Source organism: Paractinoplanes rishiriensis (assembly GCF_016862375.1).
Classification (GTDB): Bacteria; Actinomycetota; Actinomycetes; order Mycobacteriales; family Micromonosporaceae; genus Actinoplanes; species Actinoplanes rishiriensis.
This window is the reverse complement of the sequence record NZ_BOMV01000001.1, coordinates 225313-281422: the sequence shown is the minus strand read 5'-3', so window position 1 is coordinate 281422 and position 56110 is coordinate 225313. Positions and strand designations below refer to the sequence as shown.

51 protein-coding genes and 2 pseudogenes (2 of these 53 running past the window's edge) are annotated in these 56110 nt (G+C 72.3%); 28 read left to right on the top strand and 25 right to left on the bottom strand.

Going from position 1 to position 56110, the window contains the following annotated elements; all coding sequences use genetic code 11:
- Nucleotides 1-803, bottom strand: the 5' portion of a protein-coding gene (locus tag Ari01nite_RS01310) for a 3-oxoacyl-ACP synthase III family protein (RefSeq protein ID WP_203778549.1). It extends 193 nt beyond the left edge of the window; only the first 803 of its 996 coding nucleotides appear in the window; its start codon is at nucleotides 801-803; the stop codon falls past the left edge of the window.
- A gap of 121 nt (nucleotides 804-924) precedes the next feature.
- Here Ari01nite_RS01310 and Ari01nite_RS01305 point away from each other — a divergent pair, with 121 nt between their 5' ends.
- From Ari01nite_RS01305 to Ari01nite_RS01295, 3 genes are read left to right on the top strand one after another with little or no spacing between them, the layout of a single operon-like run.
- Nucleotides 925-2493 (top strand): Na+/H+ antiporter, encoded by a 1569-nt coding sequence (locus tag Ari01nite_RS01305; RefSeq protein ID WP_203778547.1) that lies wholly within the window; start codon nucleotides 925-927, stop codon nucleotides 2491-2493.
- A complete protein-coding gene (locus Ari01nite_RS01300; RefSeq protein ID WP_203778544.1) occupies nucleotides 2490-2753 on the top strand; it encodes a UBP-type zinc finger domain-containing protein in 264 nt (87 codons plus the stop codon). Before Ari01nite_RS01305 ends, Ari01nite_RS01300 begins: the two co-directional genes overlap by 4 nt.
- A gap of 20 nt (nucleotides 2754-2773) precedes the next feature.
- On the top strand, nucleotides 2774-3694 hold the full coding sequence (locus tag Ari01nite_RS01295) for a ketopantoate reductase family protein (protein WP_203778542.1): 921 nt from the start codon (nucleotides 2774-2776) through the stop codon (nucleotides 3692-3694).
- Between the two features lie 24 nt (nucleotides 3695-3718).
- On the opposite strand, the gene Ari01nite_RS01290 is transcribed toward Ari01nite_RS01295, so the two are convergent.
- The 3 genes from Ari01nite_RS01290 to Ari01nite_RS01280 form a co-directional block, all read right to left on the bottom strand.
- Nucleotides 3719-4354 (bottom strand): DUF4360 domain-containing protein, encoded by a 636-nt coding sequence (locus Ari01nite_RS01290; RefSeq protein ID WP_203778540.1) that lies wholly within the window; start codon nucleotides 4352-4354, stop codon nucleotides 3719-3721.
- 1595 nt (nucleotides 4355-5949) lie between these two features.
- Nucleotides 5950-6933, bottom strand: a complete 984-nt coding sequence (locus tag Ari01nite_RS01285) for a maleylpyruvate isomerase family mycothiol-dependent enzyme (protein WP_203778538.1) — start codon at nucleotides 6931-6933, stop codon at nucleotides 5950-5952.
- Nucleotides 6923-9535 (bottom strand): AAA family ATPase, encoded by a 2613-nt coding sequence (locus Ari01nite_RS01280; RefSeq protein WP_203778536.1) that lies wholly within the window; start codon nucleotides 9533-9535, stop codon nucleotides 6923-6925. Before Ari01nite_RS01280 ends, Ari01nite_RS01285 begins: the two co-directional genes overlap by 11 nt.
- Before the next feature lie 396 nt (nucleotides 9536-9931).
- Here Ari01nite_RS01280 and glgX point away from each other — a divergent pair, with 396 nt between their 5' ends.
- The 7 genes from glgX (at nucleotide 9932) to Ari01nite_RS01245 (ending at nucleotide 21373) form a co-directional block, all read left to right on the top strand.
- Nucleotides 9932-12043 (top strand): glycogen debranching protein GlgX, encoded by a 2112-nt coding sequence (gene glgX / locus Ari01nite_RS01275; protein ID WP_203778534.1) that lies wholly within the window; start codon nucleotides 9932-9934, stop codon nucleotides 12041-12043.
- Nucleotide 12044: 1 nt separating this feature from the next.
- Complete coding sequence (treY, locus tag Ari01nite_RS01270) at nucleotides 12045-14312, top strand: malto-oligosyltrehalose synthase (RefSeq protein WP_203778532.1); 2268 nt, start codon at nucleotides 12045-12047, stop codon at nucleotides 14310-14312.
- A gap of 2 nt (nucleotides 14313-14314) precedes the next feature.
- Nucleotides 14315-16045 (top strand): malto-oligosyltrehalose trehalohydrolase, encoded by a 1731-nt coding sequence (treZ, locus tag Ari01nite_RS01265; protein WP_203778525.1) that lies wholly within the window; start codon nucleotides 14315-14317, stop codon nucleotides 16043-16045.
- A 74-nt stretch (nucleotides 16046-16119) separates the two neighbouring features.
- Nucleotides 16120-17244, top strand: coding sequence for a transporter substrate-binding domain-containing protein (locus Ari01nite_RS01260; protein ID WP_203778523.1), 1125 nt, complete (start codon nucleotides 16120-16122; stop codon nucleotides 17242-17244).
- Nucleotides 17241-18263 carry a hypothetical protein gene (locus tag Ari01nite_RS01255; RefSeq protein WP_203778522.1) on the top strand — a complete coding sequence of 341 codons (1023 nt, stop codon included), beginning with the start codon at nucleotides 17241-17243 and terminating at the stop codon, nucleotides 18261-18263. Before Ari01nite_RS01260 ends, Ari01nite_RS01255 begins: the two co-directional genes overlap by 4 nt.
- A gap of 61 nt (nucleotides 18264-18324) precedes the next feature.
- Complete coding sequence (locus Ari01nite_RS01250; RefSeq protein WP_203778520.1) at nucleotides 18325-19047, top strand: PP2C family protein-serine/threonine phosphatase; 723 nt, start codon at nucleotides 18325-18327, stop codon at nucleotides 19045-19047.
- A 10-nt stretch (nucleotides 19048-19057) separates the two neighbouring features.
- Nucleotides 19058-21373 (top strand): putative bifunctional diguanylate cyclase/phosphodiesterase, encoded by a 2316-nt coding sequence (locus tag Ari01nite_RS01245; RefSeq protein WP_203778519.1) that lies wholly within the window; start codon nucleotides 19058-19060, stop codon nucleotides 21371-21373.
- Here Ari01nite_RS01245 and Ari01nite_RS01240 read toward each other — a convergent pair.
- Nucleotides 21338-21718 carry a 6-carboxytetrahydropterin synthase gene (locus Ari01nite_RS01240; RefSeq protein WP_203778515.1) on the bottom strand — a complete coding sequence of 127 codons (381 nt, stop codon included), beginning with the start codon at nucleotides 21716-21718 and terminating at the stop codon, nucleotides 21338-21340. The genes Ari01nite_RS01245 and Ari01nite_RS01240 overlap by 36 nt on opposite strands.
- Nucleotides 21715-24222: an ATP-dependent helicase HrpB gene (gene hrpB / locus Ari01nite_RS01235; protein WP_203778689.1), complete on the bottom strand. Its 2508-nt coding sequence runs from the start codon at nucleotides 24220-24222 to the stop codon at nucleotides 21715-21717. The genes Ari01nite_RS01240 and hrpB overlap by 4 nt, the downstream gene beginning before the upstream one ends.
- A gap of 130 nt (nucleotides 24223-24352) precedes the next feature.
- On the opposite strand from hrpB, the gene uraD reads away from it, so the two are divergent.
- The 5 genes from uraD (at nucleotide 24353) to Ari01nite_RS01210 (ending at nucleotide 28304) form a co-directional block, all read left to right on the top strand.
- The gene (gene uraD / locus Ari01nite_RS01230; protein WP_203778513.1) at nucleotides 24353-24853 is read left to right on the top strand and encodes a 2-oxo-4-hydroxy-4-carboxy-5-ureidoimidazoline decarboxylase; all 501 of its coding nucleotides are present in this window, start codon (nucleotides 24353-24355) and stop codon (nucleotides 24851-24853) included.
- Nucleotides 24840-25202 carry a hydroxyisourate hydrolase gene (uraH, locus tag Ari01nite_RS01225; protein ID WP_203778511.1) on the top strand — a complete coding sequence of 121 codons (363 nt, stop codon included), beginning with the start codon at nucleotides 24840-24842 and terminating at the stop codon, nucleotides 25200-25202. The genes uraD and uraH overlap by 14 nt, the downstream gene beginning before the upstream one ends.
- Nucleotides 25203-25205: 3 nt before the next feature.
- On the top strand, nucleotides 25206-26066 hold the full coding sequence (gene pucL, locus Ari01nite_RS01220; protein WP_203778510.1) for a factor-independent urate hydroxylase: 861 nt from the start codon (nucleotides 25206-25208) through the stop codon (nucleotides 26064-26066).
- The gene (locus Ari01nite_RS01215; protein ID WP_203778509.1) at nucleotides 26063-27415 is read left to right on the top strand and encodes an 8-oxoguanine deaminase; all 1353 of its coding nucleotides are present in this window, start codon (nucleotides 26063-26065) and stop codon (nucleotides 27413-27415) included. The genes pucL and Ari01nite_RS01215 overlap by 4 nt, the downstream gene beginning before the upstream one ends.
- Before the next feature lie 160 nt (nucleotides 27416-27575).
- Entirely contained in the window at nucleotides 27576-28304 is a 729-nt protein-coding gene (locus Ari01nite_RS01210) for a ZIP family metal transporter (protein ID WP_203778508.1), read from the top strand.
- A gap of 21 nt (nucleotides 28305-28325) precedes the next feature.
- Here the strand turns inward: Ari01nite_RS01210 and Ari01nite_RS01205 are convergent, their stop codons facing one another.
- From Ari01nite_RS01205 to Ari01nite_RS01185, 5 genes are read right to left on the bottom strand one after another with little or no spacing between them, the layout of a single operon-like run.
- On the bottom strand, nucleotides 28326-29456 hold the full coding sequence (locus tag Ari01nite_RS01205) for a DUF6986 family protein (RefSeq protein ID WP_203778507.1): 1131 nt from the start codon (nucleotides 29454-29456) through the stop codon (nucleotides 28326-28328).
- 4 nt (nucleotides 29457-29460) lie between these two features.
- Nucleotides 29461-31008 carry a malate synthase A gene (gene aceB, locus Ari01nite_RS01200; RefSeq protein ID WP_203778506.1) on the bottom strand — a complete coding sequence of 516 codons (1548 nt, stop codon included), beginning with the start codon at nucleotides 31006-31008 and terminating at the stop codon, nucleotides 29461-29463.
- Nucleotides 31005-31997 (bottom strand): allantoicase, encoded by a 993-nt coding sequence (gene alc, locus Ari01nite_RS01195; RefSeq protein WP_203778505.1) that lies wholly within the window; start codon nucleotides 31995-31997, stop codon nucleotides 31005-31007. The genes aceB and alc overlap by 4 nt, the downstream gene beginning before the upstream one ends.
- Nucleotides 31997-33307, bottom strand: a complete 1311-nt coding sequence (gene allB, locus Ari01nite_RS01190; protein ID WP_203778504.1) for an allantoinase AllB — start codon at nucleotides 33305-33307, stop codon at nucleotides 31997-31999. Before allB ends, alc begins: the two co-directional genes overlap by 1 nt.
- Before the next feature lie 30 nt (nucleotides 33308-33337).
- Nucleotides 33338-34108 carry a transglutaminase-like domain-containing protein gene (locus Ari01nite_RS01185; RefSeq protein ID WP_203778503.1) on the bottom strand — a complete coding sequence of 257 codons (771 nt, stop codon included), beginning with the start codon at nucleotides 34106-34108 and terminating at the stop codon, nucleotides 33338-33340.
- 37 nt (nucleotides 34109-34145) lie between these two features.
- Between Ari01nite_RS01185 and Ari01nite_RS01180 the strand changes: the two genes are divergently transcribed.
- Nucleotides 34146-35261 (top strand): aminoglycoside phosphotransferase family protein, encoded by a 1116-nt coding sequence (locus Ari01nite_RS01180; protein ID WP_203778502.1) that lies wholly within the window; start codon nucleotides 34146-34148, stop codon nucleotides 35259-35261.
- Nucleotides 35262-35265: 4 nt separating this feature from the next.
- Entirely contained in the window at nucleotides 35266-36372 is a 1107-nt protein-coding gene (locus Ari01nite_RS50795) for a protein-L-isoaspartate O-methyltransferase family protein (protein WP_203778501.1), read from the top strand.
- A gap of 180 nt (nucleotides 36373-36552) precedes the next feature.
- Here Ari01nite_RS50795 and Ari01nite_RS01170 read toward each other — a convergent pair whose 3' ends face one another.
- Complete coding sequence (locus Ari01nite_RS01170; RefSeq protein ID WP_438872116.1) at nucleotides 36553-37977, bottom strand: phospholipase D family protein; 1425 nt, start codon at nucleotides 37975-37977, stop codon at nucleotides 36553-36555.
- A 231-nt stretch (nucleotides 37978-38208) separates the two neighbouring features.
- On the opposite strand from Ari01nite_RS01170, the gene Ari01nite_RS50790 reads away from it, so the two are divergent.
- Nucleotides 38209-38337 (top strand): hypothetical protein, encoded by a 129-nt coding sequence (locus Ari01nite_RS50790; RefSeq protein WP_275410813.1) that lies wholly within the window; start codon nucleotides 38209-38211, stop codon nucleotides 38335-38337.
- Between the two features lie 16 nt (nucleotides 38338-38353).
- Here the strand turns inward: Ari01nite_RS50790 and Ari01nite_RS01165 are convergent, their stop codons facing one another.
- The 4 genes from Ari01nite_RS01165 to Ari01nite_RS01150 form a co-directional block, all read right to left on the bottom strand.
- Nucleotides 38354-39553 carry an aminopeptidase gene (locus Ari01nite_RS01165; protein WP_203778500.1) on the bottom strand — a complete coding sequence of 400 codons (1200 nt, stop codon included), beginning with the start codon at nucleotides 39551-39553 and terminating at the stop codon, nucleotides 38354-38356.
- A gap of 70 nt (nucleotides 39554-39623) precedes the next feature.
- Nucleotides 39624-40592 (bottom strand): pirin family protein, encoded by a 969-nt coding sequence (locus Ari01nite_RS01160; RefSeq protein ID WP_203778499.1) that lies wholly within the window; start codon nucleotides 40590-40592, stop codon nucleotides 39624-39626.
- Nucleotide 40593: 1 nt separating this feature from the next.
- The gene (locus Ari01nite_RS01155; protein ID WP_203778498.1) at nucleotides 40594-41034 is read right to left on the bottom strand and encodes a MarR family winged helix-turn-helix transcriptional regulator; all 441 of its coding nucleotides are present in this window, start codon (nucleotides 41032-41034) and stop codon (nucleotides 40594-40596) included.
- A 46-nt stretch (nucleotides 41035-41080) separates the two neighbouring features.
- Nucleotides 41081-42460, bottom strand: a complete 1380-nt coding sequence (locus Ari01nite_RS01150; protein WP_203778497.1) for an alpha/beta hydrolase — start codon at nucleotides 42458-42460, stop codon at nucleotides 41081-41083.
- 62 nt (nucleotides 42461-42522) lie between these two features.
- Between Ari01nite_RS01150 and Ari01nite_RS01145 the strand changes: the two genes are divergently transcribed.
- Nucleotides 42523-42975, top strand: coding sequence for a GNAT family N-acetyltransferase (locus Ari01nite_RS01145; RefSeq protein WP_203778496.1), 453 nt, complete (start codon nucleotides 42523-42525; stop codon nucleotides 42973-42975).
- Nucleotides 42976-43054: 79 nt separating this feature from the next.
- On the opposite strand, the gene Ari01nite_RS01140 is transcribed toward Ari01nite_RS01145, so the two are convergent.
- Nucleotides 43055-43900 (bottom strand): NAD-dependent epimerase/dehydratase family protein, encoded by an 846-nt coding sequence (locus tag Ari01nite_RS01140; protein ID WP_239162389.1) that lies wholly within the window; start codon nucleotides 43898-43900, stop codon nucleotides 43055-43057.
- 96 nt (nucleotides 43901-43996) lie between these two features.
- Here Ari01nite_RS01140 and Ari01nite_RS01135 point away from each other — a divergent pair, with 96 nt between their 5' ends.
- The 4 genes from Ari01nite_RS01135 (at nucleotide 43997) to Ari01nite_RS01120 (ending at nucleotide 46310) form a co-directional block, all read left to right on the top strand.
- Entirely contained in the window at nucleotides 43997-44434 is a 438-nt protein-coding gene (locus tag Ari01nite_RS01135) for a hypothetical protein (protein WP_239162388.1), read from the top strand.
- Between the two features lie 99 nt (nucleotides 44435-44533).
- Nucleotides 44534-45445, top strand: a complete 912-nt coding sequence (locus Ari01nite_RS01130) for an SPFH domain-containing protein (protein WP_203778495.1) — start codon at nucleotides 44534-44536, stop codon at nucleotides 45443-45445.
- Nucleotides 45446-45454: 9 nt separating this feature from the next.
- Nucleotides 45455-45676, top strand: coding sequence for a type II toxin-antitoxin system antitoxin (locus Ari01nite_RS01125; RefSeq protein WP_203778494.1), 222 nt, complete (start codon nucleotides 45455-45457; stop codon nucleotides 45674-45676).
- A gap of 1 nt (nucleotide 45677) precedes the next feature.
- Complete coding sequence (locus Ari01nite_RS01120) at nucleotides 45678-46310, top strand: GOLPH3/VPS74 family protein (protein WP_203778493.1); 633 nt, start codon at nucleotides 45678-45680, stop codon at nucleotides 46308-46310.
- Between the two features lie 8 nt (nucleotides 46311-46318).
- On the opposite strand, the pseudogene Ari01nite_RS49545 reads toward Ari01nite_RS01120, so the two are convergent.
- The 5 genes and pseudogenes from Ari01nite_RS49545 to Ari01nite_RS01100 all read right to left on the bottom strand — a co-directional run.
- Nucleotides 46319-46525 (bottom strand): annotated as a pseudogene (locus Ari01nite_RS49545) (Clp protease N-terminal domain-containing protein); the annotation flags it as partial.
- A 222-nt stretch (nucleotides 46526-46747) separates the two neighbouring features.
- Nucleotides 46748-46948, bottom strand: a pseudogene (locus Ari01nite_RS49540) (Clp protease N-terminal domain-containing protein); the annotation flags it as partial.
- Between the two features lies 1 nt (nucleotide 46949).
- Entirely contained in the window at nucleotides 46950-47186 is a 237-nt protein-coding gene (locus Ari01nite_RS01110; protein WP_203778491.1) for a helix-turn-helix domain-containing protein, read from the bottom strand.
- 101 nt (nucleotides 47187-47287) lie between these two features.
- Nucleotides 47288-48019 carry a VOC family protein gene (locus Ari01nite_RS01105; protein WP_239162387.1) on the bottom strand — a complete coding sequence of 244 codons (732 nt, stop codon included), beginning with the start codon at nucleotides 48017-48019 and terminating at the stop codon, nucleotides 47288-47290.
- Nucleotides 48020-48166: 147 nt separating this feature from the next.
- On the bottom strand, nucleotides 48167-50320 hold the full coding sequence (locus Ari01nite_RS01100; protein WP_203778489.1) for an ATP-binding SpoIIE family protein phosphatase: 2154 nt from the start codon (nucleotides 50318-50320) through the stop codon (nucleotides 48167-48169).
- 192 nt (nucleotides 50321-50512) lie between these two features.
- Here Ari01nite_RS01100 and Ari01nite_RS01095 point away from each other — a divergent pair, with 192 nt between their 5' ends.
- A complete protein-coding gene (locus tag Ari01nite_RS01095; protein ID WP_203778488.1) occupies nucleotides 50513-51763 on the top strand; it encodes a cellulose binding domain-containing protein in 1251 nt (416 codons plus the stop codon).
- A gap of 464 nt (nucleotides 51764-52227) precedes the next feature.
- Nucleotides 52228-53550, top strand: coding sequence for a mechanosensitive ion channel family protein (locus Ari01nite_RS01090; protein WP_239162386.1), 1323 nt, complete (start codon nucleotides 52228-52230; stop codon nucleotides 53548-53550).
- A 72-nt stretch (nucleotides 53551-53622) separates the two neighbouring features.
- Here the strand turns inward: Ari01nite_RS01090 and Ari01nite_RS01085 are convergent, their stop codons facing one another.
- Complete coding sequence (locus Ari01nite_RS01085) at nucleotides 53623-53979, bottom strand: DUF6401 family natural product biosynthesis protein (protein ID WP_203778487.1); 357 nt, start codon at nucleotides 53977-53979, stop codon at nucleotides 53623-53625.
- Between the two features lie 100 nt (nucleotides 53980-54079).
- Here Ari01nite_RS01085 and Ari01nite_RS01080 point away from each other — a divergent pair, with 100 nt between their 5' ends.
- The gene (locus Ari01nite_RS01080; protein WP_203778486.1) at nucleotides 54080-54472 is read left to right on the top strand and encodes a hypothetical protein; all 393 of its coding nucleotides are present in this window, start codon (nucleotides 54080-54082) and stop codon (nucleotides 54470-54472) included.
- A 4-nt stretch (nucleotides 54473-54476) separates the two neighbouring features.
- On the opposite strand, the gene Ari01nite_RS01075 is transcribed toward Ari01nite_RS01080, so the two are convergent.
- Entirely contained in the window at nucleotides 54477-54677 is a 201-nt protein-coding gene (locus tag Ari01nite_RS01075) for a hypothetical protein (RefSeq protein WP_203778485.1), read from the bottom strand.
- A gap of 64 nt (nucleotides 54678-54741) precedes the next feature.
- On the opposite strand from Ari01nite_RS01075, the gene Ari01nite_RS01070 reads away from it, so the two are divergent.
- Complete coding sequence (locus Ari01nite_RS01070; protein WP_239162385.1) at nucleotides 54742-55467, top strand: hypothetical protein; 726 nt, start codon at nucleotides 54742-54744, stop codon at nucleotides 55465-55467.
- A 91-nt stretch (nucleotides 55468-55558) separates the two neighbouring features.
- Here Ari01nite_RS01070 and Ari01nite_RS01065 read toward each other — a convergent pair whose 3' ends face one another.
- Complete coding sequence (locus Ari01nite_RS01065; protein ID WP_203778484.1) at nucleotides 55559-56023, bottom strand: SRPBCC family protein; 465 nt, start codon at nucleotides 56021-56023, stop codon at nucleotides 55559-55561.
- 79 nt (nucleotides 56024-56102) lie between these two features.
- Between Ari01nite_RS01065 and Ari01nite_RS01060 the strand changes: the two genes are divergently transcribed.
- On the top strand, nucleotides 56103-56110 hold the 5' portion of the coding sequence (locus Ari01nite_RS01060; protein ID WP_203778683.1) for a phytoene desaturase family protein. Its footprint extends 1579 nt past the window's final position; only the first 8 of its 1587 coding nucleotides appear in the window; the start codon lies at nucleotides 56103-56105; its stop codon lies off the right edge, out of view.

Sequence of the window (56110 nt, the reverse complement as noted above, 5' to 3'; positions counted from 1 at the left end):
CGGTCCAGATAGGGCATCGTGACCTGATGGACCAGCACCCGGGCGTAGTCGTCCCAGCCGAACCCGGTGCGCTGCGCGACCCGCTCCACCAGGCCGAACCCGATCTCCTCGAAGATCCGGCGCAGCCGGTGCCCGTCGCCGGTGAAGTACGTGTGCTCGTCGCCGCGCGGGTGCCGGGAGCCGCCGCCAAAGATGCCGCCGGCCGGCCAGTGCTCGGAGTGCGTCTCGGCGTCGACGTCGAGGATGCCGCCGGACGGCACCGGCTCGATCAGCACGGCCGCGCCGGCGTCGCCGAACGTGTAGCCGGCGAACGCGCTGCGGGCCTGGGCCAGGTCGTCCACCCGGGGCCGCATCGACCGGGTGGGTGTCTCGCCGGTCACCACGAGGGCCCGCCGGCAGCGGCCGGCCAGGATCATCGAACGGGCCAGGTCGATGCCGTTGAGGAAGCTGTTGCAGGCGTTGGTGACGTCCATGGCGTGGGCGCGGCTGCCCAGGGCGGCCTGCACGATGTGCGCGGTGGCCGGTTCGACCATGTCCCGGGTGGCGCTGGCGAACAGCAGCAGGTCGATGTCGAGCGGGTCGCGGCCGGTGTCGGCCAGCACCTTCATGGCGGCGTCCACGGCCAGGCCGGACGCGTACTCACCGTCGGCCACCACCCGGCGCCGCCGGATGCCGGTGGCCTGCTCGAACATGCGTGGTGGCAGGCGCAGGCCGCTGGCCGCCGCCACCCGTTCCTGGAGTTCCTCGGTGCGTACCTCACGGGCCGGCAGGGCGTGCGCTATTCCGGTGATCCCCACATTCATGCGCGACAGCCTTCCGCATTCCCGATCTCCGTGGCCTGAGTAGAACGGCTCATCTTCCCGGACCGGGCAGTGACTATCGGCACGAGGTGTTCAACGGCCGGATTCAATAAGCTTTCCGGCCATGGGAGGCATCGTTGACGTGGTCGTCCTGGTGGCGATCGCGGTGCTGGGCGCGGCCCTGGCCCGCCGGCTCGGCTTCGTGGCACCGCTGGTGCTGCTGGTGGCCGGGCTCGGCCTGTCCTACGTGCCGGGCTTCCCGGAGGCGCACCTCGAGCCCGAACTCGTGCTGATCGGCATCCTGCCGCCGCTGCTGTACGTGGCGGCGCTGCAGACCTCGGTGCCCGCGTTCCGCCGTGCGTTGCGCCCGATCCTGCTGCTCGCGGTCGGCCTGGTGCTGTTCACCGCGTTCGCCGTGGGCATCGTGGTGCACCTGCTGCTGCCCGAGGTGCCGTTCGCGGCCTGCATCGCGCTCGGCGCCATCGCGGCCCCGCCGGACGCGGTGTCGGCCACCGCGATCGCGCGCCGGGTCGGCCTGCCGCGCCGGGTGGTGACCCTCCTCGAGGGCGAGAGCCTGCTGAACGACGCGACCGCGCTGGTGCTGGTGCGCATCGCGGTGGGCGCGCTGGCCGGCACCGCGGTGGGCTTCTGGCCGATCGTCGGCGAGGTCGCGCTCAAGGCCGGCGGCGGCGTGCTGATCGGCCTGAGTGCGGCGGTGCTGGCGGCCTGGCTGCACCGCAAGATCGTCGATCCGCTGCTGGACGACGCGGTGTCGCTGCTCACCCCGTTCGTGGTGGTGCTGATCGCCGAGCGGCTGCACACCTCCAGCATCGTGGCCGTGGTGATCGCGGGGCTCTATCTGGGGCACCGGATCCCGTACCTGCTCTCGGCCACCTCCCGCCTGCAGATGGACGCGGTCTGGCGGCTGATCATCTTCCTCCTCGAGGGCGTGGTGTTTCTGCTGGTCGGCCTCCAGTTGCGAACGCTGGTCGGCGAGATCGAATCGGACCTGGCGACCACCCTGGCGGTCACCGGCGCGGTCTTCGCCACCCTGGTGCTGTCCCGGTTCGTCTGGATGTACCCGGCCACCTACCTGGCCCGGCTGGTGCCGCGGGTGCGCAACCGGGAGAAGCGCCCGCCGGTCTCGGTGCCCACGGTCGTCTCCTGGGCCGGGATGCGCGGCGTGGTCACCCTGGCCGCCGCGCAGACGCTGCCCGAGGAGGGCACCCCGCCGTATCACCGGGAGCTGTTCATCTTCGTCGCGTTCGCGGTGATCGTGCTCACCCTGCTGGTGCAGGGCACCACGCTGCCGTGGCTGTCGGTGCGGCTCGGCGTGCGGCAGGACAGCACCGCCGAGGACGCGCTGGCCGAGGCCGGCGTGCAGCACGACGCCGGCCGGGCCGCGCTGGCCGCGCTCGAGGAACACGCCGACGGCGCGCCGCCCGAGGTGGTCGAGCGGCTGCGGCGGCTGGTCGACAGCCGGGCCAACAACGCGTGGGAACGGCTCGGCAGTCAGCAGCAGGAAACGCCGTCGGCGGCGTACGGTCGGCTGCGGCGCGAGATGATCGGCGCCGAGCGGCACGTCTTCAAGGTCGCCCGCAACGAGGGGCGGATTCCCGAAGAGGTGCTCACCCGGGCCCAGCGCGAGCTCGACCTGGAAGAGTCCCAGCTGCAACGGAGTGACGACGAGTGACCTGCGAGCATCTGATGGCGGCCGGCGAACCGGAACCGCGGACGGCGTACGAGGACGGCTGCCCGCGGTGCGTGGCCGACGGTTTCACCGGGTGGGTGCACCTGCGGCTGTGCCTCGGCTGCGGGCTGGTGGCCTGCTGCGACTCGTCGCCGCGCCGGCACATGGCGGCACACTACGCCGAGGAGGCGCACCCGGTGATGCGCTCGTACGAGCCGGGGGAGAAGTGGCGCTGGTGCTTCGAGGACGAGCAACTCGGCTGAGCTGCCCCTAGGGTTGCCCTGTGCGAATTCTTATCGTCGGCGCCGGTGCCACCGGTGGATACTTCGGCGGCCGGCTGGCCGCGGCCGGCCGGGACGTCACGTTCCTGGTGCGGCCCGGCCGCGCCGGCACGCTGCGCGAGCGCGGGCTGCGGATCAAGGGCCCGGACGGTGAGGCCTGGGTGGAGCGGCCACGCACGATCACCGCGGACACTGTGGACGGCCCGTACGACCTGATCCTGCTCGCGGTGAAGAGTTATGCGCTGGAGCAGGCGCTGCTCGACCTGGCCCCCGCGGTGGGGCCGCGGACCGTGGTGGTGCCGCTGCTCAACGGCATGCGGCACGTGGACGAGTTGCTCGGCGCGTTCGGCCCGGAGCGGGCCTGGGGCGCCATCTGCATGATCCACGCCAGCCTGGACGCGGACGGCGACGTGGTGCAGGCGACCGGGCTGCACCGGCTCGACTTCGGCACGCTGGACGGCAGCGCCGACGCCCGGATCCCGGCGGTGACCGAGACGCTGTCCGGAGCGGGCTTCGACTCCCAGGCGTCCGCGACCATCGTCTGGGACATGTGGGAGAAATGGGTGTTCCTGTCCTGCCTGGGCGCGGCCACCACGCTGATGCGCGCGCCGGTCGGCGAGATCAACGCGGCGCCCGGCGGGGCCGACCTGGGCGCCCGGATCGCGGCCGAGGCCATCGCGATCGCCACCGCGGCCGGCTACCCGCCCCGGCCCGGCGCGGTGGCGCTGCTCCAGGCCGGGATCGAGAGCACCGCGCCGATGACGTCCTCGCTCTACCGGGACATGATGCAGGGCCGTCCGGTGGAGGCCGACGCGATCATCGGCGACTTCGTGTCCGAGGCCGGCAAGTACGACGTACCGGCCCCGATGTTCGGCGCCGCGTACACCAACCTCAGCATCTACCAGGCACGGCGAGCGGGCTGAGGCCCGCCCGCCGGATCCGGTGGATCAGCACTTCTTCCAGGCCAGGTGGAAGATCGTCGAGATCTCGGTGTCGGTGGAGTCCATGGTGATCAGGCTGGTGGTGGTCTTGGGGTCGGAGGTGCCGACACCCACCCGCAGCTCGGTGTTGATGTTGAAGAAGCGCTTGGCCCCGCACTTCGCCCACACCAGCGCCTCGATGCCGACGAGGTCGGTGGTCTGCCAGTCGTTGTCGAAGTAGCCCTTGAAGTTGTGCCGGGCCTTGGCCGTGTGCGAGTCGCCCTGGAAGTAGTAGTTGGCCTGCTGGTAGGCCCAGGCACCGGCGGCCAGCCGGGCGAAACCGCGGTAGTCGGTCTTGGCGATCGCGAACGTGTAGCCCTGCGGAACGTGCACATTGAGGATCAACTGGCAGTTGCGGCGGAACTCGTCCGGTTCCGCACCCACGCCGACCTGAGCCTGGTACTCGCTGTAGATCACGGTGAAGGCGGTGTTGTCCCCGGAGACCTGCACTTCCGCGGACTTGTCCGGACAGCCGGAACCGTTCGCACTGGCTACGCCGATGACAATCTTGTCGGGTGGCGGGGCGAACTGGACCGCCGGTCCCGCGGGTGCCGCCAGGGACGAGAGAAACATAATTCCGGCGGTGGCGATTTCCTGCAACATTCTTTCCTCCCGGAAATAGCGAAACAGCTTTACCGAATGACGCCGACAAACTCGCCCCGAAAACTACGTTTCCGCTGGTGGTGGCGCTGCTGTTTCGCCGTTCAAGGAGGCCGTCCGGTCGGATATGCGTCAGGTGTACGGCCAGTTGCCGGAATGCGGCCCGCGATTTGGTGGACCTTGGTATGACCGAATCGCTCGGCCTGCCCCGGCCGTGCGCCGACCTGAGAACACCCGCCGATAAGGCCGACCGCCATCCCAGCCTTTGACCTGATCGTCCGGCAATGCGGCACCCGCCGGGAATCCATCTGATAAATACCACTTTAACCGGGCACCGATAGACCGTCCGGGTTGATCACCCTGGACGGCGGCACCACCGCACTGGCGGTGACCGCAGCATAGCCTAAAACGTTACATAGGCGACCAAAAGCACCCCCGAAGCCAGCGCTTGACATCAACTTTCACAGATCTTGTCGGTCTGCTGGCATCTCGCGTTTCGCCATTCCGGTTGCGCACCCTTACCGGGTCGCCGGCGCGCACAGCTACCTCGCCGCCGTCGGGCGATGGTGGCCCGCGTCGCGATCTTGAAAGGTTCGTGTTCCGGTCGTGACTTCTGCACGGATCAGTGCCGCCTGGGTGTCAACCCACCCATCGAGCGACGCCGGCTGCCGCGTGCCGGTCTGCCCATCCACACCGGGAGAGCTCGTCCCGGATAATGATCGTCATTCCCCATAGATGACCGCACGCTCTCACGATCCGGCATCCCCGCTGGAACGTAACCGGCTAATGCCCCAAAACACATTCTGTGCGGTCTGCACAGCCAGATCTTGTCGATGTGGTGTCTGCCAGGTGCTGCAAGTTCGCCACGATCGCTGCGGCGCGCGTGAAGCTTGTCGATTTCCGGATCGCCTGTTGCAGCAGCTCCACAAGATCGGCAGCCAGCGAACAGCTCAGCAAGATCGACCGCCCACCGCCCACCGCCCACCGCCCACCGCCCACCGCCCACTGCCCACCGCCCACTGCCCACCGCCCACCGTCCACCGCACCGCCCACAGATCTTGTCGATTTCGCGTTCGACTGGCGCAACCCGACATGATCGAGAATCCAGAGCCCCCGCCGCCGCCCTCGATACATCTCCGGGTGCCACGAGACCGGGAAGCGGAAGCCACTCGACCGAGGGCTTGACGCCGAGGCATCACCGGTCCACGCAAAAGACTCGGTCGAGCAGGAACTCGACCAGGTCCGTCCGTGGCGCGACCTTATGGGAGGTTCCGTGGCTTTTGCTCCCTCGGATTTACCGACTGACGGGAACGATCGACCACTTTCCGGGACGACCGCCACGGCGTGGGGCCTGTCTCGACATTTGGTTGCTGGGAACCACGGCTGGGAACGAAGAATGCCGCTCAGGAGTTCGGCAGGTCTCCTTCTCATAACACGCATAACGGGTGGCGAAAGTGAAGCTGTCATCCACGAACTATCCACGAGCGGCAGATCGACAACATCGTGTCGCGGGCGAGAGCCGGGGCGGGCGTTTGCGGCAAAATGCCCAGGCGAACGCCGTGTCGCCAGGGCCAGCCGGACCCGGCAACACCGATCCACTAGTCGCAGCCCAGGGTGGCCGCGGTGGCCAGCAGGTCGGCGGCGACGGCGGCCGAGCCGTTGACCTCGTGCGGGTAGGCGGTCACGGCGCGACGGCCGGCCAGCAGCCGGCAGTAGCCGGCCGCGTCACCGGTGACGGTCGCCGCGACCGGGCCGTCCGGCGGGATGCCGGGGTGCAGCGGGACGGTCCACTCGCCGCCGCCGTCGCCGGTCAGCACCAGCATCGCGGCGCCGCCGGGCCGGTGCCGCCCGGTGGCCAGCAGCGCACCCGGCAGCAGTCGGACGCTCAGCGCGACGATGGCCCGCACCTGGTCGGGCGGCGCCGGGCGCAGCGGCCGGCCGACCGCGGCGCGGACGTCGTCGGCGTGGATCCAGGTCTCGAAGCCGCGCTGCACGAGAGCGTCGGACAGCGGCCGGACGGCACCCCAGCGGCCGGCCAGCCGCACCGGCCGGGCGGCCACCATGGCACCGGCGCCGCCCACCCGGAGCAGCAGACCCTCCGCGCTGCCGCGCCAGGCCGCCCTGGCCCCCGCCTCGGCCTCGGCCGGCGCGGCGGCCTCGCGCAGCGGCGGGTCGATGGTGACCAGGCGGTCGTTGCCGGACAGGTGGGCCACCACGCCGCGGACCGTGGCGTGCTTGGCCACCGGTGCCCGCCACTGGCCGGCGGTGAGCGTGGCCAGTTCGGCGTCCAGCGCGGCGATCTGGCCGGCCCAGCGGCGCAGGTCGGCGGTCAGCGGGGAATGGCAGGGTTCGCGGTGGTCGCGGGCCGCGGCCAGCACCTGACCGCGCAGCGCGGACGGTGGCTCGACGGCCGGCACCGAGTAGCCGAGCCAGCCCACCGCCTGGCGGAACGTCGCGGCGCGCGCCCGGCAGACCGGGCACGTCTCCAAGTGGGCGCGGAGCCGGGAGTCTTCGGCCGGGTCGCCGCCGCCCAGGGCCCAGGCGGCCAGTTCGTCGAGGTCGCAGCCGTCGTCAATCGTCATGACCGGGTGTCCGTCCGGACAGGGCCGGCACCCGCGCGGGGACGGGTGTGGCCGGCAGGATGGTGGAGAGTTCGGCCCGGCCCCCGATTCCGAGCTTCTGATAGACCCGGCCCAGCACGTTGTCGACCGTGCGGACCGACAGGCCGAGCCGCGCCGCGATCTCCCGGCTCGGCAGGGCCGGCGCCAGCAGGGCCACCTCGCGCTCGCGCAGGGTCAGCGCGGCCGGCGCCCGTCCGCGGGTGGCCCCGCCGCCGAGGAGCGGAGTGCGCACCCCCGGGCAGAGTCCGGCCAGGGTGGCGGCCCGCTCGGCGGCGCGGCGGGTGCCGTCGGTGCGGCCGGCGCGGCGGTACGCGTCCAGCGCGGCCACCGCGACCTCGGCGGCGAGCAGGGTGTGCCCGCGGGCGGCCAGCGCCGCGGTGGCCCGCTCCAGCACGGCCGGGTCCCGGTCGGCCAGGCCGCCGGCCGCGTCGGCCAGCACCCCGGCGAAGCCGTCCGGCAGGCGGGCGGCCAGTTCGCGCAGGCGGTGCCGGGCCCGGTGGGCGGCGCCCAGCCGGGCCGCGTCGTAGTGGCAGAGCACCTCGAGGCCGGGCTGCTGGGTCTCGCGGGCGAGCCGGGCCGCGTGCTCGACCCGGCGAACCGCCGCCGGGACGCTGCCGCCGGCCGCCAGCACCCAGGCCCGGTTGCGCTCGGCCCAGGCCACGAAGATCCGGTTGGCGGCGGTCCGGTGCTCGTCCGAGCGGGCCAGGCACGCGGCCGCCTCGGCGGTGTCGCCGGCCAGTGCGCAGGCACCGGCCAGTTCGGCCAGCAGCACCCAGCTCAGGTGCGCCGGGTCGGCCCCGTCGAGCAGCACCAGCGCCTCACGCAGCGCGGCCCGCCCGGTGGCCGGCCGGCCCATCGCGGTCGCCGCCATGCCGCGCAGCCCGGCCCACACCCCGGCCAGCGCCGGCGCCTCGGCGAACACGGCCGCCCGGTGCCCGTCCTCGGCCAGCGAACCGGCGGCCGCCGGCTCACCCGCCACCAGCCGCGCCGCGCAGAGCCCGAAACCGGCCAGCGCCCGGCCCCACGGGTCGTCACCGGCGGCCGCGGCACCGGCGGCGGCCAGCTCGCCGGCCCGGGCGCGCCGGCCCAGCAGGCCGGCCGCGAGAGCGCCGGCCGCGGCGGCCCGCAGCAGCGCGGGGCGGCCGGCGGCGGGCGGCAGCGCCGGGCCGGCCACCGACTCGGCGGTGGTCAGGGCGTCGTGGCAGTGGCCGTCGAAGAGCAGCAGCCACGAGCGCGTGGCGCGGGTCAGCGGGTGGCCGCCGTGCAGCGCCCGCTCCGCCTCGACCACCCGGTTGAGGCCCCAGTAGCGGACCAGGCCTCCGGTTACGTCCTGGCCGGGGGTGCGCGGCGGCACGGTGGGCAGCACCGCGGCGGCCTCGGCGCTCCGGCCGCGCAGCAGCAGGATCTCGGCGAGCAGCCAGTCGGCGGCGGGGTGGCCGGCGTCGCGGGCGGCGGCGGCCAGGCGTTCGGCCGGGGCCAGGTCGAACCGGGCCACCGCGCGCCGGGCCGCCGCCATCAGCAGGCCGCGGTGCCGCACACCGGCGAGCAGCACGTCGTCGTGCAGGCGCACCGGGCCGGATCCGTGGGTGCCGGTCAGGTCGCGCCGGATCGCGGTGGCCCGGCCGGCCGGCAGCCCGGCGCGCAGCACCACGCCGGCCAGCGGCTGGGCGAGGCGCAGCCGGCTGCGGGTGCCGTCGCGGTCGGCCACCGCGAGGCCGCTGCGCTCGGCCGCCTCGATCGCGGCCGGGCCGGTGACCTGCTCGGCCCGGGCCAGGATGAGCGGCTCGGCGGCGGCGACCAGTTCGAGCACGGCGCGGACGTCGGCCGGCAGGGTGCGCAGCCGGGAGGTGATCGTGCCGGTCAGGCGGCGGCCGGCCGGCACCCGGCCGGTCCAGTGCCAGCAGCCCTCGGTGCGGTCCAGCTCGCCGCCCTCCAGCGTGTCGGTGAGGAGTTCGCGCAGCAGCAGCGGGTTGCCGGCGGCCAGCCGGACCAGGCGCCGGGCGCTGATCGGGTCGACGGGGCCACCCAGCGCCGCGGACAGCAGGCGCCGGGCGGCCGGTGGTGGCAGCGGGCCGGTCTCGATCCGGGTGCCGGTGCAGAGTGGCCGCACCGCGTCCGGCACCGGCTCGCCGTCGCGGACCGTGACGACCAGGGTGGCCAGCCGGCGAGCGGCCAGGTGGTGCAGCAGCGTGGCGGAGGCGTCGTCGAGCAGGTGGGCGTCGTCGACTCCGACGAGAACCGGGCCGGGCCGCCGGGCGAACCGGGCCGCCGCCGCGGCCAGCACGGCCGGGAGCTGGCCGGCGCGGAGGCCGGCGGGCAGCAGGTGGGACACGGCCGCGAGCGGCTCGGCGGCGGCTGTCCGGGTGGCGGTCACCCACTCGTGCTCGCCGCCGGTGGCGACCCAGCGGCGCAGCACCTCGCCGGCCAGCCTGGTGCGGCCCACGCCGGGCTGGCCGGTCAGCACGAGGCCGCCGCTGGTCAGGGCCGTCGCGGCCGCCTTGAGTTCGTCGTCCCGGCCGATCAGCGGCCACGTCTCCGCATACTCCACGAGAGTTGTTCGCACGCGGAGCGGATCCGGACGGGCCGGAATGCGAGATTCAGCGCACTATTTCTCCGGAGCGGGGTGGCCGGCACCTGGGCGGCGAGCACGTTCTCAGGTCAGGCGGCCAGGCCGAGCCGGCCGTCCCAGATCTACAGTCCGTGTCCGCGGCGGGTGCGGAGGCCTTAGTCCGAAAACGATCGGCGGGATGTGCGGCACGTCGCCTCGTATGCGGGTCGATTCAGAAGCCGATCAAACCCGTCGGGGGTACGTATCTGCGGGTAACCGGACAGTCGCGCAGACGTTATCAGCCGCATCGGTGAGAATGGCCGCTGACGCGGCCGCACAGGATTACGTCGTCGGCCGATGGGCATCTACAGGGCGCCACGTCGGGTGGCCTGGCGAGGGTGGGAGCACCGCATGCAAGTTTGGCCTGGTCACAGGTACCCGCTCGGGGCAACGTACGACGGCACCGGCACGAACTTCGCCATCTTCTCGGAGGGCGCCGAGGCGGTCGAGCTGTGCCTGTTCGACCCGTCCGGAAACGAACGCAAGGTCCAGCTGCACGAGCAGGACGCGTTCGTGTGGCACGCCTACCTGCCGGGGGTGGAGCCGGGGCAGCGGTACGGCTACCGGGTGTACGGACCGTACGACCCGGCGCGCGGGCTCCGCTACAACCCGCACAAGCTGCTGCTGGACCCGTACGCCCGGGCCGTGGACGCGGACATCGAGTGGCACCCGTCGCTGTACGCGTACGACTTCGACAACCCGGACCGGATGTCGGACCTGGACTCGGCGCCCTACATGGCCAAGGGCGTGGTGGTGAACCCGTACTTCGACTGGGGGAACGACCGCCGCCCGGACATCCCGTACCACCACTCGGTGATCTACGAGACGCACGTGAAGGGGCTCACCGAGCGGCACCCCGAGGTGCCCAAGGACATGCGCGGCAGCTACTCGGCGATCGGCCACCCGGCGATCATCGAGCACCTCAAGAGCCTCGGCATCACCGCGGTCGAGCTGATGCCGGTGCACCAGTTCGTGCACGACAACCGGCTGCACGACCTGGGCCTGCGCAACTACTGGGGCTACAACACGCTCGGCTTCTTCGCGCCGTACCAGGGTTACTCGTCGACCGGCACGCTGGGCCAGCAGACCCAGGAGTTCCGCGGGATGGTCAAGGCCCTGCACAAGGCGGGGATGGAGGTCATCCTCGACGTGGTCTACAACCACACCGCCGAGGGCAACCACCTGGGCCCGACCCTGTCGCTGAAGGGTATCGACAACCGGACCTACTACCGGCTGGTCGACGATCAGCCGCAGTTCTACATGGATTACACCGGCACGGGTAACAGCCTCAACGTGCGCAGCCCGCAGAGCCTCCAGCTGATCATGGATTCGCTGCGGTACTGGGTGACCGAGATGCACGTGGACGGGTTCCGGTTCGACCTGGCGTCCACGCTGGCCCGGGAGTTCTACGACGTGGACCGGCTGTCCACGTTCTTCGAGGTGGTGCAGCAGGACCCGGTGGTCGGGCAGGTCAAGCTGATCGCCGAGCCGTGGGACGTCGGCCCGGGCGGTTACCAGGTCGGCAACTTCCCGCCGAACTGGACCGAATGGAACGGCAAATACCGGGACACCGTACGCGACTTCTGGCGCGGCGAGCCGGCCACGCTGGCCGAGTTCGCGTCCCGGATCACCGGCTCGGCCGACCTCTACCAGGACGACGGCCGCAAGCCGTTCCACTCGATCAACTTCGTGACCGCGCACGACGGGTTCACGCTCAACGACCTGGTCTCGTACAACGACAAGCACAACGAGGCCAACGGCGAGGAGAACCGGGACGGCGAGAGCCACAACCGGTCCTGGAACTGTGGCATCGAGGGCCCGACGTCGGACACCGCGGTGTTGTCGCTGCGTGCCAAGCAGCGGCGCAACTTCCTGGCCACGCTGATGCTCTCGCAGGGCGTGCCGATGATCTCGCACGGCGACGAGTTGGGCCGCACCCAGCAGGGCAACAACAACGCCTACTGCCAGGACAGCGAGCTGGCCTGGATCGACTGGGAGCACGCCGACGAGCGGTTGCTCGAGTTCACCCGCAAGCTCACCGCGTTCCGGCACCGGCACCAGGTGTTCCAGCGCCGCCGCTTCTTCACCGGTCTGCCGGTGACCGCGCGCGGCGGCGGCGACCCGCTGCCCGACCTGGAGTGGTTCACCCCGGACGGCCGGCAGATGGCGGGCGACGACTGGGGCAACGACTTCGGCCGGGCGGTGGCGCTGTTCGTCAACGGTGAGGGCATCCGCGAGCGCGGCCAGTACGGCCAGCGGCACGTGGACAGCTCGTTCCTGCTGTTCTTCAACGCGCACGACGCACCGCTGGAGTTCGCCACTCCTCCCGCCGAGTACGGGGAGAAGTGGGAGAAGGTCATCGAAACGGCCGAGCCGTCCCCGGATCGCCCGTCGGTCGTGGAGGCCGGCAGCAGGCTCTGGGTCCCGGACCGGTCCCTCATCGTGCTGGACAGGACGGTATAACGTGCCCCCTTCCGGAACCTATCGAGTTCAGGTCCGCCCCGAGTTCCCCCTGTCCGCCGCCGCCGAACTCGCCGACTACCTGGCCGACCTCGGTGCCAGCCACCTCTACACCTCGCCGCTGCTGACCGCGGCTCCGGGTTCCGAGCACGGCTACGACGTGGTGGACCACCGGATGGTCAGCCCCGCGCTGGGCGGCGCCGACGGGCTCAAGTCGCTGGCCGGCGCCCTGCGCGCGGCCAACCTGGGCCTGGTGGTCGACATCGTCCCGAACCACGCCGGGGTGGCCGTGCCGCACGCCAACCCGACCTGGTGGGACGTGCTGCGCAACGGCCAGAAGTCGGAGTTCGCCGAGTTCTACGACATCGACTGGTCGCGGGGGCGGCTGCTGCTGCCGGCCCTGGGCACCGACCCCGGCGAGCTCGACAAGCTGACCGTCGAGGACGGCGAACTGCGCTACTACGAGAAACGGTTCCCGATCGCCGAGGGCACCGGCGACGGCTCGCCGCAGGAGATCCACGACCGGCAGCACTACGAGCTGGTGGCCTGGACCCGCGGCGACGCCGAGCTCGGCTACCGCCGGTTCTTCTCCATCGTCGACCTGGCCGGCCTGCGGGTGGAGGATCCGGCGGTCTTCGACGCCACCCACGCCGAGATCCTGCGATGGTACGCCGAGGGCCTGGTGCAGGGCATCCGGGTCGACCACCCGGACGGGTTGCGCGACCCCGGCGCCTACCTGCAACGCCTGCACGACGCCGCGCCGGACGCCTGGCTGGTGGTGGAGAAGATCCTGGAGCCGGGCGAGGAACTGCCGCCCTGGCCGGTGGCCGGCACCACCGGATACGACGCGCTCGCCGAGGTATGCGGCGTCTTCGTCGACCCGGGCACCGAGGCGTTCTTCGACACCCTGCAGCACCACCTGACCGGCACCGAGACGTCCTGGCAGGACCAGGTGCACGAGGCCAAGCTGAACGTGGCGACCACCATGCTGGCCGCCGAGCTGACCCGGCTGACGCGGCTGGTGCCCGATCTGGACGGCGCCCCGCGGGCCCTGGCCGAGCTGGCCGCCTGCTTCCCGGTCTACCGCTCCTATCTGCCGTTCGGCTCGCGGCACCTGGCCAAGGCGCGGGCCGAGGCCGGACGCCGCCGCCCGCAGCTGATCCCGGTGCTGGACCGGCTCACCGCCCGGCTGCGCAACCCCGAAGACGAGTTGGCCGTACTCTTCCAGCAGTTCACCGGCGCGGTGATGGCCAAGGGCGTGGAGGACACCTCCTTCTACCGCTGGACCAGGTTCACCGCCCGCAACGAGGTGGGCAACGACCCGGCCCACTTCGGCGTCAGCCCGGACGAGTTCCACGAGGTCACCGCCGAGCGCGGACGACGCTGGCCGGACGCCATGACCACCCTCTCCACGCATGACACCAAGCGCAGCGAGGACGTGCGGGCCCGGCTCGCGGTGCTCGCCGAGGTGCCGGGGGACTGGACCGAGGTGGTGCGCCGCTGGGTGCGGATCGCACCGCTGCCCGACCCGGCGCTGGCGCACCTGGTCTGGCAGGCCGCGGTCGGTGCCTGGCCGATCTCGCGGGAGCGCCTGCAGGCGTACGCCCAAAAAGCCGCACGGGAGGCAGCCACCGGAACCACCTGGCAGCAGCCCGACGAGGAGTTCGAGAGCCTGCTGCGCGACCTGGTCGACCGGATCTACGACGACCCGGCGCTGCACCGGGAGGTGGCCGGCTTCGCCGAGTCGATCACCCCGCCCGGCTGGTCGAACGCGCTCGGGCAGAAGGCCGTGCAGCTCACCATGCCCGGCGTGCCCGACGTCTACCAGGGCAGCGAGCTGTGGGACTTCTCGCTGGTCGACCCGGACAACCGGCGCCCGGTCGACTTCGCGGCCCGGCGCGAGTTGCTGGCCCGCATCGACGACGGCTGGCAGCCGCCGGTGGACCACAGCGGCGCCGCGAAGCTGCTGGTCACCGCCCGGACCCTGCGCCTGCGCCGGCAGCGGCCGGAGCTGTTCACCGGCTACCACCCGGTGTTCGCCGAGGGCCGGGTGGGCGAGCACGTGCTGGCCTTCGACCGGGGCGGCGCGGTGACGATCGCCACCCGGCTGCCAGTCGGATTGTCACGGCACGGCGGCTGGGGTGACACCACGGTGTCACTCGACGGCCACAGCTGGACGGAAGTCTTCACGAATACCAGTTACGGCGGTAACCGCATCGCGGTGGCCGAGCTGTTGCGCACCTATCCCGTCGCCCTGCTGGTGAAAGAGTAGGCATGCTGTTCGAGGTCTGGGTTCCCGAGAAGACGCCCAAGCTGCTGCTGGCCGGTGCGGAGCGGGAGATGGAACGCGGCGAGGACGGCTGGTGGCGCCTCGACGTCCCGGGGGCAAAATCCGGTGACGAGTACGCGTACGTGCTGCCGGATGCCGAGACGCCGCTGCCCGACCCGCGCTCGCCCTGGCAGCCGCACGGTGTGCACGGTCAGAGCCGGCTGTACGACCACGACGCCTTCGCCTGGACGGATCAGGGCTGGACCGGCCGGCAGCTGCCCGGCGCGGTCCTGTACGAGCTGCACATCGGGACGTTCACTCCGCAGGGCACGTTCGACGCCGCCATCGAGCGCCTCGACCACCTGGTCGAGCTGGGCGTCGACCTGGTCGAGCTGCTGCCGGTGAACGGCTTCAACGGCGAGTACAACTGGGGCTACGACGGGGTCTGCTGGTACGCGCCGCACGAGCCGTACGGCGGCCCGGACGGCCTGAAGCGGTTCGTCGACGCGGCGCACCGGCGCGGCCTCGGCGTGGTGCTCGACGTGGTCTACAACCACTTCGGACCGAGCGGCGCGTACGCACCGATGTTCGCGCCCTACCTGAGCACGTCCGGGTCGAACCCGTGGGGCGACTCGGTCAACCTGGACGGCCCGCACGCCGACGGGGTCCGCCGGTACATCGCCGACAACGTGCTGATGTGGCTGCGCGACTACCACCTCGACGGCCTGCGGCTGGACGCCGTGCACGCGCTGGTCGACCACTCCGCGATCAACCTGCTGGAGCAGCTCGCGGTCGAGGTCGAGACGCTGTCCACCCAGCTGGGCCGGCCGCTGTCGCTGATCGCCGAGTCGGACCTCAACGACCCCAAGCTGATCACGCCGCGCGAGGCCGGCGGCTTCGGCCTGCAGGCCCAGTGGGACGACGACGTGCACCACGCGCTGCACACCCTGCTCACCGGCGAGCGGCAGGGCTACTACGGCGACTTCGGCTCGCTGGACTGCCTGCAGACCGTGCTGGAGGGCGCCTTCTTCCACGCCGGCACCTGGAGCAGCTTCCGGGGCCGGCGGCACGGCCGGCCGGTCAACCGCGGCCTCACGCCCGGCCACCGGTTCGTCGCCTTCCTGCAGAACCACGACCAGATCGGCAACCGGGCCACCGGCGACCGGCTGTCCGCGCTGCTCTCGCCCGGCCTGCTCAAGGTCGGTGCCACCCTGCTGCTCACCTCGCCGTTCACGCCCATGCTGTTCATGGGCGAGGAGTGGGCGGCCAGCAGCCCCTGGCAGTTCTTCACCAGTCATCCCGAGCCGGAACTGGCCGCCGCGGTCCAGACCGGACGGCGGCGCGAGTTCGCGGCGCACGGCTGGGCCGAGGCCGAGGTGCCGGACCCGCAGGACGTGGCCACCTTCGAGCGTTCCAAGCTGGACTGGGCCGAAAAGGACAAGCCCGGCCACGCCGAGATCCTGGCGCTGTACCGCAGGCTGATCGCGCTGCGTCGCAGCCGCGCCGACCTGTCCAACCCGTGGCTCGACCGGGTGCAGGTGTGGCACGGCGACCAGTACGTGGTGATCCGCCGCGGCAACTGCGTGGTGGCGGCCAACCTGGCCCCGGTGCCGCAGACGGTCAGCGTGGGGGCGGTGCCGACCGGGGTGCTGCTGGCCACCGAGCCGGGCGTGGTGCTGCAACGCGACCGGGTGGAACTGCCGGCCGAGAGCGCGGTGGTGGTTGCCACACGATAACTTCGCACTCCCGGTCCCCCGCCGGTGACATTCATGCGACAGCATGAGGTCGCCGATCGAGGATGGGGGCGACGATGGCGGACGTGAATCCCGGCCGCAGTGGTTTGACGGGCCGGCTCGCGTGGCCGGTGCGCCGCCGCACCCCGCCCGGGCCCGAGGGCACCGCCGAGGACATCGCGGTGCAGGACATCGCCGAGCGTGAGGCGGCCGACCGGCGCCTGCCGCCGCCCGAGCCGGAGCCGCTGGTGGAGCCGCCGCCACGGGTCAACCTGGCCGCGTTCCGGCTGGCCGCGCTCGGGCTCGCGCTGGTCCTGACGCTGGCCCTGGCCCTGGTACGGGTGTTCGTGAGCGGCCCGCCGTCGGTGGCCGAGCTGCGCGCGCAGGCCGGTGTGGACGGCTGGACCGAACTGGCCATCGGGGTCAAGGACGATCAGCCCGGCACCGCCTTCCACGACACGGCGAGTCGCATCTGGAGCGGGTTCGACGTCGACATCGCATACATGATCGCGGAGGATCTCGGTTTCCGCCGCGACGAGGTCCGGTTCTACGCGATGGAGAGCGAGGACCGGGTGCGCATGCAGGCCGTCGACGCCAAGGGCAACCGGGTGCCGGTCAAGATGGTGATCGCCACGTACAGCATCACCCCGGAGCGCGAGCAGCGGCCCGGGGTGACCTTCTCGGCGCCCTATCTCTTCACCGAACAGTCGGTGCTGACCCGGCGCGGCCACGAGCGGGTGTCCTCCTGGCGTGACCTGGCCGGCAAGAAGGCGTGCACGATCTCCTCGTCGACCAGCGTGGCCGAGGACCAGGGCGTGATCATGCGGAACCGGAACCGGATCAGCGACTGCGTCACGGACCTGCGCAACGGCGACGTCGAGGCGGTCACCACCGACGCCGCGATCCTGGCCGGCTTCAAGCACAAGTACCGCGACGAGTTCGATCACTGGGATCTCGGCCTGGACCTGACCGAGGCATGGGGTGTCAACGTGGGGGAGAATCTCGCGCTGAAACAGCTCGTGGACCTCACCCTGTACCGCTCGCTGCACGACGCCAAGGACGACCGCTGGGAGCTGGCCTACGAGCGCAACCTGCAGGTCGAGGTGGCCAGCAACGAGAACACCCCGATCGCGGTGGCCAGCCAGCCCGACGTGCCCGCGCCCGAGGTGCGCGACCTGCCCTGGGAGGACGTCCTCCCATGACCGACGTCTACGTCAAGGGTGGTGCCATCCCGCCGCGGCGGCGCCGGGCCCAGCTCAACTGGCTGCTCACCGTCCTGCCCGCGTTCCCGCTGGTGCTGCTCGTGCTCCGGCTGTGGTATCTGAGCCGCCAGGACCTGCCCACCATGCTGCTGCTGGTGCAGTACGTCAGCCCGCTCGGCATGATCAGCGCGCTGTTCATCACGCTGATCTGGACCGTGCCGGCGGCCATCCTGGTGCTGCGCGCGCTCGGCGGCATCCTGCTGGTCAGCGCCCCCGACGACGCCGGCCGGTCGCTGCTGGCGGTGACCGCGCTGCGGATGCCCGACTGGGTGGTGCTGCTGGCCACCATGCTGGCCGCGTTCACCTGGCAGCTGCGGCTGCTGCCGCTGCTCGGGATGCTGCTGGTGTCGATCCTCGGGGTGACCGCGACGCTGCGGTTCCGCACCGAGCGCTGGCTGATGCTGTGGAACACGGTGGGCGTGCCGGTGCTCGTCGGCCTGCTCGTGCTGGTCTTCGTGTGGCCGGGCGTGGTGGCCGCCTGGCGGGCCGGCGAGATCGGCACGGCGCTGCTGCTCGTCGTGCCGCCGTTGCTCGGGCCGCTGCTCACCGGCCCGGTCCCGGTCTGGTCGGCCCGGCTCGTCACGCACTGGCCGGCGGTCGCCGCCGCGCTGGTCGCCCCGCTGGCCGTCGGCGTGATCTTCCTGCGCGCGCCGGTCCTGCCGAACAGCGCGGTCGAGGTCGGCCCCGAGGACGGCGAGCTGGAGGTGGTCCGCGGGCAGCTGATCGCGGTCGACGACACCTCGACCACCGTGCTGACGAGCGAGGGCGAGGTGAGGTTCATCGCCAACGACCAGGTACGCTCCAAAACGCTCTGCCCCGAGCCGGTGCGCCCACCGGACAGCGCCGTCGCGGTCCGCGGCTGGCAGGTCGAAAGGTCGGCGCTGTCCTGGATTGCACCGGCACACCGCGAGACCGAGGTCGATCCACGATGCCTGGGACGCCCGCTAGACCCCAGCTAAAAACCGACGCGCCGCCGCCCGCGTGCAGACAGGCTTGCGGTGATCTGGGAAGCTGCACGCCATGACCTTGCACCTGAGGTGGTCGGCAGTCACCGATCAAGGACACGTCCGCAGCAACAACGAGGACTGTTACTACGCCGGTGACCACCTGCTCGTGGTGGCCGACGGGATGGGCGGGATGGCCGCGGGCGATCTCGCCAGCCGCCTCGCCATCGAGGCGATGACCTCGCTCGACGTGCCGATCGACAACGACGGCCAGATGGACGCGCTGCACCGCGCGCTCGAGATGGCCAACGGCAAGATCGCCGAGCAGGTCGTGGCCGACCCCGACCTGCAGGGCATGGGCACGACGCTCACCGCGGTCATCTTCTCCGGCACCCGCGCCGCCATGGCGCACGTCGGCGACTCCCGCGCCTACCTGCTGCGCGACGGCCGGCTCAACCAGCTGACCAAGGACGACACGTACGTCCAGATGCTGGTCGACCAGGGCCTGATCCGGCCGGACGAGGCCGCCGGGCATCCCCGCCGCTCGGTGGTCACCCGGGTGCTCCAGGGCGAGCCGGTCAGCCCGGCGTACGTGATCGTCGAGCCCGAGGCCGGCGACCGCTGGCTGCTGTGCAGCGACGGGCTCACCGCGGTGGTCACCAACGAGACCATCGAACAGGAGATGCTGGCCGCGGCCGACCCCAAGACGTGCGCCGAACGCCTGGTCGACCTGGCGCTGCGCGGTGGCGGACCGGACAACATCACGGTGATCGTCGCCGACCTGACCCCAGGCGACTGAGTTCCCAGCGATGACGGCGCGCCTGTTCGTCACGCTGACGCTCGTCCTCGGCGCGGTGGTCGTCGGCGAACTGGTCGGTCCGCGGGGGTGGCGGCTCAGCGCCGACGCGGCGCAGGCGGTCGCGGGGGCGGCCGCCGCGTGGGTGTGCCTGGCCGCGGCGGGCCGGCGCACCGGCATCGAACGGCACTGGCGCCGGATGGTCGGCGCCGGCCTGGTCGCCTGGACCGCGCTGCGCGTCGCCTGGGTGGTCCGCGACATCGCCGACCCCGGTCGCGCGGTCACCTCGGCCTGGGACATCGGGTTTCTGGTGCTGCCGCTGTGCATCCTGTTCGGGCTGCTCACCGCCCCGTACGTCCGGCCCCGCCCGGTGCCCACCTCGCCCCGCCGCGACCAGATCGCGCTGCTCATCGACAGCGTGCTGATCGCCGGGTCGCTGCTGGCGCTGGTCTGGTCGGCGCTCCCGGAGCGGCTGATGGACTGGGCCGGGCAGCCGCCGCTGGTGATCGGGATGGCGGTCGCACACCCGATCGCCGACCTGGTGCTGCTGACCATGGTGGTGCTGCTGCTGGCCACCCGGCCGGCCTCGCGGGCCGCGCGGCGCCCGCTCCAGCTGGCCGGGCTGGCCGTCATCGCGTTCGGCGTCACCGACACCCTGCGCCTGGCCAACCTGGCCGACCTGCCGCTCAGCCCGCTGCAGACGGCCGGCCACCTGCTCGGGCCGGCGCTGCTCGCGGTCGCGGCCTCCTGCAACGCGGGCGGCACCGGGCCGGTGCGCCCGAACACCGCGGAACGGGACTGGCTGCACCTGCTGCTGCCGTACGTGCCGGTGACCGCGACCGGCATCGTGATCGCGATCAGCACCGGGGCTGGCAACCCGCTGTCACCGTTCGAGGCCTATCTCGGCTGGCTGGGGCTCGGCCTCGTGGTGGCCCGGCAGATGTTCACCATCGTGGACAACACGGTGCTGCTCGACCGGGTGTCCGAGGGCCAGCGGCGGCTGCACCACCAGGCGTACCACGACCCGCTCACCGGCCTGGCCAACCGGGCGCTGTACCGGGAACGGCTGGTGCTGGCCCTGGACGCGCACCGGCACCGAGGTAGGCCGCTGGCCGTGCTCTTCGCCGACCTTGACGACTTCAAGCTGATCAACGACAGCTTCGGGCACGCGATGGGCGACCGGGTGCTGCGCGCCATCGCCGAACGCCTGCAGGGCTGCGTGCCCGCCGACGACCTGGTGGCCCGGCTCGGCGGCGACGAGTTCGCGGTGCTGCTCGACCACCGCCCGGCCGACGCCGAACCGGTGGGACACCGCATCCTGGCCGCGCTGCGCGAGCCGTTCATCATCGACGGCCACCGGATCGGGGTGGGCGCCAGCATCGGCCTGGTGGTGCCGGAGCCCGGCGAGGCGCTGTCCGCCGACGCGCTGCTGCGCCGCGCCGACGCCGCGATGTACGCCAGCAAGCGGCGTGGCAAGGGCGCGCTGGCCCGGTACGCGGGCGCGGCCGACGCGGCGGCCGACGCCGACCTGCCGCACCTGCTGGCCCAGGCCCTGGCGACCGGCGGCCGGCCCGGTTTCGAGGTGCACTACCAGCCGATCGTCCGGCTGGCCGACGGCGCCACGGTGGCGGTCGAGGCGCTGGCCCGGTGGACCTCGGCGGCCGGTCCGGTGCACCCCGACGTCTTCGTGACCGTCGCCGAACGCACCGGCCAGGTGGCCGCCATTGACGACTTCGTGCTCGACCAGGCCTGCGGCGACGCCACCCGGCTGGCGGTCGTCTACGGCCGCCCGATCGACGTGCACGTGAACGTGTCGGCCGCCCGGCTCGGTCAGGACGGTCTCGAGGAGGCGGTGAACGCCGCGCTGACCGGCCACCACCTGCCGCCGTCCCGGCTGGTCATCGAGATCACCGAGACACACCGCATCCCGGACCTGGCGGTGGCCGCGGCCGCCGCGGGCCGGCTGCGGGCTCTGGGCGTACGCGTGGCTCTTGATGATTTTGGCAGTGGGTTCAACGCCTTGGCCCAGTTGCATGCCCTGCCCGTCGACATCGTAAAGCTCGACTCGACGCTGACGGATGTCGAGGAGGCGCCGGGCCGGGCGGGCGCGGTGTGCCGGTCGATCCTCACCATCTGCGGCGAACTGGACATCGTGGTGGTGGCCGAGGGCATCGAGACGCCGGCCCGGGCGGCGGGACTGTCCGGGCTGGGGTGCCCGCTCGGCCAGGGATACCTGTTCGGGCAGCCGGGCCCGCTGCACCGCCTCGAGTCGCCGGTCATCCCCAGCCAGCCGTCACCCAGCCGTATAGCGGGTGCGCGAGCCGAATGACTCGTCGGCCAGCTCGACGTGGGTGAGCTGCGGCACCCGCTCCGCCAGCCGGCCGAACAGCTCGCGCGCGACCAGCTCGAACGTCGGCCGGAAGGGGAAGGTCTCGGTCCATGGGCGGGCGGTCAGGATGGCGCACTGGGTGTCGAGTTCCTCGGTGAGCGCGTCGGTGTCGAGGAAGCGGCCGTCCTCGTTGAGCTGGTCGTCGGCGAACGTGACGGCGACCCGGACCACGATGTCGACGCCCTCGCCCGGTCCGATCAGGGTGAGGCCGCGCCGGGACCGGATCGGCGAGGAGAGGCCCTGCCGGACCGTGAGCCGGCGCTCGACCTCGACGACGAAGCTCATTGACGTCTCCTGGTGGGCTCGGCGGTGGTCGGATCTTCCGGCCATGGGTGGCGAGGGTAACGGCCGCGCATTTCGGCGCGTACCTGTGGATAGCCCTGATGCCAGAACGAGGCCAGGTCTCTGGTCACGGCTACCGGGCGGCCGGCGGGTGAGAGCAGATGCAGCAGTACGGGTACGCCGGCCAGCCGCGGAGCATCCCGCCAGCCGAACGCCTCCTGGACCTTCACGGCCAGCACCGGGGCGGCGGGGTCGGTGTAGTCGACCCGGATCTTGGAGCCGCTCGGCACCGGCAGGCGTTCGGGTGCCACCTCGTCGAGCCGGCCGGCCACCTCCCAGGACAGCAGGCGGCGCAGGGCCGTGCTGACGTCCAGCTTGGCCAGGTCGGCGCGGCGGCGGCAGGTGCCGAGGTCGAGGCGGTCGAGCAGGGCCTCGTCGGAGACGTCCGGCCAGGGCGCGCCGAGGGTCTCGTGGGCGAAGGCCAGGCGCTGCCGCAGCTCGACGGCGTTGCGGGTCCAGGTGAGCAGGGCGAGGCCCTCACGGCGCAGGCCCTCGTGCAGGGCGGCCTGCACCCGCTGCGGGTCGGGGTCGGCCAGGCGGCGTTCGGTGAGGGTGATCGCGCCCAGCCGGGTCACCTCGCGGGCCACCACGTCGCCGTCGGCCCAGTGGATCTCGGTGTCCCGGGTGAGCATGTGCGCGGCGGCCTCGCGCGCGGTCGCCTCGTCGAGCGGGGCGGCGGTGCGGATGCGGGCGGTGCGTGCGCCGGGGGTGCGGTCGGCGCCGGCCACCGCGATCCAGGTGAGGCCGGCCAGGCCGCTGGCCGGTGCGAGATCGGCCGCCGTGCCGCCGGCCATCAGGTAGGAGCGGGCACCGGGGTCACGGACGCGGGCGACGCGCTCGGGATACGCGAGACCGACGATCAGCCCGGCGGCGAGGTCGTCGGGCAGCCGGAGTTCACTGCGCCCGTCCGCTTCGGCAGACATATCCCTCTTATCAGCTTTCGTCCGCGTGGGTTGTGGGGTCGGGCCGGCCTCGTTGTCGGGGGAGCGGGTCAGGGCCGACGTCAGGCGGCGCACCTCGGACTTCCACCCCGGGTCGTTGCCGCCGCGGGCGCGGCGCCAGGTGGCGACCAGGTCGTCCGACGTGGAGCGGTCCTCGGCCAGCAGGGCCACGATCTCGGCGGCCCGGCGCCGGCCCACCGCCGGCGCGCCGTCCAGCAGCGCCCGGGCCAGCCGCGGATGCAGGCCGGCGTCGGCGAGCGCCCGCCCGCGCGCGGTGACCCGGCCGTCGCTGTCGACCGCTCCCAGGTCGTGCAGGGTGGCCACCGCGGTCTGCAGGGCGCCGGCCGGCGGGCGGTCCGGCAGCGCGAGGCCGGTGCCGTCCGGATGGCCCCACAGGGCGAGGTCGAGCGCGAACCCGGTCAGGTCGGCCGCCGCGATCTCCGGCTCGGGCTGGGCCGGCAGCCGGTCGTGCTGGGCCGGCGACCAGCAGCGGTAGACCCGGCCCGGCGCCTCCCGGCCGGCCCGCCCGGCGCGCTGCTCGGCCGAGGACCGCGACACCGGCACGGTCGCCAGCGCGCCGAGGCCGCGGGCATGGTCCATCCGGGGCACCCGGCTCAGGCCGGCGTCGACCACCGACCGCACGCCCGGCACCGTGAGGCTGCTCTCGGCTACCGCGGTGGCCAGCACCACCCGGCGGCGCGGGCCCGGGCGCAGGGCGGCGTCCTGGACGGCGGCGGGCTGACGGCCGTGCAGCGGCAGGACGTCCGCGTCCAGGCCGCCGAGCCTGCCGGCGACCGTGTCGATCTCGCGGGCGCCGGGCAGGAAGACCAGCACGTCGCCGTCGTCCTCGGCCAGCGCGCGGCGGACGGTGGCGGCCACGTGGTCGAGCAGGCGCGGGTCGACACGCAGGCCGTGCGGCGGGGTGACCGGGGCGGGCGGGGGTGACCAGTGCACCTCGACCGGGAAGAGCCGGGACTCGGCCGCGATGGTGGGTGCGCCGCCGAGGACCTCGGCGATCCGCTGCGCGTCGGCGGTGGCCGAGGTGGCCAGCAGGCGCAGGTCGGGCCGGAGCGCGGCACGCACCTCGACCAGGAACGCGAGTGCCAGGTCGGAGTCGAGGTGGCGTTCGTGGCACTCGTCCAGGATCACGGCGGCCGTGCCGGCCAGTTCCGGGTCGCGGTGCAGGCGGCGGACCAGGACGCCGGTGGTGACGACCTCGACGGCGGTGTGCCCCGAGACGCGCCTTTCACCCCGTACCGTGAAACCCACCCGGCGGCCGACCTCCTCGCCCAGCAGACCGGCCATCCGCCGCGCCGCGGCTCGCGCCGCGAGCCGGCGCGGCTCCGCCACCACCACCTTGCCCGCGGTGCCGGCCAGCGCGAGCGGCACCAGCGTGGTCTTGCCGGTACCCGGCGGCGCCACCAGCACCGCGGCTCCCTCGGTCGCGCGGATCCGCGGCAGCACGGCGCGGATCGGCAGGTCGGGCAGGGCGTGGTCGGCAATCAGCACCCGACCATCCTCGCGTGTCAGGCTGTCCGTGCCGTGCCGGGGAACGCCCGTGTTAATTCCGCGGCAAAGGACTGCACGCGCGCGAGCGATCCTGCTTGACTGATCGACATTAGAAATGGGGTGCCGGATGGACGCGGTCGAGGGTTTCAACTCACTGCCCGCCGCCCGCCTCTCCGACGACCTTCGCGCCTGCTGCGCGGCACCCGGCTGGGGTGCCGCGATCGTGGCCGGACGCCCGTATCCCGACCGGGCCGCGATCATCGCGGTGGCCGACGCGGCCGCCCGGGCACTGACCTGGGACGAGGTCCTGGTCGCGATGGCGGCCCATCCGCGGATCGGCGAGCGGGCCGCCGGCGAGTCGCGCGAGGCGGCCTGGTCCCGGCACGAGCAGTCGGCGGCCGCGCCGGGCGACGACGGTGCTGCGCTGATCGAGGCCAACCGGGCCTACGAGGAACGCTTCGGCCACGTGTTCCTGATCTTCGCGAGCGGCCGCACGCAGGCCGAGATCGTGGCCGCCGCCCGCGAGCGGCTGGCCAACGACGAGGCGACCGAGCGGGCGATCGTGACCGGCGAGCTGGGCAAGATCGCGTTGCTCCGGCTGGAGCGGGTGCTCGATGCCCTCCGCTGACGGCACCGCGGCCGAGTTCCACGCCAAGATCTCCACGCACATCCTCGACACGGTCAGCGGCGAGCCGGCCCGCGACGTCTACGTGCGTCTCGAGCGCCGCGACACCGACGGCTGGCGCACCATCGCCGAGGGCCGCACCGACGACGACGGCCGGCTGCGCTACCGGGTGCCGCTGCACGAATGGCAGGCCGGCGGCTACCGGCTGTTCTTCTACGTGGAGCCCTACCTCGGCGACGACGGCTTCTTCCCTGAGGTCACGGTGGCCTTCCACGTCCGCGACCCGGACCGCCACTACCACGTGCCGCTGCTGCTCAGCCGGTACGGCTACACCACCTATCGAGGGAGCTGACGCGTGGCCATCGTGCTCGGTCCAAACCGTTACGGCAAGGCGGAGACGCGCCTGGTCCGGGTCGTCCGCGACGGGGAGAGCCACCGTCTCGCCGACCTGAACGTGAGCGTGGCGCTCGCCGGTGACCTGGCCGCCACCCACCTGACCGGCGACAACTCCGGCGTGCTGCCGACCGACACGATGAAGAACACGGTGTACGCGTTCGCCAAGAAGCACGGCGTGGGCGAACCCGAGGAGTTCGGCCTGCGGCTGGCCCGCCACTTCGTCACCAGCCGGGCGCAGGTGCACTCGGCCCGGGTCAGCATCGAGTCGCATGGCTGGGACCGGCTCGGCCCGCACTCGTTCCAGCGGCAGGGCAGTCACACGCGGACGGCGACGGTCACCGTGACGGCCGAGGCCGAGCAGGTGGTCTCGGGCATCACCGGACTGGTGCTGCTCAACTCGACCGCGTCGGAGTTCCACGGATTCCCGCGCGACGACTACACCACCCTGACCGGGACCACCGACCGCATCCTGGCCACCGCCGTCGACGCGCGCTGGCGGCACGCGCTGCCGGCCGGGGACTGGGCGACGTCGTACGCGGGTGCGGTCGAGGCGCTGACCGGCGCGTTCGTCGACACGTACAGCTACTCGCTGCAGCAGACGCTGTACGCGATGGGCAGCCGGGTGCTGTCCGCCCGCCCCGAGGTCGCCGAGATCCGGCTGGTGCTGCCCAACAAGCACCACTACCTGGTCGACCTGTCCCCGTTCGGGCTGGCCAACGACAACGAGGTCTTCATCGCCGGCGACCGCCCGTACGGCCTGATCGAGGGCACGGTCACCCGCGACGACGCCCCGGCCGCGAGCGCGGAGTGGTACCTGTGATCGTCATCGAGAACGCCGCGGTAGCCACGGTGGACGCCGCCGACACGTACCACCCCGACGGCCACGTGGTGGTCGGCGACGACGGCCGGATCGTCGCGGTCGGCGCCGGTCACGCCGGCCGGTACCGGGGCCCGCTCCGCCGCATCGACGGCACCGGCTGCCTGGTCACCCCCGGCCTGGTCAACACCCACCACCACCTCTACCAGTGGGCGACCCGGGGCCTGGCCCTCGACGAGACCCTGTTCGGCTGGCTGACCACGCTCTACCCGATCTGGGGCCGCCTGGACGCCGAGATAGTCGGGGCGGCGGCCGGCGCCGGCCTGGGCTGGCTGGCCCTGTCCGGCTGCACCACGACCATGGACCACCACTACGTCTTCCCACGCGACGGCGGCGACGTCCTGGCCGCGGAGATCGAGGCCGCCCGCGCGATCGGCCTGCGCTTCCACCCCACCCGCGGCTCGATGGACCTGAGCCAGAAAGACGGCGGCCTCCCACCCGACCACGTGGTCGAGGACACCGACGAAGCCCTGGCCGCCACCGAAAAGGCCATCGACCAGTGGCACGACCCGTCCCCCGGCGCCATGCTGCAGATCGCGGTGGCCCCCTGCTCCCCGTTCTCGGTGACGTCCCGCCTGATGAGCGAGGCCGCCGCCCTGGCCCGCCGCCGCGGCGTCCGCCTGCACACCCACCTGGCCGAAACCGCCGACGAGGACGACTTCTGCCGCGACCGCTTCAACTGCACCCCCACCGAATACGCCGAAAACCTGGGCTGGCTGGGCCCCGACGTCTGGCTGGCGCACGGCGTCCACCTGGACGCTCCCGCCATCGCGAGGCTGGCCGCCACCGGCACCGGCGTGGCCCACTGCCCGAGCTCGAACGCCCGCCTGGGCGCCGGCGCCGCCCGCATCCGCGAAATGCTCGACGCCAACGTGCCGGTCGGCCTGGGCGTGGACGGCCCCGCCTCCCAGGAGGCGGGACACTTGGGCGAGGAGTTGCGCCAGGCCCTCTACACGGCCCGGGTCCGAGGCGGCCCGAAGGCCATGAACGCCCGCGAGGCCCTGCGCCTGGGCACGATCGGCGGCGCCCGCCTGCTGGGCCGCCAGGACGACCTGGGCTCCCTCGAAAAGGGCAAACTGGCCGACCTGGTCCTCTGGCGCCTGGACGGCCTGCCCCACGAGGGCATCGACGACAAGCTGGCCGCCCTGGTCTTCGGGCCGCCGGCGCCGGTCGAGCTTTCCCTGGTGGGCGGCCGCCCGGTAGTCGAACACGCCCACCTGTCCCACGCCGACGAACACACCCTGACCCGGGAGGCGCGGAGGGCCCATCGTCGCCTGATGAAAGCCCAATAGGGCGGCGGCGGAGGTAAAGCATGGGTGGCGGTGCCCCCGTGGTGGGTTTGGCGGTGGTGCATGCCGGGAGGGGAGCGGGCGGGGTCGAGTTCGCCTGCCGGGGGTGAGGACACGGGGGGATGGGCGCGCCTAGCTTTCGAGGTCGAGGGCGGGAGGGCCGGTGGGGATCGCGGCGGCGTTCTGGTGGGGGGCGTTTGGGGCTTCGGCTCTGTTGGTGGGGGCGCTGGTTGCCTACTGGTTTTCGCCTGGGCGGCGGGTTATTGCGGTTGTCATGGCTCTCGGTACCGGGCTGCTGCTCGGGTCGGTTTCGTTTGAGCTGGTGGCGGAGGCGCTTCGGACCCGGCCGGTCGTCTGGGTTGGTGGGATGGTGCTGGTCGGGGCCCTGGTGTTCGCGGGTGGGGACTGGCTGATCTCGCGGCGTGGGGGTGGGGAGCGGAAAGACTCGGCGGGGAAGCAAGCGCAAGGGTCGCCGCTGGCCATCGTGTTGGGGTCGGTGCTCGACGGGGTGCCGGAGTCGTTCGTGCTGGGGCTCACCGTTCTGCAGGGTGGGGTCAACGTGTCGCTGCTGACCGGCGTTCTGCTGTCCAACCTGCCGGAAGGCATGTCGTCGTCGGCGGGACTGAAGGCGGCGGGATGGCCGCAGCGCAAAGTCGTGCTGATGTGGACGGTCGTGATCCTCGTGTCGGCGGTGTCGGCGGCCGCCGGATACGCGCTGCTCGACCCGGTCAACGGTCGCACCGGCGGGCTGGTGCAGGCGTTCGCGGCGGGGGCGCTGCTCGCGATGCTCGCCGACACCCTGCTGCCCGAAGCCTATGAGGTGGAGGGCGTGCTCACCGGGCCCCTCGTCGTCGTTGGTTTCGCGGCGTCGCTCGGCCTGTCGGCACTCTGAGGGAAGGAGGAGCGGAGGCAACTAGGTCAGGGCCAGCAGGTCGGCTCGGGGAAGGCCGGCATCGCTCAACGCGCCGCAGTCCAAACCCCGGAGCAGGTACGCGGCCAGCGCGCGAGCCGTTGCGGGCTCGTCGGCTATGCCGCTCTCCTGGCGGGACAGATATCTGTGCAGACGGGCCACCGCGGCGTCCCGGCCGTCGCGGAAGAAGGCGTACGTGGCGGCGTATCTCGTCGGGAGTTGGGCGGGATGCAGGTCCCAGCCCTGGTAGAAGCCGCGCTCCAGCGAACGCCGCACCAGACGGTGGTGCAGGTCCCACGCCGCGCGGACCTCGGCCGCACCCCCGACCGGCAGGATGTTGGTGGAACCGTCGGACAGGCGCACGCCGGTCTGGGCCGCGGCGGCCTGCATCACCGCCTTGGCGTAGTCGGCCGCGGGGTGGTCCATGGACTGGTACGCCGCGGCCACCCCGGCCGCGGCGCTGTAGTCGTACGTGCCGTAGTGCAGGCCGGCACACCTTCCAGCCGCGGCGGTGATCAGGCGGGCCACCGTGGCGTGGCCGTCGGCGGACAGGATGGCGGCGGGGAGTTCGATCTGGATCTCGAAGCGCAGGGTGCCGGCCGCCACGCCGTACCCGGTCTCCAGTTTTTCGCAGACGGTGACCATCGCGGAAACCTGGTCGGTACCGCTCACCTTGGGCAGCGTGATGACGAAACTGTCCTGGTAGGACTCCAGGAAGAGATCCAGCGTGCGCAGCGCGCGCCGGCGGGTGGCCGCCTCCAGCGACTTGATCCGGATGCCGACGAACGGCGGGCGCGGGCCGTCCCGCAGGATCGCGGCGGCCCGCTTGACCGCGGCGTCCTCCTGGTCGTCGGCGCGGATGCCGTAGCCGTCCTCGAAGTCGACCCGCAGGTCCTCGATCGGCTCGCGGGCGAGCTTCTCCCGCACACCGGGTACCGGCCAGGGGAAGTCGTCCATCGCCCGCAGCGCCGTTTCGCCCCAGTCGCGGAAGCCGTCCAGGCGGTCGGCGGGTAGGTAGACGGTGTGTATCGGTTGGCGGCCCGGAGCGTCGCCGGGGTAACGGGACTTCAGAAACGCGTCGTGGTCGGCCAGGCGTACGTCTAACTCTTTGTAATCGTCGTCCGTCAACCGCATGTGGTCAGTCGATCGAGTCGTAGGCGGCCGTGGTCAGGAAGTCGGCGAAATCGTCGGACAGCGCGACCCGCTCGAACAGCTTGCGGGCGTCGTCGAAGCGGCTGGTCGCCCACGCCTCGTCGCCGATCGCGTCGCGGATCGCCGCCAGTTCCTCGTCCTCGATCCGGCCCACCAGGCCGGCGGTGATCGGGGTGCCGTCGGGCAGGCGTACCCCGTTGTGAATCCACTGCCAGACCTGCGAGCGGGAGATCTCGGCGGTGGCCGCGTCCTCCATCAGGTTGTTGATACCGACCGCGCCGTTGCCGCGCAGCCAGGCCTCCAGGTACTGCAGGGCGACCGACACGTTGCCACGCAGGCCGGCCTCGGTGACCTCGGCGCCGATCGACGACACGTCCAGCAGGTCGGCGGCCGTCACCGACACGTCGGGGCGCTGCTTGCCGAGCTGGTTGGGCCGGTCGCCGAGGACACCGTCGAAGATCTCCCGGCAGACGGGTACGAGGTCGGGGTGCGCGACCCAGGAGCCGTCGAACCCGTCGCCCGCCTCGCGCTCCTTGTCCTCGCGGACCTTGGCCAGTGCGATCTTGTTGACCTCGGGGTCGCGCCGGCTCGGGATGAAGGCGGCCATGCCGCCCATCGCGAACGCGCCGCGGCGGTGACAGGTCGAGACCAGCAGTTCGGTGTACGCGCGCATGAACGGCGCGGTCATCGTCACCGAGGCCCGGTCCGGCAGGATCATGCCGGGGTTGTCGCGGAAGTACTTGATGATGCTGAACAGGTAGTCCCACCGGCCGGCGTTCAGGCCGGAGATGTGCGGCCGCAGCGCGTACAGGATCTCCTCCATCTCGAACGCGGCCGGGATGGTCTCGATCAGCACGGTGGCCCGGATGGTGCCCTGCGCGATGCCGAGGTGCTCCTGGGCGAAGGTGAAGACGTCGTTCCAGAGTTCCGCCTCTTTGTAGGACTCCATCTTCGGCAGGTAGAAGTACGGGCCGCTGCCCTGGGCGAGCAACTCGGCGGCGTTGTGGAAGAAGTACAGCCCGAAGTCGACCAGCGCGCCCACGGCCGGCTCGCCCTCGACCGTCACGTGCCGCTCGTCCAGGTGCCAGCCGCGCGGCCGCATCACGATCGTCGGGTACGGGCCGCCGTTGAGCTCGTACGTCTTCTGCGGGGTTTCCAGCGAGATGGTCCGGCGGATCGCGTCGTAGAGGTTGCGCTGCCCGTCGACCACGTTGGCCCAGTGCGGGGTGTTGGCGTCCTCGAGGTCGGCCAGCCACACCTTGGCCCCGGAGTTGAGCGCGTTGATGGTCATCTTGCGCTCGGTCGGCCCGGTGATCTCGACCCGCCGGTCCTCCAGGTCGAACGGGGCCGGCGGCGCCGACCACTCGGCGGCCCGGATGTGCTCGGTCTCGGGCCGGAAGCCCAGCGTGCCGCCGTCGGCGATCTCCTGCCGCCGGGCCGCCCGGGTCGCCAGCAACTCGTTGCGCCGAGGCCGGAACCGCCGGTTCAGCTCGGCGACGAAGGCCACCGCCTCGTCGGACAGGATCTCGTTCATGGTCGCCTACTTTCCTCGGTGTGACGGCGGAACTTCTCCGTTAGGAAGGCCCGGTCCGGCCGGCCGATGATCCGCAGCCGGGCCATGCCGCCGTCCGGGTAGATGTCCAGGCGCACCCGGCTGGCCGGCGACTCCGGCCGGACCGGGAAGCGGTGCGGGGTGTCCGGGCTGAGCGGGACGCGCGGCAGGATGTCGAACCAGTCGCCCGAGCCGTCCGTGCCGCGCAGCGCCGCCGCGCCCGGTGCGTTGCCCTTGAAGTGGCTGGTGTCCAGGTCGACGAAGGTCACCTCGGTGGGCGCCGCCAGCTCGATCTCGGCCCACTCGTTGCCGTCCTCGCGGCGGCGGGCCGTCTCCCAGCCGTCGCCCATGTGCCGGGCCAGGCCGGGCATCAGCATCTGGTGCGGGCGGCCGAAGAACATGTTGCTGCACCCGGTTACCGTGGCACCGGCGGTCACCGCGGCCACGTCGAACTCGGCCGGCAGCAGCGCCGGGTCGGGGATCGCCTCGCCGTGCACCCGCAGGCGAGCCACCCCGCCGTCCGGAAAAATCGTGAGCCGTACGTGGGTGAACCGCCGCCGGTCGGACACGGCGAACAGGTTGCGGCTGTCACCGTTCAGCGGCGATTTGGGCACGAGCGCGGTCCACGCGGCATCCGGCGGAACCTGATGGCCGTCGACAGCAAGACCGTCGAGAGAGGCGAACGGCGGAAAGTTGCCCACGAAGAACGACGTGTCGACGTCCACGCCGTGGATCACGCCGGGCGCGCCGAGCCGGACGATCGCCACGTCCGAGCCCGGGGTGCGGCGCCGCCGGGTCTCCCAGCCGTCGTACACCTGCCCCTTGTGGTCGAAGGTGCGCGGGCTGAACGTCGGCGGCTCGGGCAGCACCAGATGGTCGGCCGCCGCGAAGAACTCGTCGTTGGCGTGCACGACGCCACCGCCCAGAGCCCGGGAGGCGAGGTCGAGCCGGGCGGTGAACGCGTCGTCCATCAGTCCTCCCGGGTCAGGAAACCGCCGTGCGGGGCGTCGCCGGTCACCGTGCGGCCGCGCAGCCAGGTCGTGCGGACCACACCCCGCAAGACCATGCCCGCGTACGGGGTGACCGGGTTGCGGTGGTGCAGGCGGTGCGGGTCGACCACGAACTCCTCGTCGGGGTCGAACGCCACCAGGTCGGCGTCGGCGCCCACCGCGATCCGGCCCTTGCCGTGCAGGCCCACCAGGTCGGCCGGGCGCCGCCCCATCCAGTCCACCACATCCGCGAGCCCGTGGCCGCGGTTCCGGGCGGCCGTCCAGATCACCGGCAGCCCCAACTGCACCGACGCGATGCCGCCCCAGGCCGCCGCGAAGTCGCCGGTGTCCCGCCGCTTCAGCTCGGGCGTGCACGGCGAGTGGTCGCTCACCACGCAGGTGATCAGGCCGTCGGCCAGCGCCCGCCACAGCTGGCCGGCGTTCGCCGCGTCCCGGATCGGCGGGCAGCACTTGAACTCGGTCGCACCGTCCGGGATGCGCGCGGCGTCCAGCGTCAGGTAGTGCGGGCAGGTCTCGGCGGTCACCCGTACACCCTCCGCCCTTGCCGCCGCGATCAGCGGAAGCGCGCCCGCCGCCGAGAGATGCAGGATGTGCACGCGCCCGCCGGCCCGGCGGGCCGCCTCGATCGCGGTGGCGACGGCGGCATGCTCGGCGTCGGCCGGGCGGGAGGCCAGAAAGTCCGCGTACGCGGGGGAGGACGCCGCCGCGTGCAGGTGATCCGGGTCCTCGGCGTGCACGACGAACTGCGCGTCCACGGCGGTCAGCGCGGTGGCCAGTTCGGCCGGCGAGACCGGCGGGAACTCGGGCACCCCCGAGTCGGCGAGGAACGCCTTGAACCCGAACACCCCGGCCGCGTGCAGCCCCGGCAGCTCACCGGCGTTGCCCGGCACGGCCCCGCCCCAGAACCCGACATCGACGTGGATCTGCCCGTCCGCGGCGTTCTGCTTGATCGTGAGGGCTTCGGTGTTGATCGTCGGCGGCAGGCTGTTCAGCGGCATGTCGATGATCGTGGTGACGCCGCCGGCCGCGGCCGCCCGGGTGGCGGTGGCGAACCCCTCCCACTCGGTGCGCCCCGGCTCGTTGACGTGCACGTGCGTGTCGACCAGCCCGGGCAGCAGCGCGGTGTCACCGAGGTCGATCTCGTCGGCCGCCGGCATCGCTTCGTCGTACGCCCCGACCGCAACGATCTTCCCGGAGTCGACGGCGACGGCGGCGGGACGTTCGCCGCGGGCGGTGACGGCCCGGCGGGACCGCAGCACGAGATCGACCATGAACCGAGCCTATCGGTCGTTCAGGGCGCTTTACGCCAGCGCCACCAGGCTGACGTGGTCGTCGGCCGGCAGGTTGCCCGGTGCCACCGCGGTCACCGTCATCTCCGGCATGGTCAGCGCCCCGGACACCGTGGTGGCGAACGCGGTGTCGGCGGCGTCCCGGCCGGTGGCGATGCGGATCAGGCTCGGCCGCGGTGCCAGCCGGGTGGCGTCCCAGACGTACCAGTGGTCGTCGATCGCGGTCTCCACCACCAGGTGGAAGTCCATCGGGGACAGTCCCGGCGCGTAGACCGCGGCCACCCGGGCCGGCACGTTCACCGCCCGGCACAGCGTGGCCACCAGGTGCGCGTAGTCGCGGCAGACCCCGGCACCGCCGAGCAGCGTGTCGACCGCGTCGGTGGTGGGTCCGCTGCTGCCGGCCTGGTACGCGATCCGCTCATGCACCCACGCGGTGATCGCCCGCACCGTGCCGGCCGGGTCGGCGCCGACGCCGAACTCGCCGGCCGCGAACGCGGCCAGCCGGTCGGACGGGCAGTACCGGCTGGGCCGCAGCGCCACGATCCGGTCCACCTCGGTGACCCGCGCCGGCGCCGAAACCGGCGGCCGGACCGTGGCCTGGTAGGCGACGGTCACCAGCCCCGGCGCGAGACGCAGCAGGTGCTGCCGGCCGGGCAACTCGACGACCTCGACGGGCGCGGTCAGGGTCTCAGTGGCCGGCGACGCCACGGCGACCTGCAGCACCAGTTCGGCCGGCGCGCTGACGTCGAAGCCGAGCGTGCACCCGAGCGCGAATTCGTCCACGGCTGCACGGTAACGGCCGTACGTTACGGTCTCGTACGTGACGCGAACCGTGACCCTGGCCCTGGTCGACCCCGCCGGTGTGCCGCTCGGCGCGCTGCCACCGGTGGAGGTCACCGTCCCGTGGTGGCCGGAGGTCTGGGAGTTCACCAGCGAGCGCCGCCAGGTGTTGCGCCTGCTGCACGCCGAGCGGCCCGCCCAGCCCGGCGGCCACGTGACATACCTGGCCGAGACCGACGAACGTCCGGCCGGGCTGCGCCCGTACGACATGGATTTGACTCCGCACCCCAACCGGGCGCCCTATGCCGAGGTCGGCGGACCGGCCGCCTCGATGGCCTGGGCCCGCATCATGCTGCCCGGCACCCTGCGGTTCTTCCAGTACCGCACCTGGAACCTGTCGGCGGTCTGGCGGGTGGAGGATCCGGCCGGTCACCCGGTCGCCTGGCTCAAGCAGGTGCCGTCGTTCTTCCGCCACGAGCCCGACGCGATCCGGCTGGTCGACGCGGTCGTGCCCGGCCTGGTGCCGCCGCTGCTGACCGGCGGTCCGCAGGGCCGGATGCTGCTGGCCCACGTGCCCGGCGAGGATCGGTACGGCGCGGGTGCGGAGGTGTGCGCGGAGATCGCGGCGGCCTTCCATCCGGTGCAGGCGTACTTCGCGGAAAACCTGGACGAGCTGGCCGTGATTCCGGACGGCCGGTTCGACTACGAACGGGTCGCGGCGTCCTACTACGACCGCCTCGACGGCCTCCGCAAGCTGATCGACGGCCTGCCCGAGCGACTCGCCGCGGTCGCCGAGTGCGGTGTGCCCGACACCCTGGTGCACGGCGACCTGCACCCCGGCAACGTCCGCACCGACCGGGCCGGCCGCCTCACGATCCTGGACTGGGGCGACTGCACGGTCGGCCACCCGGCGTTCGACATCATCCGGCTCACCGGCGGCCTGGCCGACCCCGGGCCGCTGCTGCGGGCGTGGGCCGACCGCTGGACCAGCACCGTCCCCGGCTGCGATCCGTTGCGCGCCGTCGACCTGCTGCGCCCGGTCGCGGCACTCCGCGGCGCGGCCGTCTACCAGGCCTTCCTCGACAACATCGAGCCGTCCGAGTGGCCCTATCATCGCCAGGACGTACCCGACAGCCTGGCCGCATCTCTATCGTGAGGGCATGACGGACCATCGCCGGGCCTTCCTCGAGCAGATCCGGCAGGGCGGTGTGTCGCTCTCGCCGGAACTCGCGGCCGCGTTCGGCACGGTCCGCCGCGAGGCGTTCGTCCCCGACGGCTTCCAGCGCCGCGACGGCACCTGGGCCACCCCCGCCGACCCCGACTTCCTGGCCACCGTCTACCGCGACGACGTCCTGGTGACCAAGGTGGACGGCCGGGTGCCCGTCAGCTCGTCCAGCCAGCCGTCGCTGATGGCCATCATGATCGAGGCGCTGCGCGTGCGTCCCGGCCAGCGCATCCTCGAGATCGGTGCGGGCACCGGCTACAACGCCGCCCTGCTCGCTTCGCTCGGGGCGACAATAACCAGCATCGATGTGCAACAGGACGTGGCGGACAGGGCACGCTCGGCGTTGGCTCGCGCAGGAATTGCAGGGGTACGCGTGGAGCACTCCGACGGCTACGCGGGCCGGCCCGGCGAAAGGTTTGACCGCATCATCGTGACGGTGGGCATCGCCGGTCTCTCCCCGCACTGGCTGTCACAACTGGAGCCGGCCGGCCTGGTGATCGCCCCGGTGGATCACGCCGGCACCCACCCGGTGCTGGCCGTGCACGGCACCCCCACCGGCCCGGTAACCGCCGCCGTGGTGTGCCCGTCCGGCTTCATGACCGCAGCCGGCCCCCTGACCGCCGACTATCCCGGCGCCCACCCGCCCCCGGCCGCCGCCGGCGACCTCACCGACTTCACCCCGACCGGCCCGCCCCGCTTCGACCCGCCCCTGGAACCGATCGCCTACCGCGACCTCTGGTACGCCGCCGGCGCCTGGAGCCGCCGAGCCACCCACGCGGCCGCCTCCCGCCGCGACCGCGAACAGAGCTGTCTGGCCCTGCTGGACGAGCCACTGACCGGCGGCGCCCTGATCCTCCCCGACGGCAGCGTGCTGACCGCCGGCCCCGAGGCCGACGCCTACGCCACCGAGGCCGCCACCATCCTGGACCGCTGGCTGGCCGCCGGCCGCCCACCCATGCAGGCGTGGCGGGTCGGCCTGGCCCTGACCGGCGACCCCCAGTCCCCAATCTGGGTCCCGGCGACGTGGGAGCTACCCCGCTGACCCCCACGCCCGACTTCCGTTCCGCCGGGTGTGCCGGTCACTCGGTTGCCGTTCGCGATGTTGTCGTTCCGCGCTTGTGTCGGCTTGGCGTGGATCTTGTGGGGATCGGATGACCGGAGGCGGGAGCGCCACCATCCCCGCCATGCAGGCTGCGCGGCGTGAAACTGGGGGACGGCCGAGCTACCAGGTGCCCTTGCGCCGGTCCCGCCACGGGCGGCCGTCCGGGTCGTAGACCAGGCGGTAGGCGGGCAGCGCCCAACCCCGCTGGTACCAGGGCAGCCGCTCGGTCTCGTGCGGGATCAACCGGCCCGGTGGGCGGGCACCCCGGCGGCCGCCGTTGCACCAGTCGCGCAGGCGGTCCGCTGCGGCGGTCGCCGTGCGTACGGCCTCCAACGGATCCACGATGCCCTCGTCGCTCTCCTGGCCCAGGTGCTCGCGCAGCAGCGCCAGGCGCAGGTCCCGGGCGAAGCGCCGGGCCTCGCCGCCGGGCTGCCGGTCGTCGCGCGTCTCGTCGAGCACCGCGCAGGACAACTCGCTGTCGTGCGTCCACGAGCGACGGTTGAAGTTGTCGCTGCCCACGCTGCACCAGATGTCGTCGACCACGCAGACCTTGGCGTGCACGTAGATCGGCGTGCCGTCCTCATTTTCCAGGTCGAAGACGTGCACCCGGTCCTCGGCGGCGGTGCGGCACAGCTCGATGGCCTGTTCGCGGCCGATCTGGTTGGGTGGCAGCGCGAACCGGCCGTCGACGTCGGGGTGCCGCGGGACGACGGCCATCAGGTGCAGCTCGGGGTTCTTCCGGAGCGCGTCGGCGAACAGTTCGGCCACCTCGGCCGACCACAGGTACTGGTCCTCCAGGTAGATCAGCCGGCGGGCCTTGCGGATCGCCTTGGTGTAGCCGCGGGCCACGGTGCGCTCGCCCAGCGGGGCGAACCGGTACGGCGGCCGCATCGCCGGATAGGTCCGCAGCACCTGCACGGCCATCGGCCCGCACGGCGGCGGGTCGGGCGGCTGCGGCGGCAGCTTGTCGGCGTGCTCGTCGGCGTGTTTGAGCTTGTCGACCACGGTCGCGACCGGGCCGTGCTGGTCGAGCGGGGTGGGGTCGCTCCAGCGTTCCCGGAACGACAGGTCGAGCGCGCCCACCACCGGCCCGCGCAACTCCAGCTGCACGTCGTGCCAGGGCGGGTGGTCGCCGTACGCGGTCGCCATCCGCACCGCCTGCCGGTCACCGCGGTGGCCGGCGTCGTCCCGGCGGCTGTGGCACAGGTCGATCCCGCCGGCGAACGCCACGTCCAGCTCGGGCCGCCCCGGGTGCCGCAGCACGACCAGCTTCTGGTGGTGCGACCCGCCCCGGCGGACCCGCTGGTCGAGCAGCACCTCACCGCCTGCGGCCTCGATGTCGTCGCCGAGGTTGCGGTTTTCCTCCTCGCTGTACGCGAACTTGTCGAGGTGCGAGCGCCACAGCAGGCCCTTGACGATCACCCCGCGCTTGGCCGCGGTGGCGAACAGCTCGGCCACCGTGGGCCCGTCGTCGCGGAGCAGCTCGTCGGGGTCGCCGCGCCAGTCGGTGAAGAACAGGTGGTCACCCTCCCGGAGACTGTCCACCTCGGTCACCAACCGGTCAAAATACGTTATTCCATGAATTAATGCTTCAGCCGTGTTTCCCGCGCACCACGTGGGTATGGAGGAGTGCGGGTTGCCCCGCTCCTCGGTAGTGAGAAACCAATCCACCCGACGCAGCCCTTCCGAGGTCGACGACGCCCTCAAACCTAAGCCTGTTGCCGCCCGGGCGCATTCTGACCGCGTCCGCCGCTCACTCCCGGAGGAACTCATCCCATGAGCAGCGAGCCGCTTGCCACCACCGCCACCACCCCAGAGGCCACCGAATCCGCCGAAAAGGGCCTGCTGATCGCGATGCTGCTGATGGTCCTGCTGGGCGTCACCGCCATGCTCTTCATGGTCTGACCCGCGCACCTGGCCGTCAGAGCACCCACTCGTCGTTGCGGATGATGGTCGCTGTGCCCTGTGGACCGGTGCCGGTCACCGTGATGCCGTCGCCGCCTATCACCACGTCGGTGTGGATGCCGGACATGTTCAGGCCCAGGTCGGCGCGTTCCTGCTCGGTCATCGCGGGGCCGCCGGCCACCGCGAACGGGAAGCTCTGGCCCCACGCCACGTGGCAGCCGGCGTTCTCGTCGTAGAGGGTGTTGTGGAAGACGATGCCGGCCTTGGCGATCCGGCTGTCCCGGTCGACCAGCGAGACCTCGCCCAGCCGCAGGGCGCCCTCGTCGGTCGCCAGCTGGGCGCGGATCACGTCGGCGCCCTGGTCGGCGGTGGCCTCGACGATCGTGCCGCCCTCGAAGGTCACCCGCAGGCCGGTCACCAGCTGGCCGAGGATCACCATCGGCCGGGTCACCCGGATCACGCCGTCGGCGCGGCCCCGGTCGGGGCTGGTGAAGACCTCCTCGGTGGGGATGTTCGGCAGGTAGTCGATGCCGAACCTGTCGACCAGGCCGCCGCCGGTCCACCGGGTCTGCGGCAGCAACCCCACGGTCAGGTCGGTGCCGTCGCCGGTGTAGCGCACCTCGGTCAGTTCCAGCTTGTCGAGCTGCTGGGCCCGGGTCGCCAGGGTGGCCGACCGGTCCCGCCAGGCCGCCACCGGGTCGTCCGCCTCCAGCCGCATGGCCGTGCTGACCGCGGCCCACAGCCGTTCGGTGTCCGGTTCACCGAAGATCTGCCGGGCCCAGCCCGGGTTGGGTGCGGCCACCACGCACCAGCGCATGCCGTCGAACAGGGCGCGGCGCCGGGCCTGGATCTCCTCGTGCCGGCGGGCCGCCACCCGGGCCGGGTCGGCACCGTCGAACAGGTGCGGGTCGGCGTCGCCGGTCAGCGCGATCGAGGCCACGCCGGCGTCCCGCCACTCATTGATTCGAGTCAATGCCCAGGGTCGGCTGGCGGAGAGTTGCCCGACCGTGAGATGGTCGACCGCAGAGCGCTGCATGGGACCGTCGCTCCAGTTCGGCTCGACCCACGCGGCCCCGGCCGCGTAAGCGGCCTCGACCACCGCGCGGGCGATCTCGAGGTGCGCGGTGTCGGTGTCGACCACGACTCCCTGCCCGGGCTGGACGTTGACCCCGGCCCGGACCACCAGGTCGGCGAAGCGCTCGATGTGACGGTCCATGACGGACAGCCTAGATCAGTAGACGCTCCCCGGTATTCATCGCAAAAGCCTCATATCGCTCGCGTGTCAATCAGTCCGTGTGCGGCAGCTTTTCGGCCGGGATGACCCCGAGCCGGCCCTTGTTGAAGTCCTCGAACGCCTGCAGGAGTTCCTCGCGGGTGTTCATCACGAACGGGCCGTAGTGCGCCACCGGTTCGCGGATCGGGCGGCCGCCCATCACGAACAGCTCCATGGCCGGCACGTTCGAGTCCTGGGTCTGGTCGGCCTCGACCCGGATGGCCTCGCCGGAGCCGTGCACCGCGAGCTGGCCGATGTGCAGCGGCCGCTGCTCGACGCCGACCGTGCCGCGGCCGGCCAGCACGTACACCAGCGCGTTGTAGTCGGCCTGCCAGGGCAGGTCGATCCGGGCGCCGGGCTGGAGCGTGACGTGCGCCAGGTTGATCGGGGTGTGCGTGGAGCCGGGACCGGCGTGCCCGGCCACCTCGCCGGCGATCACCCGGATCAGGCTGCCGCCGTCCGGGGTGGTCAGCAGGGCCGCCTGCTGGCCGCGGATGTCCTGGTATTTCGGGGCGATCATCTTGGCCACCCGGGGCAGGTTGACCCAGAGCTGGAGGCCGTGGAACAGGCCGCCGCTGGTCACCAGGTGCTCGGGCGGCGCCTCGATGTGCAGGATGCCCTGGCCGGCGGTCATCCACTGGGTGTCGCCGTTGGCGATGGTGCCGCCGCTGCCGAGCGAGTCCTGGTGGTCCATGATCCCGTCGATCATGTACGTGACCGTCTCGAACCCGCGGTGCGGGTGCCACGGCGTGCCCTTGGGCTCGCCCGGCGCGTAGTCGACCTCGCCCATCTGATCGAGGTGGATGAACGGGTCGAGCTCGTGCACCGGCACCCCGGCGAAGGCCCGGCGCACCGGGAAGCCCTCGCCCTCGTAACCGGTGGGGGCGGTGGTGAGCCGGCGGACCTTGCGGAACTCGGTGGCCGGGCCCGGTTCGGGCAGGCGCGGCAGGACCAGTACGTCGTCGACGGTGATGGCGGGCATCTCAGGCCTTCCTTACTTTGTCGAAAACCCTGGCGATCACGTCGAGTTCGTCGGGGTCGAGATGATCGATGAAGCGGTCCCGGACGGTGATCAGGTGCAGCGGTGCGGCGTACTCGAGGGCGGCCAGGCCCTCCTCGGTGAGTATCGCCTCCTGACCGCGTCCGTCCTCGGGACATGGCTGTTTCCGGACCAGGCCGCGCTTGACCATCGAGTTGATCTGGTACGTGATCCGGCTGGGCGAGAAGACGAGCCGGCCGGCCAGCTCGCCCATCCGCAGCCGGCGGTCGGGGGCCTCGGAGAGCACGACCAGCACGTGGTAGTCGTTCATGCTCAGGCCGGTGGTGGCGCGCAGCTCATCCTCGAGGCGGGTGTGCAGCTGCCAGGAACTCTCGATGAAGGTCCGCCAGGTGATCAGCTCGGCGTCGTTCAGCGGTTCGGCCATGCGGCGACTCTAACTCCTTCAAATCTGAAGTAACAAGTGCCGTCGGTCACGGTGCCGCCACGACCACCCGGCTCATCAGCTCGACGAACGCCGCGGGCTGGTCGAACATCGACCGGTGCCCCGCCCCCGCCAGGGTCACGACCTCCTTGCGCGGCGCCTGGAGCACCTGGAACCACTGGTTCAGGTCGCGGGTGCGGGCCGGCACCTCACGCTCGCCGGCCACGAACCACACCGGTACCCCGAGCGCCGGCACCTGGTTACGGAAGTCGATCTCCTGCACCCGCGGGTAGTACGCGTCGAACGAGTCCAGCAGGCCGGAGATCACGTGCACCTTATCGAGTGCCGACAACTCCGGCGCCTCGACGTTGTCCTCCAGCGCGGCGCCGTTGCCGGACCCGTAGACCACGTCCTCGGCCAGGATCATCGGTTCGTACCCGTAGATGTCGTCGTACGGCGGCGGTCCCACCGCGGTGAGCCGGTTGACCAGCGCGTCGTCGCCCTTCTCGCGGGCCCGGGCCAGGGTGTCGTCGTACTGGCCGCGGTCGCTGGCGGCCGGGGCGGCCACCTGGCCGACGCCCACGTACGCCGCGAACAGCGCCGGCTGGTCCTGCACCGCGAGCGTGGCGCCGATCGTCCCGCCGGAGTGCGCCACCAGGTAGAGCTTGTCCTTGCGGAACCGGGACAGCAGGTATTTGGCGGCCTGCACCACGTTCGCCGTCTCGTTCTCGACCGTGAACGTCGGCGTCGGGTCGAGGCCGCCGAACGAGCGGCCGCCGCCCCGCCGGTCCATGGTCGCCACCACGAACTGCTGCTCCAGCGCGCCCAGGCGGCGACGCATGGCGCCCAGTTCCGAGCCGCCCGGCGAACCCGGCACGAACAGCAGGAGTGGGGCGTCGGCCCGGTTGCCCCGGATCATCAGGCCCAGCTTTCCCGCGTACGCCAGCTCGGAAATGCCCCCGCCGATGGGCGCGGCGCGCCCCGGGACCGCGACCACGACGGTGATCGCGGCCACCACCAGCGCGAGAATCCCGGTGCAGAAGCGTCCCACCCAGCGCAACCAGCTGCGGCTGCGCCGGGTCGAGCCGGCGCCGTAGGCCGCGCCGACCACCATGGGCAGCACTGTGAGCAGCGCATACGCGCCTCGGCCGGAGACCAGCGCGGCCTGGCCCAGGGTGCTGAGGCGGGGGAGGTCGACCGTCGGCCCGGTGAAGCCGATCCGGGTGACCTCGCCGGCCACCACGAAGAAGATCGGCGCGAAGAACATCGCCCAGCGTGACCGCGTCACCCGCCCGGCCACCACGCCGACCACCACGCTCACCACGATGATCCCGACCGCCTCGAGCGGGAAGATCGGTCCGCGTGGCCGCAGGAATCCCGCGAGGACGCCCCAGACCAGCGCCGGCAGCAGACCCACGGAACGCACCATGTCCGGCACGCTAGGGCAAACTCGATAGGTCGCGCTGCCCCCTCGTGGTTAACCTTCGTGCCATGACCGCCCGCCAGGCCACCGTCGACGACGCTTCGGAACTCATCCGCCTACGCACCGTGATGCTCGGCGTCGACCGGGACGACTCCTGGTGCCTGCCGGCGCAGAAGGTGCTGGCGCAGCGCCTCGCCGAGGCCGCACCCACCATGGCCGCGTTCGTGATCGACCGGCCCGGCGGGGGACTGGCTGCCTGCGCGACCGGCACCGTCGAGGCCCGGCTCGGCGCCCCCGGCGATCCCAGCGGACTGGTCGGCTATGTCTTCAACGTCGCCACCGACCCCGACCAGCGCCGCCGCGGGCACAGCCGGGCCTGCCTCACCGCGCTGCTCGACTGGTTCCGCGGCCATGACATCCGCAAGGTGGACCTCCGGGCGTCCGCGATGGCCGAGCCGCTCTACCGGTCGCTGGGCTTCGAGCGCACCGCCGACCCCGCCATGCGACTGAAAAATCTTTAGCGGTACGGGCACAGACGCACCCGGTCGAGCGGCTTCCGCCCGGCCAGGCGCCGGGTCGCGCCGTCCGGGCGGGTCCGGCTCATGAGATCGGGAAGGGAAAGACAGCCTCGAACCCGAGCAGGTCCCGGGCCGGCGAAAGGTCGATCGGCACGGCCCGTCCCGGGAACGACGGCCGGGGCACGTCCGGGTGGAACCGGTCCAGCAGCCACTCGGTGGGCCGCGCGCTGAGCGTCTCCGGCGCCGCGAGATACAGCACGTGGTTGCCCGGCCCGGCCGGTCGCAGCGCCGCCACCAGCGCCCGGGCCGCGTCCCGCACGTCGAGGTAGCTCCAGACGTCCGACGCGCCCTGGCCCGGCTCGGTCGCGTACCAGCCGGCCAGCCCGGCCAGCTTCTCGGCCGAGCCCACGAACGGCAGCCGCAGCGCCACCACCTCGATGCCGTACCGGCGGTGCACCATCGCGGCGGTGGCCTCGTCGACCTGCTTCGACAGCGCGTACGGGTCGGTGATCTGCAACGGCATCCGGACGTCGACCGGCAGGTAGGGCATCCGGGTCGGCACCCGGGCGAACGGCAGCCCGCACACCGAGTAGCTGCTGGCGATGGCCGCGCGCCGCACACCGGCCCGGCCGGCGCCGTCCAGCACCGCGAAGGTGGCCCGGGTGTTCCGCCCGAAGACGACGTGGTCCGGGTCGTTGAGCGGGTTCGCGATGGCGGCCAGGTGGATCACCGCGGTGACGCCGCCGAGCGCGTCGGCCACCACGTCCGGGTCGCCGGCGTCGCCCACCACCACCCGGTCGGCCCGGATCGGCGGCGGCTCGTCGAGCACCAGCGCGGTCGCCGGCACCCCGTCGGCGGCCAGCCGGTCGAGCACGGCCGTGCCGATCACGCCGGCCGCGCCGGTCACCAGTACCCGATCCTCGGTCACGGCCATCTCCATCCGCCCTGATCAAGGCACGCGACGAACAGCAGTGCCTCCATTATCATCAAGCCGAGTTCGGCCGGGTCTACGTCGGTGCGGAGGATGGCGACCTCCACCGGTGACGCTGGGGGCTGCGCCATGGTGTATCGGGTGGAGTACAAGGGCGAGGACATCGAACTCGCCACATTGGACGCCGCCCTCGATACGGCCCGGACCGCGATCGCCAACGACCTGGACCTCTTCGACGGGTGGGCGGTGGACCATGACGACGACGTCAACGACTGGTTCGTACAGGCGGTCCGGAACGGCCGGCGAGTCGGGTCCACGGCCGTGATCATCGGTCCGGAGCGCAAGCACGCGGCGCCCACGGTGGTGGAGGAGTGGGAGCGCCGGGTCTCGTTCATCGGGGCCGATCCGGCCGAGGCGTTCGCCATGGCCGCGCAGTGGCTGGAGCGGCATCCCGAGGTCGAGGCCCTCGGTGACGTGGGGTGGCACCACACCGCGGCCGGCCACCAGCTGCGGATCTACTACCGCGGCTGAGTCCGCTTTTCCGGCACGGATCGAGGGCGTCGGTGGCCGTTTGGAAATGTGATATCACTTTGCTAGGCTGGTGATGTCGCTGCTGCTGAGGAGGCATACATGACCGAACACCTCGACCTGCCCACCCCGCAGGTCCGTGAGCGCATCGCCCGGGGCGTGTCGGGCTGGCCGGTGCTCGCCCTGTCCGTGCTGGTGATCATCCTGAGCGGCGTCGTCTTCCTGGTCGGCATCCAGCAGAAGGAAAATGCGGCCATTCTGAGTCTGGTCGGCCTCAGTGCGCTGTTCGGCCTGGCCGCCCTGATCGTGCTGGCCGGTCTCACCCCGGTGGCGCCCGGCGAGGCCCGCGTTCTTCAGCTGCTCGGGCGCTACACCGGCACGGTCCGCACCGACGGGCTCCGCTGGGTCAACCCGCTCACCGCCCGGCGCCGGGTCTCCACCCGGATCCGTAACCACGAGACCGACGTGCTCAAGGTCAACGACGCCGACGGCAACCCCATCGAGATCGCCGCGGTCGTCGTCTGGCAGGTGGAGGACACCGCCCGCGCCGTCTTCGAGGTGGACGACTTCATCGAGTTCGTCGCCATTCAGACCGAGACGGCCGTCCGGCACATCGCCAACAGCTACTCGTACGACTCCCACGACACCGACCTGATGTCGCTGCGGGACAACGCCGACGAGATCACCGCCCGGCTGTCCGAGGAGATCGGCGTACGGGTCGCCGCCGCCGGCGTGAAGATCATCGAGTCCCGGCTGACCCGCCTCGCCTACTCACCCGAGATCGCCCACGCCATGCTCCGCCGGCAGCAGGCGAACGCCATCGTCGCGGCCCGGACCCGGATCGTCGAGGGTGCGGTCGGCATGGTCGAGCTGGCCCTGGCCCGGCTGGCCGACAACCACATCGTCGAGCTCGACGAAGAGCGCAAGGCCGCGATGGTCAGCAACCTGCTGGTGGTGCTGTGCGGCGACCGGGACGCCCAGCCGGTGGTCAACACGGGCACGCTCTACTCCTAGGCCCAGCCGATGGCTACCGAGCGGAAGAAACTTCTGCTGCGGCTCGATCCCGCGGTGCACGACGCACTCGCGCGCTGGGCCGCCGGCGAGCTGCGCAGCACCAACGCCCAGATCGAATACCTCCTGCGCAAGGCCCTCGCCGACGCCGGCCGGCTCCCCGGTGGAGTCGGCCGGATGCGGGGCCCCGGCAGGCCCTCCGCCACACCCGACCCCGACCCGGAAGAAGACTGACATGGCGGTGCCCGGCAGCCTCCCTCAGCGCATCTACCTGCTGGCCTACGACCCGGCGAAGGGCCGGGTCCGGATGGGTTCCCGCCTCGGCGCCATGCTCCGCGCCGCGGCCCTCGCGGGTCTCTACCTCGACGGCCACCTCGTCGACGAACGCGGCCGGGCCGCCGTCGGGGCGCGCAAGCCCACCGGCGACCCGGTCCTCGACGGACTGCTCGACGAGATCGCCCGCGCCAGGCCACACAGGTGGTACCTGTGGATTGGCCGGCGGCAGAACGCCACCATGCGGGCGGTGCGGGAGCAACTCGATGCCGGTGGCTGGGTCCGGCTCGAACCCCGCCGGATCCTCGGGCTGTTCCCGACCACCCGGGTCACGGTTCGCGACCCGCGCGTCCGCAAGGAACTCCTGGGCCGGGTCGGCCACGCGCTGAAGGATCCCGTCGACCGGGTCGACCCCGCCGACGCCGCGCTGGTGGCCGTCGTCGCCGCGGCGGACCTGAAGCTCGTGCTGAACCGCAGCACCCGGCGCGCCAGCAAGCGGCGGATCGAGGAGCTGACCCGGCACTGCGGTCCGATCGGGCCCGCCCTGCGCACCTGGATCGAGCTCGCCGTGGCCGGCGAGACGGCCTCCGCCTAGGCGGCCTTGCCGGGCAGGGCGGCGGTCAGCTCGGACCGCAGGCGGTCGAAGTCGACCTGCTGGTCGGCCAGGATCAGGGCGGCCAGGCCGTCGCCCTCGCGCAGCAGGCCCAGCAGGATGTGCTCCGGGGCGATGTAGTTGTGCCGCAGCCGGAGCGCCTCGCGCAGGGAGAGTTCCAGCACCTTCTTGGCCCTCGCGGTGAACGGGATGTGGCCTCGGGTGGGTCCGCGGAACCGCGGTTGGTCGCGGTGGGTGAGCCGGGCCAGCCACGTTCGTTTTCTGGGCGGCGTACGGGGCAGACGCAGCGCGCCGGCGCCGAAGTTCTCCTCGATGGCGGCGCGCACGGCGTCCAGGTCGATGCCGATCGAGCGCAGGGCGGCCTTGTCCTCGGCGTCCGCGTCGGCATCCTCGAGAGCGGGGTCGGGCTCGGCGGGGCCGACGTGACGCTGCACCTCGGCCCGGACCGACCGGGCGGTGACACCGTACGTGGCCAGCAGCCGGGCGGTGGGCGACTGCTCGTCGGCGATCAGCGCGATCAGGACGTGTTCGGTGCCGATGTAGGGGTGGCCCAGGTCGCGGGCCGCCTGCTGGGCGCCGGTCACGCTTTCGCGCGCGGCGGCGGTGAAGCGCTCGAACATGTCAGCCCTCCCGTGGGTCCGGCGCCGGCATGAGGCGCGCATGTTTTTTGTGTACGCCCTGGCGGGTCACCTCGAGCGCGTCGGCGATCTCCTGCCAGGACCAGCCCTTGCGGCGGGCGTTGGCCACCTGGACCTGCTCCAGTCCCTCCAGCAGGCGTCGGAGTGCGACCACGGCGCGCAGGCCCACCCGTGGGTCGGCGCTGCCGGCGGCGGCGGCGAGGTCGGTTGCCTCTGTCATGCCGTCAACCTACGTTGACATCGGCTCCTCGTCAACCCTGGTTGACATGAAAAAGGGGCCGACCCGGCCGGATCAGCCCCTGCTTGTGGGGTGCGGGAGGCTCAGCCGCCGTAGGTGAGCTCCATGCCGATGATGTCGTTGTACGCCACCGCCAGCTCGACCGGGCGGTGCACCGGCGCGGTGATGGCGAACGGGGCACCGAACGGGTCGACCAGCTCGACGTAGCTGCCCAGGCCCATCTCGACCGGCGCGGCCGCCACCCGGGCGCCGAGGCGGCAGCTCCGCTCGATCGCCGACTGACAGTCGTCGACCTGGAACGACGGCTGCCAGTGGGTGCCGTACCGGCCGGCGATCAGGCCGGCCACCGAGTCGTGGGCCTCGGTCAGCCACTCGCCGCTGCCGAACTCGTGGGTCAGCGACCAGCCGAACACCGAACCGTAGAACGCGGTGGCGGTCCGCACGTCGTCGGTGAGCAGGTCGGGCCAGGCCAGCGTGTTGGGTTCGCCGCGCAGTTGGGCGCCAGCGAACCCGTTCGCCTGCCAGAGGCCGAGCACCGCGCCGGCGGCGTCGGCGACCAGGGCGGTGCGTGCGCCCGGGCGCTCCTGCGGGCGGGCCAGGCGATGGCCGTACGCCGTCTGGATCTTTTGCAGTGTTTCCTCGAGGTCGGCCGTGGCCAGGTAGGTGAGCCAGCCCTGCGGCCGGTCCGGACGGCTCTGACCGAGCCCGGCTACGGCGCAGCCGTCCCGCAGAAAGCGGTCACCGTCGATCTGCCAGCCGAACAGCTCGGCATAGAACGTGACCGCCCCGGCCGGGTCCGACGTCGTCAGTTCCACCCAGCAGGGTGTCGATGGCGCAAAGCCCCTGATCCGCATGTGCCGCTCCAACATGGATGCCCCGAAGTGCTCACCACCTTACGACACCCAATACGCTTCGTCACTACCACGGGGTTCAATGTCCGCTTTAGAGCGGGTTACCATTACTCAGCGTGCTCGGCCGCTGGCGAGAAGCATTTCGAACCACACCGTGGAGCCGCGCACAGACGGGTCCGTGCCCCACGAGTCGCTGAGTTCCTCGATCAGGCCGAGACCCCGGCCTCGGCTGCTCATCGCGTCGGTGCGGGCCCGGATCACGCTGCCCCGGGTGCCGGTGTCGGCAACCGAGACCAGCAGGCGCTCGGCGTTCAGGTCGATGTGCACCTGCGCGGGGGTGCCGGCATGCAGCAGCGCATTGGTGGTGAGCTCGCTGGTGCACAGGATCGCCGACGCGATCACCGCTTCGGGCACCGACCACTCGCGCAGCCGGGCGGTCATCCACTGCCGCACCCGGCTCGGGCCGGTCGGCTCGGCGGCCACCTGCATGGTGTCGGACCGGCTCAGCGCGACCGCCCGCTCGACCGCGAGTACCGCCACGTCGTCGTCGGTGGGGCCGGGCACCGCGGTGGTGGCCAGCGCGCACAGGTTGCGCGGGTCGCCGCTGGCGGCGGTCGCGGACACCGCGACCAGGGCGTCCAGGCCGTCGTTGAGGGCGCGGCCGCGGCGCTCCACCACGCCGTCGGAGAACAGCAGGATGGTGTCGCCCGGCTCCAGTTGCACCTGGCCGGTCTGCCACCGGCCGCCGAGTCCGAGCGGCGCGCCCGGCGGCACCTTGACCAGTTCGGCCGTGGGCGGCTCGCCGGCCAGCCCGGCGCGGCGCAGCACCGGCGGCGGATGCCCGGCGCTGGCCAGCGTGATGATGCCGTCGGCCGGGTCGAGGACCCCGTACGCGACGGTCACGAAGATCTCCTCGTTGCGCGACTCGGCGCCCAGCGAGCCGACCAGCCGGTCGAGTCCGGCCAGCACGCTCGGCGGCGACGGGTCGGTGAGTGCCAGCGCCCGCAGCGCGGCCCGCACCTGGCCCATCACCGCGGCGGCCCGCACGTCGTGCCCGGCCACGTCGCCCAGCACCATGGCGAGCCGGCCGTCGGCCAGGTGGAACGCGTCGTAGAAGTCGCCGCCCGCGGCGTTGCCGTCGACGCCGACGTCGTAGCGCGCCGCGATCCGGAAGTGGTCCAGTTCGGGCAGGTGTTCCGGCAGCATGCTGCGCTGCAGGAGCTGGGCGGTGCCGTGCTGGGCCTCGAACCTGCGGGCCCGCTCGGCGGCCTGCGCGACCATCTGTGCGGCCGCGTTCAGCAGCGCGCGCTCGGCCGGTAGCCAGGTGTGCGCCGTCCGGTATCCGATGGTCAGCGCGCCGGCCAGCGATGCGGTCTGCAGCGGCAGCACGGCCAGCGCACGGATGCGGCGCTCGTGCCGGTCGGCGGCGACCGGCCGCAGTGGCTCGCCGTCCGCGACGAACGCGGCGCGACCGGACCGGGCGGCGGTGACCAGCGGCGCCCGCGGGTCGTCCGGGATCCTCTTCCACACCGGGGGCAGCCGCTCGTCGGCCTCGTCGAGCATCTCACCGCGGATCCGGCGGACGAAGCGGAACGCGTTGCCGTCGTCGACCGCGAAGACGCAGTGGTCGACGTCGAACGAGGCCATCGCGTAGCCCAGCACCACCCGGGCCACGTCGTCGATGGTCAGCGTGCCGGCCAGCCGTGAGGTGAGCTCGCCGAGGCTCTGCAGCCGGCGGGTCACCATGGTGGTCTCGGCCGCCACGCTCAGCACACCGGCGACCTCGCCCCGGGCGTCGCGCACCACGGTGTGCCCGCGGGTGAAGAACGCCTGCTCCGGCCGGCCGGTCTCGCGGCGGGTCACGGTGAGCTGCGCCTCGGCTTCGAGGTGCGGCTGGCCGCTGCGGTAAACCTCCTCGACCACGCCGCCGAGCCCCGGAACCGCCCACAGCTCGCCGAACCCCTCGGCGGCCGGCCGGCCCAGCGCGTCCGGGTGCAGCGTGCCGATCAGTCCGGCGAACGCGTCGTTGTAGACCAGCACGAACCGCTCGCCGAGACTGGCCGCCATCGGCATGGGCGACGCGAGAACCAGGTCGACGGCGGCGGCGACCGCGGGGTCCCACCGGTCGCGCGCGCCCAGCGGGGTGGCCGACCAGTCGAGGTCACGCATGAGCGTGGCACAATCCGCGCCAGGCATCGACGCCCCGGCCGCCTGTACGGGCAGCGGGGAGATCGTCGAAGGGCGCACCCCACCCGTCCCGGCCATAGTCAAAAGCGTATCCCGCCTCGGCCATTCGGACGATGTCCAGCCGTCCGTCCGTCCGATTCTTGACGGTACGGGCGGTCAATGGTGATCCGTCTGTGCCGTCCGACTCGCGCGTGATCTCACCGTGCGTGATCGGCCGAAACGCCTGTGACCTTGGGAAATGTGAACGGCCGTCACCTATAGTCTCCGGCCGTGACCGACGAGCGCCGCCCGAACCCGCCCAGCGGCGTCCAGGGTTACTCCGCAAATTTCCCGCCGGCCGACGAGACCGCGGTCTTCGACGGCCAGGCGCCGACCGCCGGATGGCCGCCGCCGGCCCCGCGCGGGGAGGTTCTGCCGAGCGACGGTGTGGCGATCGAGTGGCTGCCCTCCTCTCAGGACAATCAGCTGCCGGAGGACGCGGCCGGCGATGGGGAGACCTGGTTCGGCTCCGCCGGCGGTGTCGCGGCGGACGGCTGGGGGAGCGGTCACCGCTATCCCGGCAACGACGCGACGATGTGCTGGGAGCCGGATCCGCACAGCGGCTGGGACCAGGCCGGGCGTGACGAGGATTTCGGGTACGGCGGCGATTTCGGGCGTGGTGCGGCGGTCGGGTGGGTGCCTGCTCCGCGTTCGGCGGTCGGGTGGGCAGCGCCGGATCAGCCTCCGGGTCCGGCCGTCGGGCAGGCGGTGCCGGACCGGCGCCGGGTGCCGCGCCATGGCGGCGAAGGTTTCATCGACCTCGGGGTGACGCGCGGCGTGCCGGTCACCCATCGCGGGCGGCGGCGGTCGCGACGGGTCATGGCGGCCTGGGCGGCCGCGCTCGGGGCCGTCCTGGGCGGCGGCGTCGGCTACGCGGTGCTGCGCGACCCGGAGCCGCCGGCGCCGATCGTGAGCGCCCCGGGACTGGAAGAAACCGTGGAGCCGGGCGTGCTGTTCGGTCAGGACGACCTCGGCGAGCCCGCGGAGCCCGGACTTTCGCCGGTCGCCACGATCCCCACCTCCGCGACCGTGCCGGCACCCACCCCTTCGCAGCCGCGGATCACCACCGCGCCGACCACCGTGCCGGCCGCGCCACCGACCACCGAACCGGTCGCGGTAGCCCCGCCGTCCACCAAGCCCACGCCCAGCGCCACCCCCGTGGTCACGCCCGTGCTCGGCGCCACCCTGCGCGCCGAGGTCGACGACCAGGGCGGCTACCGGGCAACCGTCACCATCAGCAATCCGGGCCCGACCCGGGCCGCCGACTGGACCGTGCGCCTGACCGTACCGGGCGGCAACGAGGTGACAATCTGGGCCGGCAACGTGGTGGCGGCCCAGAACGGCGCGGCCGTCACGTTCACCCCCGCCCCGGACGCGGGGCCGGTTCCGGCGGGCGGTTCGGTCGATTTCACCTTCGGCGTGGTGGGCGCCCTCGAGTCGCTGCCAAACGGCTGCACCATCGACGGCCGCCCGTGCGCCTGATCAACCGTGGTGGCGCGCCTCTTCTCCTGCCGCCGGGCACCGCCACCGCATGCCGGGATCCGCTGGCCACATCGTGGACCTGTCCTGGAAGGTGGACGATCATTCCACCCGCCAGGACGCCAGCCGGAGCAAAAGCCACGTAACACCCTATAAGGCCGCGCCACCGATGGATCGCGGCGAGCTTCTGTTCGACCGGAACACCAACTCTTCAAGATTGCGACTCGGAGCCACCACCCGCCAGACGCCGACGGGTGTCGGCGCTCTGTGGCACTTCACCGGCCGCGGCGGGTTCGGCTGGGCGGGTTCGGTGCGGCGGGTTGGCGGGGTGGCTTTGGTGCGGGGGCGGGCGTCACCGGCTTGGGCAAATCTGTGGGGCGGCTGTCTCGCCGGGCGGATTCGATCGTTTCGTCCTATGGTCGCAAGGGGCCGGCGGACGCCGGCCGACCGGAGCCAGGGAGCACGAAATGACCGGGAACGGGCTGGGTGAAGGTCTCAGCGACATGTGGCGTTCGGTGCTGATGTTTCTGCCGGCGGCGCTGGCGTTCGTCGCGATCCTGGTGGTCGGCTATGTGGTGGCCCGGGTGCTGCGCAAGCTGGTGGCCAAGGCGCTGACCCGGGCCGGCTTCGACCGGGCGGTCGACCGCGGCCGCGTGGGCCGGACGCTGCGCAACGGCAACGTGAGCGCCACCGACCTGTGCTCCAAGATCGTGTTCTACGGTGTGCTGCTGTTCGCGCTGCAGCTGGCGTTCGGGATCTGGGGGCCGAACCCGGTCAGCGACCTGCTGACGGCGCTGATCTCCTGGCTGCCGCGGGCGTTCGTGGCCATCGTCGTGATCGTGGTGGCGGCCGCCATCGCCGGCGCGGTGCACGACCTGATCTCCAGCGCGCTGGGCGGCCTGCCGTACGGGCGGGTGCTGGCCCGCGCCGCCTCCATCGTGATCATCACGCTCGGCGTGATCGCGGCCCTGGACCAGATCCAGATCGCTACCTCGGTGACCCAGCCGCTGCTGATCGCGGTGCTGGCCACGGTGGCCGGCGTGCTGATCGTGGGCGTCGGCGGCGGCCTGATCCGCCCGATGCAGCGCCGCTGGGAGACCTGGCTCGACCGGGCCACCCAGGAGTCGGCGGTGATCCGCGACCACGCCCGCGCCTACGCCGACGAACGCCGCCGTGCCGAGGACGAGGCCCGCGCGGCAGAGGCAGCGGCAGCAGCGGCGGCGGAGGAGACCCGCGCGGCAGAGGCAGCGGCAGCGGCGGCGGAGGAGACCCGCCTGGCGGAAGAAGCCCGGCAGGCAGAAGAAGCACGCGAGGCCGAGGCGGCAGCTGCGGACGAAGCCCGCGCCGCAAAGGCCCGCGAGGCCGAGGCGGCGGCGAAGGCCGCCGACGACACCCAGATCATCCCGCCGCGCCAGCCCGGCCCGGGCAGCCGGACGGCGGCGACCGATCGCACGGACGCGGACCGCACACAGCCGGTGCCGAGCCGGGCGGAGGCCGCCCCAGCAGACGCGGATCGAACGCAGGCGTTGCCGAGCCGGGCCGGCGACGAAGCCCCCACGGAAGCGGACCACACGCAAGCGGACCGCACCAACCCGGTGCCGGGGTTCGGGCGGGCCGGTGACGACGCTGCCGATCCCGAGGCGACCACCGTGATCAGCGCCGGCGCGGCCGACACCACCATCGTCAACCCGGGGCCCAACGACACCGTCGTGATCGGCAGCGGGACCGAGGACACGCAGGTGATCCGGCCCGCCGAGGTCGAGGAGACGAAGGCTCGCCGCCGCAAGTAGGCGGGGCCGGCACCAGGAAGTTCCTGGCACCGGCCCCGGATGACGCGGACAGCCTGTTTCAGTGGCGGTGGATCAGTTCGCGGCGGGCAGGGTAAGAGCGAGGGAGCACACCGCCAGCAGGCGGCGCAGCACCCAGTCGTTCTCGGACCAGTCGATCGCGTCGACCGGCGGGCGCCAGCCGTGGGTGAAGGCCGCGTCCCGGACACCCTCGGCGTAGGCCGCGAGGATCACCGGGGTCAGCGGGCGGACGTCCGCCGACAGGCTGTCGCGGATGCCGGCGGTGTGCTGGTCGACCACGGCCATCAGGCCGGGGTTGCCCTCGGCGGCGGCGAGGCCGCTGACACCGACGGTGTCGTGCAGCTCGGCCAGGCAGGCGTAGGCGGAACGGAGGGCAGCACGGGCGGCAGCGCCGCTGAACAGGCCATTCATGAGAAGTAAAGCTAGGTAGCCCGGGGTAGTCCACGGGTCTGGCCATGGTGCAGGTCGGTTGAACCTAAAAGGGGCCGGCCACCGAGAAGCGGAGGAGCCGATGGACGAGCCGGACGAACTTACCGTGCAGGCGCTGGGCAAGCTCAGCGAGGCGCTGGAGACGGTGGAGCGGGCCCGCGGGCACCTGTACTCCATGCATCAGCTGACCGGCACCGCCGACTTCCAGCTGGACGAGGCCGTGTCGCTGTTCATGCAGGCCGGGCACGAGGACACCGCGGAACGGATCCAGCGGGAGCTGATCGGGCGCAACGTGACGCCGGGCCACTGGACGTTCCAGCTGGTGGAGGAGTACGACGACGGCTACTACGCCGATTTCCGCGCGATCGAGAGGGCGGCCCGGGACGAGCTGGCCCAGGGCCGGCGACACCTGCACGAGGCCGAGCTCAAGGAACGCCGGCGCACCCACGGCCGGGCCGGGCACGAGGCCCGGTAGCGGGCTATTCGACCGTCTCGGGGCGGCGGCGCTGGGCGTCGTCGGCCAGGATCACCGTGGCGACGAGCAGGGCGACCACGACGGCGAAGAGCCAGGACGCGTCGTTGACCAGCTTGGCGGCCAGCGGGGCCTGGAAGGAGGCCAGCAGGAACCCCAGCCACGCGAAGCGGCGCTGACTCTCGGAGAGGAAACCGGCAGAACGCATTCGGACAGTTTGCCGCGATGGGGACGGAACGCCGTCACCCGTTCGGCCGATTCTGCGTTGTCCGATGGTGCCCCCTGGATTGCGCCCGCCCGGCTCAAGATTGCTGGCGATCGTCGCGTTTCTGCTGGTCGCCGGGTGTGCGCCGGGCGATGAAAGGCGGGCTGAGCGGGTGGTCACGCCAGGTGCCGAGCATGTCGCGGTGGGTGCATTGGGTGGCCGTACGGGTGCCTACCTCACCCTGAGTGACGCGGCCTCCCGGGTACGTGTGGTCCTCACGACCCTGCCCGGTCTGCTCTACCGGATCAGCACCCCGGCCGGCTCGGGACTGGCGCCGCGGGTCAGCGGCCGGGACGGCCGGGTGCAGGCCGCGCTGCTGCCCACCGGCGGCAACGGCCCGGACGAGGTGCGCATCGTGCTCAACCGGGATGTCCGCTGGCACATCCGGTTGCCGGCCGGCGCCGGTGAGCAGCAGCTGGACCTGCGCCGGGGCCGGGTCACCGGCCTGGGCCTGGGCGCCTCGGGGCTGATCGAGATGCAACTGCCGCGGCCGGCCGGCACGGTGCCGGTGGTGCTGGAGTCGGCCGCCGGCAGCGTGGTGGTGACCGCCCCACCGGCCGCACCGGTGCGGGTGCAGTTGACCGAGGGCGCCGGATCAGCGACCGTGCCGTGGCAGCCGCCCGGACCGGCGCCGGCCGGCGCGGTTCTGCAGTCACCCGCATTCCCGGCGGCACTGGACCGCTACACGATCCGCGCCGAACAGGGCGTCGGCGCACTTATCGTGCGCCGATGACAACGGCCGACCACCGGGCCGGAAGCCCGGTGATCGGCCAATGGTGCAGCCACGTCCCGGTGTGCACCGGGACTCGTCTTTACCCGTACCTCTAAATGCCGGGACGGTCGATCTGACCGCGCCATGCGTCGGTTTCCACACCACCGCGCTTTTCGATGAATTCCTTGAAGCGACGCAGGTCGCCCTTCACCTTGCGGTCCACGAAGCCGAGTTTGTCGCCCGCGGTTTCCACCAGATCGTGCGGGTGGAAATCCATCTGGACGGTGACCCGGGTGTGGTCGTCGTCGAGCCGGTGGAAGGTCACCACGCCGGCCTGGTTCTCGCCGTCGGTCGACTTCCAGGCCACCCGCTCGTCGGGTAGCTGCTCGGTGATCTCCGCGTCGAATTCGCGGCTCACGCCACCGATCTTCGTCTTCCAATGGGTGTGCGTGTTGTCGAGCTGGCGCACTTCCTCCACGCCGTCCATGAACCGGGGGAACTCCTCGAACTGGGTCCACTGGTTGTATGCGGCGCGCACGGGCACGTCGACATCAACGGACTCGGTCACGGTGCTCACGTGAATCCCTCCTGTTTCTTTTGTCCCGCCGTGGTAACTCAGAACGTGCCCGGGCAAGCCGGGCCTAAACCGATGGAGAATCGTGGA

Bases quoted from the DNA above. Each gene is read 5' to 3' on its own strand.
- Ari01nite_RS01245 (WP_203778519.1), top strand. From the start codon at position 19,058: ATGACGGCGCGCCTGTTCGTCACGCTGACGCTCGTCCTCGGCGCGGTG.
- Ari01nite_RS01080 (WP_203778486.1), top strand. From the start codon at position 54,080: ATGGACGAGCCGGACGAACTTACCGTGCAGGCGCTGGGCAAGCTCAGC.
- Ari01nite_RS01160 (WP_203778499.1), bottom strand. From the start codon at position 40,592: ATGCCCGCCATCACCGTCGACGACGTACTGGTCCTGCCGCGCCTGCCC.
- Ari01nite_RS01145 (WP_203778496.1), top strand. From the start codon at position 42,523: ATGACCGCCCGCCAGGCCACCGTCGACGACGCTTCGGAACTCATCCGC.
- Ari01nite_RS50790 (WP_275410813.1), top strand. From the start codon at position 38,209: ATGAGCAGCGAGCCGCTTGCCACCACCGCCACCACCCCAGAGGCCACC.
- Ari01nite_RS01285 (WP_203778538.1), bottom strand. From the start codon at position 6,933: ATGACGATTGACGACGGCTGCGACCTCGACGAACTGGCCGCCTGGGCC.
- Ari01nite_RS01250 (WP_203778520.1), top strand. From the start codon at position 18,325: ATGACCTTGCACCTGAGGTGGTCGGCAGTCACCGATCAAGGACACGTC.
- treZ (WP_203778525.1), top strand. From the start codon at position 14,315: ATGCTGTTCGAGGTCTGGGTTCCCGAGAAGACGCCCAAGCTGCTGCTG.
- Ari01nite_RS01125 (WP_203778494.1), top strand. From the start codon at position 45,455: ATGGCTACCGAGCGGAAGAAACTTCTGCTGCGGCTCGATCCCGCGGTG.
- Ari01nite_RS01305 (WP_203778547.1), top strand. From the start codon at position 925: ATGGGAGGCATCGTTGACGTGGTCGTCCTGGTGGCGATCGCGGTGCTG.
- Ari01nite_RS01070 (WP_239162385.1), top strand. From the start codon at position 54,742: ATGGTGCCCCCTGGATTGCGCCCGCCCGGCTCAAGATTGCTGGCGATC.
- Ari01nite_RS01135 (WP_239162388.1), top strand. From the start codon at position 43,997: ATGGCGACCTCCACCGGTGACGCTGGGGGCTGCGCCATGGTGTATCGG.
- Ari01nite_RS01165 (WP_203778500.1), bottom strand. From the start codon at position 39,553: ATGGACCGTCACATCGAGCGCTTCGCCGACCTGGTGGTCCGGGCCGGG.
- Ari01nite_RS01255 (WP_203778522.1), top strand. From the start codon at position 17,241: ATGACCGACGTCTACGTCAAGGGTGGTGCCATCCCGCCGCGGCGGCGC.
- glgX (WP_203778534.1), top strand. From the start codon at position 9,932: ATGCAAGTTTGGCCTGGTCACAGGTACCCGCTCGGGGCAACGTACGAC.
- allB (WP_203778504.1), bottom strand. From the start codon at position 33,307: ATGGTCGATCTCGTGCTGCGGTCCCGCCGGGCCGTCACCGCCCGCGGC.
- Ari01nite_RS01290 (WP_203778540.1), bottom strand. From the start codon at position 4,354: ATGTTGCAGGAAATCGCCACCGCCGGAATTATGTTTCTCTCGTCCCTG.
- uraH (WP_203778511.1), top strand. From the start codon at position 24,840: ATGCCCTCCGCTGACGGCACCGCGGCCGAGTTCCACGCCAAGATCTCC.
- Ari01nite_RS01100 (WP_203778489.1), bottom strand. From the start codon at position 50,320: ATGGCCGGGACGGGTGGGGTGCGCCCTTCGACGATCTCCCCGCTGCCC.
- Ari01nite_RS01150 (WP_203778497.1), bottom strand. From the start codon at position 42,460: ATGGTGCGTTCCGTGGGTCTGCTGCCGGCGCTGGTCTGGGGCGTCCTC.
- Ari01nite_RS01260 (WP_203778523.1), top strand. From the start codon at position 16,120: ATGGCGGACGTGAATCCCGGCCGCAGTGGTTTGACGGGCCGGCTCGCG.
- Ari01nite_RS01155 (WP_203778498.1), bottom strand. From the start codon at position 41,034: ATGGCCGAACCGCTGAACGACGCCGAGCTGATCACCTGGCGGACCTTC.
- Ari01nite_RS01110 (WP_203778491.1), bottom strand. From the start codon at position 47,186: ATGACAGAGGCAACCGACCTCGCCGCCGCCGCCGGCAGCGCCGACCCA.
- aceB (WP_203778506.1), bottom strand. From the start codon at position 31,008: ATGAACGAGATCCTGTCCGACGAGGCGGTGGCCTTCGTCGCCGAGCTG.
- Ari01nite_RS01205 (WP_203778507.1), bottom strand. From the start codon at position 29,456: ATGCGGTTGACGGACGACGATTACAAAGAGTTAGACGTACGCCTGGCC.
- Ari01nite_RS01075 (WP_203778485.1), bottom strand. From the start codon at position 54,677: ATGCGTTCTGCCGGTTTCCTCTCCGAGAGTCAGCGCCGCTTCGCGTGG.
- Ari01nite_RS01240 (WP_203778515.1), bottom strand. From the start codon at position 21,718: ATGAGCTTCGTCGTCGAGGTCGAGCGCCGGCTCACGGTCCGGCAGGGC.
- Ari01nite_RS01120 (WP_203778493.1), top strand. From the start codon at position 45,678: ATGGCGGTGCCCGGCAGCCTCCCTCAGCGCATCTACCTGCTGGCCTAC.
- uraD (WP_203778513.1), top strand. From the start codon at position 24,353: ATGGACGCGGTCGAGGGTTTCAACTCACTGCCCGCCGCCCGCCTCTCC.
- alc (WP_203778505.1), bottom strand. From the start codon at position 31,997: ATGGACGACGCGTTCACCGCCCGGCTCGACCTCGCCTCCCGGGCTCTG.
- Ari01nite_RS01085 (WP_203778487.1), bottom strand. From the start codon at position 53,979: ATGAATGGCCTGTTCAGCGGCGCTGCCGCCCGTGCTGCCCTCCGTTCC.
- Ari01nite_RS01090 (WP_239162386.1), top strand. From the start codon at position 52,228: ATGACCGGGAACGGGCTGGGTGAAGGTCTCAGCGACATGTGGCGTTCG.
- Ari01nite_RS01130 (WP_203778495.1), top strand. From the start codon at position 44,534: ATGACCGAACACCTCGACCTGCCCACCCCGCAGGTCCGTGAGCGCATC.
- Ari01nite_RS50795 (WP_203778501.1), top strand. From the start codon at position 35,266: ATGACGGACCATCGCCGGGCCTTCCTCGAGCAGATCCGGCAGGGCGGT.